Genomic DNA, 55,570 nt, shown 5'->3' on the forward strand with positions numbered 1-55,570 from the left:
CAAGGCCGCGCCCTGTACTTTTCCCGCGCTCCCATGCCCTGGGCCCGCGACGCGCTGGCCGGTGGCGAACAGGTACTGGCCGACGGGCTTCCCGCATTGCACCATATTGGCCTTTATGCCTACCGAAATCGCTTCCTGCAGCAGTACGCCCAGCTACCTCGTGGGCCACTGGAACACTTCGAGTCTCTGGAGCAACTGCGAGCCATGGAAAACGGCTTCCAGATTATGGTTCACCGCCTCCAGGAGATTCCTGCAGCCGGGGTAGACACCGAACAAGACCTGGAAAGAGTACGCGCTCACTTCGCAAATCGGTTATAAAAGATCTTTTTTCTGCTCTATCCGAATAAAAAATGCGCTAAATATGCTGCAACGCATCATACTGAAGCGAGAATCGGATCGACGCATTTCCTGGAGGAATTCATGCGACTCATACTGCTCGGGCCCCCTGGTGCCGGCAAAGGCACTCAAGCTGCTTTCATCACCGAGAAATTTGGTATTCCACAAATTTCCACGGGCGATATGCTGCGTGCCGCTGTCAAAGCCCAAACCCCGCTGGGTGTAGAAGCCAAAAAAATCATGGACGCCGGCGGCCTGGTTTCGGATGACCTGATCATCGGCCTGGTACGCGATCGCCTGCAAGCAGCCGACTGTGAGCCCGGCTACCTGTTCGACGGTTTCCCACGCACGATTCCCCAGGCCGATGCCTTGAAGGATGCCCAGGTCAAACTGGACTTCGTGATCGAAATCGACGTACCGGAAGAAAGCATCATCGAACGCATGAGCGGCCGCCGTATCCACGCTGCCAGCGGTCGTAGCTACCACGTCACCTTCAATCCACCCAAAACCCCCGGTGTGGACGATGTGACGGGCGAACCCTTGCTCCAGCGCGACGATGACCGCGAGGAAACCGTACGCCACCGCTTGTCTGTCTATCGCGAGCAGACCCGCCCTCTGGTCGATTACTACTCGCAATGGTCAGCCACCGGCGACCCGCAAGCTCCGGCCTATCGCAAGATTTCCGGCGTGGGCAGCGTCGATGAGATCCGCCAGCGCATTGTGGACGCCCTGGCAAGCTAAGTAAGTCAAGATTCAGCCGGCCCCAAAAGGGCCGGTTGTTTATTATCCAAGGGAGACAAGCTCATGCAAATCAATAACAAGACTTTTATTGTCACCGGCGGCGCATCGGGTCTGGGCGCAGGCACCGTACGTATGCTGGTTGAAAACGGCGCCCGCGTGGTGATCGCCGATATTCAGGACGAGGCCGGTGAGGCTCTGGCCAAAGAGCTGGGCCAACTTTATCAGCGCTGTGATGTTACTTCCGAGCAAGATGCCCAGGCCGTCGTGGATCTGGCTTGCCAGGACAGCGCCCGCCCCCTGTTCGGACTGATCAACTGTGCCGGCGTGGCTCCCGCCTCGCGCACGGTAGGACGCAATGGCCCGCACACGCTGGACCTGTTCCAGAAAACCGTCATGATCAACCTGGTCGGCACCTTCAATATGTGCCGCCTGGCCGCTGCGGCCATGGGCAGCAACACCCCCGAAGCCTCGGGCGAGCGTGGCGTGCTGATCAACACCGCTTCGGTAGCCGCCTATGATGGCCAGATTGGCCAAGCCGCTTACGGTGCTTCCAAAGCCGGTGTGGTCGGTTTGACCCTGCCTCTGGCCCGCGACCTTGCCCAGACCGGCATCCGCGTCATGACGATTGCTCCCGGTATCTTCGGCACCCCCATGATGTTTGCCATGCCTCAGGAAGTTCAGGACTCCCTGGCGGCCAGCATTCCTTTCCCATCGCGCCTGGGTCGCCCTGAAGATTTCTCCCAACTGGTGCAGAGCATCATCAATAATGAAATGCTCAATGGCGAAACCATCCGTCTGGATGGCGCTATTCGTATGGCACCAAAATAACTTTCTGTATCGGCTCCAATGGGTTTGTTTCGCTCGGCGGCCACAATTAGTGGCCTGACGCTGCTGTCTCGTATCACCGGACTGGCACGCGATATTCTGATTGCCCGTGCCTTTGGGGCGGGCCCGCTCACCGACGCTTTCTGGGTGGCATTTCGCATTCCCAATCTGCTGCGACGCCTGTTTGCAGAAGGAGCGTTTTCACAAGCCTTTGTCCCCATCCTGGGGCAGGTGCGCAAGGAGCACGAGCAGGACAAGGTCCAGCAATTGCTGGACCGCGTCGCCCTGCTGCTGACCTTTGCTGTCATGCTGGTCACTGCCATTGGCATTGTTGCGGCCCCCTGGGTCGTCAGTGCCATGGCCAGTGGCCTGACCGCCCCCGAGCGACAAACCGAATTTGGTGCCGCCATCACCATGACGCGCATGATGTTCCCCTACATCATCTGCATGTCGCTGGTGGCTTTTGCCTCTGCGGTACTGAACACCTGGAGCCGCTTTGCGGTTCCGGCTTTCACTCCTATCCTGCTGAATCTGTCCATGATTGGCGCCAGCCTGTTTCTGGCCCAGCATATGGAAACACCCATTTACGCCCTGGCCGTTGGGGTGATGGTGGGCGGTCTGGCCCAATTGCTGGTGCAATGGAGCGCATTGGCCCGTCTGGGCCTGTTGCCACGATTCTCGCTACGACTGGGTGAAGCGCGCCGCGACCCTATCGTGCAGCGCATTCTTAAACAGATGCTGCCCGCCATTCTGGGCGTTTCTGTTGCGCAGATTTCCCTGCTGATCAATACCAATATCGCCACTTGGCTGCAGTCCGGCAGCGTGACCTGGCTGTCCTTTGCCGACCGTCTGATGGAGTTCCCCACTGCCCTGCTAGGTGTGGCACTGGGCACGGTCTTGCTGCCCAAGCTGTCGGCCGCCCATGCCGGCAAGGACGACAAGAATTACAGCGGCTTGCTGGACTGGGGCCTGCGCCTGGTCCTGCTGCTGGGCCTGCCTGCCGCCCTGGGCATGGCCTTGCTGTCCGACGGCCTGGTCGCCACCCTGTTTCACTACGGTGCGTTTGCAGCCGCTGATGTTGCCCAGACCAAATTGGCAGTCGGTGCCTATTCGGTTGGTCTGGTGGGCCTGCTGGCCATCAAGATTCTGGCCCCCGGTTTTTACGCCCGCCAGGATATTCGTACACCGGTGCGCATTGCCATTGCCGTCCTGATCATTACCCAGCTCTTTAACCTGGTACTGGTGCCCACGTTTGCCCATGCCGGGCTGGCCTTGTCGATTGGCCTGGGTGCCACCGTCAATGCGCTGACCTTGCTGGTCATGCTGCGAAAGCGCGGCATTTACCAGCCCAATCATGACTGGTTACGTTTTTTCCTGAAGATTATTCCCGCCCTGGCTGCTCTGGCCGCCGTCCTCTTGCTGGCTGACCGTTATATCGACTGGATCAGCCTGGGAGCCACGCCCCTGCTGCGTGTGCTGTATCTGGGCGGCGTGTTGCTTGCCAGCGGCATTTCCTATTTCGGCATGTTGTTTATCGTAGGCATTCGCCCCTCTTACTTTACAAAGCGGGCTTAGTATCCTAGAATAATTGTCTTTGCCGATTAAACTTTAAAACTTAGGCTTTATTAAAAATGGCTAATTCCGCACAAGCACGCAAGCGCGCCCGCCAAGCAGTGGCTCGCAACAAACACAACGCCAGCATCCGTTCCATGCTGCGTACCGCTATCAAGCGCGTTCGCCAGGCTATCGAAGCCGGTGACAAAACCGCTGCTAACGAAGTATTCCGCAAAGCGACCAGCATCATTGATCGCGTTGCCGACAAGAACATCATTCACAAGAACAAGGCTGCCCGCCACAAGAGCCGCCTGTCTGCTGCTATCAAGGCCCTGGCCTGATTGCTGAAGATTTTTAATGGTTTAATCGGCTCTGGCCTAAAAACCAGTTAGAAAGGGGGTGCTTAGCACCCCTTTTTTATTAGCCACAAAACCATTGCCTGAACATGCAGGCCAATCATGCTAAGTTATGGATTTGCTTTTTCATTAGCGAGTCCCCATGACACGTCCCATCGTGCTGCAACTGGCATCTTTGGCCCAGCACCCTTCTTTTGACGAAATCGACCGTCATTTCGAGCGCATTGTCCTCCAGGACCTGAACCAGCTCTCTGCCCAGCAGATCGAACGCGTACAGGTACTCCTGACCAGCGCTGTCACTGCTACCCCCGCTTCCTTGATGGACCGCCTGCCCGCTTTGAAAGCGATTTGCAGCGTAGGGGTAGGCTACGACTCCATCGACGTACAGGCCGCCAAACAGCGCGGTATTCAGGTCAGTACCACTCCTGATGTTCTGAACGATTGCGTGGCCGATATGGCCTGGGCCTTGATGCTGGATGCGGCTCGCCGTGTGACGGAATCGGATCGCTACGTGCGTGCTGGTCTGTGGGACAGACCCAATGGTTTCGGGCTGGGGACACGGGTCAGCGGCAAGAAGCTGGGCATTGTGGGCCTGGGACGCATTGGCCAGACCATTGCCCGCCGCGCCAGTGGCTTTGATATGGAACTGCGCTATCACAACCGCCGTCCACGTCACGATGTGCCCTGGCACTACGAGCCTTCCCTAATCGAACTGGCCCATTGGGCAGACATCATGGTGATTGCTGCCGTCGGTGGCGATGAGACACGGGGACTGATCAATATAGACGTGCTGAACGCCTTGGGTCCCAAAGGGATTCTGGTCAATATTGCCCGCGGCAGCGTGGTCGATGAAAGCGCACTGATTGCCGCCCTGCAGGAAGGACGACTGGGCTCTGCCGGGCTGGATGTGTTCGAGAATGAACCCCAGGTGCCCCAGGCCTTGCGCGATCTGAACCAGGTCGTTCTGGCACCGCACACGGCCAGTGCAACGCACGAGACACGCGAAGCCATGCTCTCGCTGACGCTGGAAAATGTATTGCAGTATCAAAAAACCGGCAAAGTGCTCACGCCGCTTACCGTATAAAAAAACAAGTCGCCTACCGTTTTAGCGGTGGCGACTTATTGAATGCGCTGTCTGAATCAGGAATCGACAGGGTCCATATTGTCGGGATCAATGCCGCTGGTTTTTAAATTATTATCATCGGCAAAGCCACAGACGAATTTCCAGGCCAAAGGTTCAAGCTCTCGCAGGCGCGCATCCACCACCACACATCGCACGCCGTCAATCAATCGCGGCACCACATAGGGCGAATAAGTCAGATGACCACCCATCGCCCCAGCGGGACGGAACTGGGACATTACACCGGCCAAGCGTTCTGCCCAATCACTGGGACGAAAGCGCTGATCCTGCCGGGTCACACCATGGATTACAAGTTGCTTCACTGGCTCTGTCATAACAATTAATCGCTAATCGTGCAGTTCAGGTATGCTGCACCTTTTCCTTTCTCGCCACGCATTGTATCCGATCGCGGCCACGCAAAGCCCGGGATTCAATAAATTAGCCGCTTGACAATTTATTGCTAATCATTACTTTGCCCTCTCGCTTTATTCCAAAACCAAACGGTTTCCCCTTCCCCGCCACAGGCCGGCTTTGCTCTTAATAGCCGGACAGGTTAAGATGGCTTTCTTTATCCGCAGGATTTTTTTATGGATGCCATCGTGCAAGCAGGACCGCTTCGGCACTTTCTGCAATTTCGCGACTTTTCTCACGACGAAATTTTATATGTGCTGGAACGCGCACGCCTGATCAAAGACAAGTTCAAACGCTATCAGCCGCACCACACATTGCACGACCGCACCCTGGCGATGGTTTTTGAAAAAGCCAGCACCCGTACCCGTGTTTCGTTTGAAGCCGGTATGTATCAGTTGGGCGGTTCGGTCATTCACCTGACCACCACCGACTCGCAGCTGGGCCGCTCCGAACCTATTGAAGATACCGCCCGCGTGGTTTCACGCATGGTCGATATCGTCATGATTCGTACCTTCGAGCAGACTCGTCTGGAGCGCTTTGCCTCCCACTCGCGGGTGCCGGTCATCAATGGCCTGACCAACGAATTTCATCCTTGCCAGATTCTGGCCGACATCTTCACCTTTATCGAACACCGTGGCGATATCAAGGGCAAGACCGTGGCCTGGATTGGTGACGCCAACAATATGGCCTACACCTGGCTGCAAGCGGCGGAAATCCTGGGCTTCACCCTGCATGTGTCGGCCCCTAACGGCTACCACCTGGAGTCGGATCGCACCGGCAACCCGGATTCCAGCATTCTGCGTGAATTCGACGACCCACTGGAAGCCTGCAAGGGCGCGCACCTGGTCACCACCGACGTGTGGACCAGCATGGGTTACGAAGACGAAAACGAAGAGCGCCGCAAAGCCTTTGCTGACTGGTGTGTGGATCAGGAAATGATGGATGTGGCCGACCCAGAAGCCATCTTCATGCACTGCCTGCCCGCTCACCGTGGCGAGGAAGTAACCGGCGAAGTCATTGACGGTCCACAAAGTGTGGTCTGGGACGAAGCCGAGAACCGCTTGCACGTACAGAAAGCATTGATGGAGTTCCTGATTCTGGGTCGTCTGGAAGCCTGAGTGCTTCTACACGGAGCAGACTTTGCTCAATGACATAAAAAGGGGATACGTCGTATCCCCTTTTTAATACCGGATCGCTTCACATGCCTATCCAAATGTGATTCACATAATCCCTTTGAATATACGTTCCAAACTGGCGTACTGCTGATCCTTTAACCGCCCAACTCAAGTACTCAAAGCGTCAGGCAATGCGATAAGCGATCTCAAGCAACACCGCCCACATCAACACCAGATTCGCTTTATTCCTGGATTTCCAAACCCGCCAAACGATAGCCAACCTGCAACTCCGTCAGCAGATATTTGGGTTGTGCCGCATCCTCTTCCAGCTTTTGGCGCAGCTGCATCATGTACACCCGCAGGTAATGAGGCCGATCGGAATACGCCGCTCCCCAGGTTTGATGCAGCAAATGTTGGTGCGTCAGCACCTTGCCATGCCCCCGAATCAAGGCCGTCAGCAAGCGAAACTCGATCGGTGTCAAATGCACCGCCTCCCCGTCCCGCGTGACCTCATGGGAAGCCAGATCCACCTGCACGTTCCCAAAGCGAACCCGCGAAGACGCCGCCTGAACATTCGGAACCAGCTGAGAGCGCCGTAACAAGGCCCGGATCCGGGCCAGCAGCTCCGGTACGCCAAAGGGCTTGACCAGATAATCGTCCGCCCCGGCATTCAAGGCTGCTACTTTTTCTTCCTCTCGCTCACGCGCCGACAGCACCAGAATGGGCGAATACACCCAGCTGCGCAGATCACGAATCAAGTCCTTGCCATCCCCATCGGGCAGGCCCAAATCCACAATCATCAAATCAGGGCGACGGGTTGCCGCATCCATGCGCGCCTGCGCCAGCGTGCTGGCCTCAATCACGGACATGCCTTCCTGCTCCAAGGCAATTCGCACGAAACGACGAATATTGGATTCGTCCTCCACGATCAGTATCTGGGCTTTGTTCATGTCAGTAGCTCATCACCATCCATACGGTGGGCCGCTTTCCAGGGCAGGCGAATCTCGAAGATCACGCCATGGGGCATACGCGGCTTGGCGCTGATCGTACCACCATGTGCGGCAATAATCGTGCGGCACAGGCCCAGACCCAAGCCCACACCTGCCACAGAGGACTCTTTCTGCCCCCGGGTAAACGTATCGAACAAGCGCTCGGGATCACCGGGCGGCAGGCCTGGCCCGTCATCACTGATCATTAAATACATGGACTGACCAGAACACAGGCCGCGCAGGGAAATCGTACTGGTGACGGGCGTATATTTGGCGGCATTATCCAGCAGATTCGTCACCACTCGCTCCAGCAAAACACCATCCACCTCGATCAAAGGCAGGTCGGCCGCAAACTCGGTCACCACCTTGCGAGGCTGCAAAGCCGCTGAGCAACGGGCAACGGCAATCCCCACAATCTCGCCCAGGGCATGCCATTCCTTATGCAACTTCACCCCTTCGCTTTGCATACGCGCCAGATCCAGCAGGTTGGATACCTGGCGGCGCAATTCGTCCGATTCAATGCGGATCGATCGGGCAATATCCGTGCGCTCGGTTTCACTCAAGCCTTTGGGCTGCTCCAGCGTTTCTGCCAGGCCTCGAATCACAGTCAAGGGCGTGCGTAAATCGTGCGAGACAGCGGATAGCAAGGTATTGCGCATTTTCTCCCCCTCCATGCGCAGCACCGTATCCTGAGCGATTTCCACATAATGAATTCGCTCCAGAGCCTGGGCCAAGGTAAAGCAACAAGCATCCAGCAAGCGCCGTCCATCCGGTGTCCTCAAGGAAGCGGCTCCGCCGGACTGCACCACCAAGACCCCACGCGGGGCCATGGGGCCTTTCAAGGGCAGATACAGGGCACTGGCACCGCTCAGGGTTTCAGTGCCATTACCGGCGGCTTCCATATGATCAAACACCCACTGCGCCACCGATAGCTCTATAAAGCCTGTATGACGAGTCGCTACCAACTGGTTTTGCTGATCCGGCACCACCAGTACCACCTGCATCTCGAACAAAGGTTCCAGCGTATCGCGGCAGACCGCCAGGACTTGTTCCAGGGCCAAGGCTCCGGCCAAGTCCCGGCTGACACGAGTCAATGCCGCAGCACGGCGTTCACCATCACGGGCAGCCCTGGCTTCGGCCTGCAGCTTGGCAGCCAGTTGGCCAATAATCAGCGCCACTCCTAGCATGACACCGAAGGTAAAGACATATTGGGTATCCGTTACCGAAAAGGAATAACGCGGCTCGACAAAAAAGAAGTCGAAAAACGCCACTGACAGCAAAGAAGCCCATACCCCCGCCAGTCGTCCCAAACGCAGGGCAATAAAGACCACAGTGATCAGGAACAGCATAATCACGTTGGAGAGCTCGAAAAAGGGCAAGAGCTTCTCGGCCAGCAAGGTGGTCACAACGCAAATAATGGACGCAATCGACAAGGCCTTGCCTTGTGCCATGGGTTGTTCCAGCTCCAGGGGCCGTATGGGCCGCTGTACCGTATCCATACGCAGCAGCAGCAAACCAATTTCAGGGTTGCTGCGCGCCAAGCGCTCGGACAGGCGAGTGCGCCAGGGCCAGATAGATCGCACTGACGAGTTTCCCAAAATCAGCTTGGTCGCATTGCGCTGACGGGCATAGGCCAAAATCGTGTGCGCCACATCCTGCCCGGCAATATTGGCAAACTCGGCTCCGGCATGCTGAGCACTGGCCGCCAAGCGCACCAGTGCTTCCTGCGCCTTGATCTGCCCGCTTTCCTGCGGCGTATCCACATGCAGCACAATCCAGGGCGTCTGCAATTGCTGGGCCAAGCGCGCCCCCTCCCGAATCAGAGCTTCCTGGGCGCTATCGGCACTGACGCATACCATCAGTAACTCACGTGTCGGCCAAACTGTCCGGATCGCATGGGAGATCCGATACACATGCACGTCCGCATTGACCCGATCCGCCACCCGGCGCAAAGCCAACTCACGCAGAGCAATCAGATTGCCGCGACGAAAGAAGTTCTGACGCGCGTGGGCCACCGAGTCGGCCAGATACACCTTGCCCGCACTCAGACGAGACAAGAGATCATCCGGCGGCAGATCCACCAGCAAAACATCGGCCGCTCGATCGAAAATCCGGTCTGGCACCGTCTCCCGGACCCGTACCCCGACAATGCCGCCCACCACCTCATTCAGACTATCCAGATGTTGCACATTGAGCGCGGTATACACATCAATGCCCGCATCCAGCAACTCCTCCACATCCTGCCAGCGCTTGGCGTGTCGACTGCCTTCAATATTGGAGTGCGCCAGCTCGTCCACCAGCAGCAGTTGATAACCCGAGGCCAAGGCGGCATCCAGATCAAACTCCGTCACCACCCGCCCCTGACGTTGATACTCCTTGCGGGGCAGCACGGGCAAACCGTCAATCAGAGCCTGGGTTTCCTGGCGGCCATGGGTTTCCACAATCCCGATAGCCACGGACACGCCCTCGGACTGGCGTTGATGCGCCTCCTTGAGCATGGCGTAGGTTTTCCCTACGCCCGCACAAGCGCCGAAGAAAATCTTGAGCTGCCCGCGACGAGGCTGGTGCGGATCTTCGCCAATCACCTGCAGCAGCTCATCCGGGTCCGGCCTATCCTCAAGTGACATGAATCTGCGCACTCCATCCAGAAAATTGCTATTGATCTTACGCTCTTATCCAAAAAACGGCGTCAGCAGCAAATCAATCAGCTTGATGCCTATGAAAGGGGCGATCAGCCCTCCCAAGCCGTAAATCAGCAAGTTGCGTTTCAGCAAACGGCTGGCCGGTTCGGCCCGATACTTCACACCCCGCAAGGCCAAGGGAATCAAGGCGATGATGATCAAGGCGTTGAAAATGACTGCCGACAGGATGGCGCTAGCCGGACTATGCAGCTGCATCACATTTAAGGCACCCAAAGCAGGATACGTGACCACAAAAGCCGCAGGAATAATCGCAAAGTACTTGGCCAGATCATTGGCAATGCTGAAGGTGGTCAAGGCTCCGCGCGTCATGATCATCTGCTTGCCCACTTCCACCACACGCAGGAGCTTGGTGGGGTTACTGTCCAGATCCACCATATTGCCGGCCTCTTTAGCCGCCTGGGTGCCGCTGTTCATGGCCACGGCCACATCGGCCTGCGCCAGAGCAGGCGCATCATTCGTGCCGTCGCCAGTCATGGCAACCAGGCGACCTTCATCCTGATAGCGCCGAATCAATTGCAGCTTGTCCTCGGGCGTGGCCTCGGCGAGATAATCATCCACCCCGGCTTCGGCCGCAATGGCAGCGGCGGTCAGCTTGTTGTCCCCGGTAATCATGACAGTCTTGATGCCCATGGCGCGCAACTCGGCAAAGCGCTCCTTGATACCGCCTTTAACGATATCCTTGAGCTCCACCACACCCAGCACCTTATTACCTTCAGTGACGACCAGCGGTGTGCTGCCCCGGCGAGCGACCTCATTGACCAAGGTGTCCAGTTCGCGAGGAAACACGCCGCCCAGGGACTCGATATGGGAGCGCATGGTATTTGCCGCCCCTTTTCGAATCTGACGACCCTCGATATCAATGCCGCTCATGCGTGTATGGGCGCTAAAGGCAATGGTCTGCGCACCTTGCAATTCACGACCACGCAAAGTGAAAAGCTGCTTGGCCAGCACCACAATGGAGCGTCCTTCGGGGGTCTCGTCCGCCAACGATGCCAATTGGGCTGCGTCTGCCAAGGCCTGTTCCGATACCTGCGGCGCAGGCAAAAAGGCCGAGGCCTCCCGATTACCCAGCGTAATGGTGCCTGTCTTGTCCAGCAGCAGAACATCCACGTCTCCCGCCGCCTCGATAGCGCGGCCCGAGCTGGCCAGCACATTGGCTTTCATCATGCGGCTCATCCCGGCGACACCTACCGCCGACAGCAAGGCACCGATGGTAGTCGGAATCAGACACACCAACAGAGCAATCAAGGCGGTAATCGTAACGGGCGAACCTTGGCCGGTCAGCACCGTTGCAAAGCTGGAGAAAGGCAGCAAGGTCACGCACACCAGCAAAAAGATCAGCGTCAGGGCAACCAGCAAGATATTCAAGGCAATCTCGTTTGGCGTCTTGCCGCGCTTGGCGCCCTCCACCATCGCAATCATGCGATCCAGAAAAGCCTCACCCGGTTTGGCGGTGACCCGCATCACGATCCAGTCAGACAGAACGCGGGTTCCCCCCGTCACAGAACAAAAGTCGCCCCCCGACTCCCGGATAACCGGCGCCGATTCACCCGTAATGGCGGACTCGTCTACCGACGCTGCCCCCTGCAGCACTTCGCCATCAGCCGGAATAATCTGGCCCGCTTCAACCAGCACATAGGCACCGGGCAGCAGTTCGTCGCTGGGGACAGGCCAGGCGCGGCTATCACGGGCGGGGCCTTTCAGAACCTTGGCCATGACCCGCTTGCGCGTAGAACGCAGCGCATCAGCCTGCGCTTTACCCCGGCCTTCTGCCACGGCTTCGGCCGCATTGGCAAACAGGACTGTAAACCACAGCCAGGCTGCAATAGACCAGATAAAACCAGCGGGGGCCTCACCCTGCCCCATCAAGGCCTGCACGCCCAGCAAGCTGGTGACGATACTGCCCAGATACACCACACACATCACCGGGTTCTTGAACTGCACCCGAGGCGACAATTTCTTGAAGGCTTCCTTGCACACCGTGCCCCAGGGCACGGCCTGAAATGCCGTCGAACGCTCGGCTTCTTGCGGGGCTTTCAGATCAGTAATAGACATAATGACACCTGCTCCTAACGCACTGCGGGCTGGGCACGCTTGGCCATGTCCAGCGCCAGATTAAGCTCCAAGACCTGCACGCGTGGCTCGCCCAGCACCCCTAATTGACGAGCACTGGTATAGCGATCAATCAGGACCTGGACCTGAGCCAGCGGCATACCGCGCACTTTGGCGATACGAGCGGCCTGCAAACGGGCGTTGGCCACCGAAATATGCGGGTCCAAACCCGATGCCGACGCTGTGACAGCATCTACAGGCACGGGAGCATCCTCTGCCAAACCGTTCATCAGGCGATATGCCCTGCTGCGTTCTGCCACAGCCTCCAGCAAACTTTTGCTTAATACCCCCTGATTGCTGGCACCACTGGCCGCCGCGTTATAGGGCTGCGCAATGCTTTTGGAAGGGTCAGCCGGATCGGCTCCCAACGTCGCGCTGGGACGCCCATGGAAATACTCGGGCTGACTGAAATACTGACCAATCTGGCGTGAACCCACGAGCTGGCCGTCACGCAGAATCAGGCTGCCCTTTGCCTGCTCCGGGAACAGGGCGGTGCCGATAAAGGTCGTGGCCAACGGGTAGGCAATGCCCGTCAACAGCATAAAAAACAAGGCGGACAGCAGCACGGGACGCAAGAAGCTTTTCATCGTCGGTGCCGCCGGTGTCGAAACCATAAATTGATGGGTAGACATGACAGTCAATCCTCAAAAAGTAATGCCATCGAGCATCAACAGGTGCTCCACAATCGGGCCCAGCGCCAGTGCAGGCAGGAAAGTCAGCCCGCCCACCACCAGCACCACGAAAATCAACAGGCCGGTGAACAAGGGGGTGGCCGTCGACAAGGTGCCTGGTCCGGCAGGAACCGCTTTCTTGGCAGCCAGCACACCGGCCAGAGCCAGCAGGGGCAGCAGGGTCAGATACCGCCCCACCAACATGGCCAGCCCTATCGTTGTATTGAAGAAAGGTGTGTTCGCGTTGAAACCTGCAAAGGCGGAACCGTTATTAGCCGTACCCGAGGTATAGGCGTACAGAACTTCGCTGAAACCATGCGGCCCCATATTGGACAGACTGTCCATGGTGGATGGCAGCACGCTGGCCAAGGCCGTAAAGCCCAGAATGCTGAAGGCATGCGCCAGCATGGCCAGCATCACGTACTTCATCTCCCGCGCCTCGATCTTCTTGCCCAAGAACTCCGGGCTGCGCCCTATCATCATGCCCACCAGAAACACCGTCAGAATGGCGTAGCTGACCAGGCTGATAAAGCCCACGCCTATCCCGCCAAACACGTTGTTCAGCATCATTTGGGCAATCGGCACCAGGCCACCCAAAGGCGTCAGCGAAGAGTGCATGGCATCGACCGAGCCGGTAGTCGCAGCCGTGGTCACGGTGGCAAACAAGCTGCTTTGCGCCACACCGAAGCGCAGTTCCTTGCCTTCCAGATTGCCACCGCCCATCGTGCTGCTTTGTGTTTGGTCCACCCCCAGGGAAGTCAGCAAAGGATTGCCTGCCTGTTCGGCGCTATAAATCAGGGACAGAAAACCGATGAACATCACCAGGAAGGCCGCAAAGAAAGCCCAACCCTGGCGACGACGAGCCAGCATGGAGCCAAAGGCGTAAGTCAGGGCCGAGGGCACCAGCAACATGCTGAGCATATGCACGGTATTGGTCAGCGGCGTAGGGTTTTCAAATGGATGAGCCGCGTTCATACCAAAGAAGCCGCCCCCATTAGTCCCCACATGCTTGATGCTTTCAAGGCTGGCTACTGGCCCCAGAATTATCTGCTGCTTGAGACCTTCCAGCGTATTGACCACGACATCCGAGCTCAGTGTCTGTGGCATCCCCTGCCAGATATACAGCAAGGCCAGCAGGAAGCTGCACGGCAAGAGCAAGCGATACAAGGAGCGGGTGAAATCCACCCAGTAGTTGCCAATATCCGCCGAGCTTTTACGGCTTAAGCCACGGATGAAACCTCCTGCCGCTGCCAGACCCGTTGTGGCACTGATCATCATCAGAAAGGTGATGGCCGCCATTTGGGAAAAATTGGACAGACTGGATTCACCCGAGTACGCCTGCCAATTGGTATTGGTCGTAAAAGACACAGCGGTATTGAAGGCCAGGTCAGGCGTTTGCGCGGCGCGCTGCAGGCTGTCGCCGGGAATCCAGCCCTGCACCCGCAAAAGAATATATCCCAGAAGCAACATGGCGGCATTGCTCAACAAGAGCGCCAGACCATATCGCTTCCAGGACATTTTCTCTTCAGGATTCACGCCCAGCAGCCGATACGTGCCACGTTCGATCAGGCTGTGATTGGGGCTACTGAAAAAATGGGCAATCCATTTACCCACCACCACTAACAAGACCGTAGAGACGGCCAGAATAACTAGAAACTGCATCAGATCGTCCAGCATGACAGCTCCTCTTACAGCTTCTCGAGACCAAGAACAAATCCGGTCGCCATCGCAAAGAACGCGAACAGCACCGCTAAAAATAGAAAATCACTCATATGCACACCTGTTCCCACAATAAACACTTGCTGGCCTGAACTTAGAATTTTTCGGCCTTGAGCAAGGCATAGAACAAATAGATAAACAGCCCCAGAGAAATCCCTCCTGCCAGAACCGTAAAAAAGGACGCACTCATCCCGAACTCCTGATCAATGCTGACTTGCAGCAGACAGAGAAAGTCTAGGAGTGGCGGCATAAATTCAGAGCAGTGTTTACTGGCCCGCGTATAAAGACGGCATATGGATTTGGGCCAGGGCGACACCGGCACGCTCCAGCAACTGATCTGTCCAGCGTTGATAAGTCTGTCTGGCAATAAGGTGCAAAGTGCTCAGATGCTGATCCAGGCCCAACAAGATATGTTCCGCATCCTGGGCCGCCGGACCGTATACCTGCTCCAACTCGCAGCGGCCGTGATCACACCACTGACGGATGCTGTCGGCAGTCACTTCCAGGTGGCCTTGAAAGGCCCAATGCGGGCCCAGGCAAAAACCTTTATTCAGGCAATGTGGGCCGTATAAAGTCCGGCTGGCCCCCGAGGGAATCTGGAAGGTGTCGTAATGCCAGTTGAACAGCATGGCACGCCTGGGCAGGCCCATGACACGCCGGGCGTAGGGACTGCTCCAGACCTGGCCCCAGCCTATGTTCGGATACGGATTGCGCTGCACGCGGGCCCCCAGGGAACGCGCCAGCAGTTGTGCCCCGAAGCAATGCCCCAAAACCGGAACATGACGCTGAACCGCATCCTGCAACAAGGCATGCTCCTGCTCTATCCAGGGCAAAAGATCATTGACACTGCGATCACTGCCCAGCACCACCACCCCGCTGTAATCACGAGCCGACACGGGCGCCCGGCCATCCAGCGGCGACATGCACAAGTGATAGGGAAGACCGTAGCTCTCCAGATGATCCAGCAGCACCCCCGGCCCTTGCGTGACCTCGTGCTGCAAAACAAGAATGGGTTTCATGAGATGAAAGCCTGACCGCGCAGGCCTGTTGTTCAGGAGAACTCACTGTAGAACTGGCCGTATCAAGACCAGGATCTGTTTGCGATCAGGCTCGTATAAGTGGCATCAAGGGGGTTCCTGCTGCACACAAAAACCCAGGACCGTCATTTGCCTGACATATGCCTTTGCTCAAATGTAATCGTTTTCATTTTGACGGCTGGGTGTCATGGCCAACATAGGAATACTGGATGTCGCCAGAGCAGCACAGGTATCGGTTGCTACGGTCTCGCGCGTGCTCAATGAGCCGGAAAAGGTGGGTGAGAAAACCCGCCTGCGCGTGCAAGCCGCGATCGACGCACTGGCTTATGAGCCCAATGCCTCGGCACGCAGTCTGCGCAGCCAGCGCAGCCGAGTCATCGGCGTGGTCTTGCCGACCTTGCTCAACCCCGTCTTTGCCGAGTGCCTGAAGGGCATCGCCGATACCGCAGCCCGCGGCGGCTATGCCATCCTGCCCTTCTTTACCGACTACCACCTGGAACGTGAATCCCAGGCAGTGGCCTTGCTCCTGGCCAGTAATGTGGAAGGCATTGTGCTGGTGGTCTCCAACCCGGCTCACTCTCCTGCTTTAGGTCGGCTGAACAAGACACGCTGTCCCTACGTCCTGGCGTACAACCTGCATCCCGAGCATCCTTGCGTCACCGTCAACGGCGAGCAGGCCATGATTGAATTGATCGGCCACTTGGCAAGGCAAGGGCATCGCCGCATTGCCATGGTAAGCGGTCATCTGCACGTGTCTGATCGCGCCCAGCAACGCAGCCGTGGCTATCTGAAAGGAATGGACAAGGCTGGCCTGGTGCCCATGCCACTGCTGGAAGTGCCTTTCATGGATCAAGGAGAGCAAGAGCAAGCACCGTCTTCTGAGGACGTGCATCTTGCCAGCGTCGCCCGACTCTTGCGCCAACCGGAACGCCCCACAGCCATGATTGGCTCCAACGATCTGATTGCCATTCGCTGTCTGCGCACGGCACAGCAGATTGGCCTGCAGGTTCCCAACGATATCAGCGTGATCGGCTTTGACGGCATCGCCCTGGGCGCTGAACTGTTTCCACGCCCGGCCACCATCGCACAACCCAATGAAGAAATTGGTCGCCAGTGCATCGGCCTGCTGCTGGAGGCGGTAGCCCAGCAAAAAACGGTTCCCGCGCAGGCCTCGGTTCTGCTGCCCTACACCTTCAACCCGGGCGAGTCCTGCGCCCCTGCCCCTTGTTCACCACGGACGCATCCAGGATGAAGCCCCTTTCCTCTGCGGGACCCGCTCCCGCCCCCCTGCGTTCAAGCCAATCCCGACTTTTGCCTGACACCACTTACTGACTGGAGTGATCAACCATGAAACATATGCTGAGCACATTGGCTTGCCGCCTTGCACTGCCTCTGGCCCTGATAACAGTGGGAAGCGCGGCTGCTGCGCAGACGGCCATTTGCTACAACTGTCCACCCGAATGGGCCGACTGGGCCAGCCAGATCGAGGCCATCAAGGCGCACACCGGCATTACCGTCCCGCCCGACAACAAGAACTCCGGCCAGTCCCTGGCCCAGCTGGTTGCCGAGTCCGCCAATCCGGTCGCCGATGTGACCTATCTGGGCATCACCTTTGCCATTCAGGCCCAGAAAGAAGGCGTGACCCAGGCCTACAAACCCCAGGGCTGGGAACAGATTCCCGAAGGGCTGAAAGACCCGCAAGGCCATTGGTTTGCAATCCACTCCGGCACCATGGGCATCATGGTAAACAAGTCGGCCTTGGGCAATGTGCCTGTTCCTGCCTCCTGGAACGACCTGCTCAAGCCCGAGTACAAAGGCCTGGTCGGGTATCTGGACCCCTCTTCCGCCTTTGTGGGTTATGTAGGGGCCGTTGCCATCAACGAAGCCCTGGGCGGCAATATGGACAACTTTGATCCCGCCATCAACTGGTTCAAGGCCCTGCAAAAGAACAATCCCATCGTTCCCAAGCAAACCGCCTATGCCCGCCTGATTTCCGGCGAAATCCCCATCTTGCTGGACTATGACTTCAGCGCCTACCGCGCTCAGTACAAGGACGGCGAGGACGTCGCTTTCGTGATTCCCCAGGAAGGCACGATTGTGGTGCCGTATGTGATGTCCCTGGTCAACAAGGCTCCACACACCGAACAGGGACGCAAGGTGCTGGATTTTGTGCTGTCCGAGCAAGGGCAGTCCATCTGGGCCAATGCTTTCCTGCGCCCGGTTCGCAGCAGCGCCATCAGCAAGGAAGCCCAGTCGCGCTTCCTGCCCGACAGCGAATACGCGCGTGCCAAGGCCATTGACTATGAGCGCATGGCACAGGGTCAGAAACCCTTTGCCGAGCGTTATCTGGCAGAGGTCCGCTAAGCGGTCCATGTGGAGTTAGCGTATGCAACGCAAATACCTGCTGCCCTTGTGCTCGGCCCCTGCCGTCGCTTTCTTTGCCGCCTTCTGGCTCTTGCCTGCGGTACAGCTTCTGGCCCTGCCCGCACAAGAAGGCATGCACACCTACTGGGTCGTGCTGACATCAGGACGGTACTTGCAGGCCTTGCTGCAAACGCTGCTCCTGTCCGCCACCGTGACCCTGGCCACCTTGGTGCTGGGTGCCATGGTCGGTATCGTGATGGCTCGCTATCGCGTGCCGGCCAAGCGCCTGCTGCTCTCCCTGATGACGCTGCCCCTGTCCTTTCCTGGCGTCATCGTGGGCTTTTTCATTATCTTGCTGGGCGGTCGGCAGGGGCTGCTGGCCCAGATCGGCCAGGATCTGGGGCTGGGGCGAGTGACCTTTGCCTACGGCCTGCTGGGTTTGTTTCTGGCCTATCTGTACTTTTCCCTGCCCCGCGCCATTGCTACTTACACCGCAGCCGCCGAATCCATAGACCGCAATCTGGAGGAAGCCGCGCGCTCCTGTGGAGCCACACGCTGGGACATTGCCAGAGATGTCTGGATACCGGAACTGGCTCCCACGTCCCTGTCTTGCGGTGCCATTGTTTTTGCCACCTCCATGGGCGCTTTCGGTACGGCGTTCACCCTGTCCAGCCGCTACGAAGTGTTGCCCATCACGATCTATAACGAATTTACCAACTATGCGAATTTCACCCTGGCGGCCAGCTTGTCCATTTCCCTGGGGCTGCTGACATGGTTTACCTTGTGGCTGGCCCGGCGTCTGGTCCGCGATCCCTCGGTCGTTATTTGAGGGCATCATGAAACTGAAAACGGCTTCACCCCCCCATCGCCCTGCCCCCCTGCTTCTGGCTGTCACCGGACTGACCGTGCTGTTCCTGCTCGGCCCCATTCTGGTTTCCGTGCTGGCCGGGCTGGTCAACAATTATCGTATCGGACTGAAAAGTGGCCTGACCCTGAAATGGGTGGAGCAAGTCTGGGCCAACTACGGCAGCACAGTCTGGCTATCCCTGCAGCTGGCGCTGCTTTGTGTGCTGGCTGTCATTGTGCTGGGCGTCCCCTGTGCCTATGCCCTGGCACGCAGCCGCTCCCGTCTGGCGCGCAGCTTTGAAGAACTGCTGACCTTGCCAGTGGCGGTCCCCGGCATGGCCTCGGCCCTGGCCCTGCTGCTGGCCTATGGCTCCTTGCAAGGCTTTCGTCAAAGCTTCTGGTTCATTCTGGTGGGCCACATTGTGTTCACACTGCCCTTTATGGTGCGTACGACCACGGCAGCTCTGCAAAAACGCAGCCTGATCGATCTGGAAGAAGCGGCCCGCTCGCTGGGAGCCAGCTTTACGCAAATCTTTTTCGGCGTCCTGCTGCCGGCCATCCTGCCTGCGATTGTGGCTGGCAGCCTGATGGTCTTCACCTTGTCGCTAGGCGAGTTCAACCTGACCTGGATGCTGCATACGCCACTGACCCGCACCTTGCCCGTGGGGCTGGCCGATAGCTATGCGTCCATGCGTATCGAGGTGGGCTCGGCCTATACGCTGATTTTCATGCTCGTCATCTTGCCCGTGCTGTGGGGGCTGCAGACCTTGGCGCGCTTGCTGGAGAAACACTATGGAAAATAAACACATACCGGTGCGTATCGAACACTGCGCCAAAACCTATGCCGATGGCACACGGGGATTGCATCTCAGCACCCTGGACATCGCCCCCGGTGAAGTCATGGCTTTGCTGGGGCCCTCGGGCTGCGGCAAGACCACCTTGCTGCGACTGATCGCCGGCCTGGAAATGCCCGATGCCGGCAGCCGCATTCTGTTCGACGACCAGGACGTCACCCATCTGCCGATTGAAAAACGTGAGGTCGGCATGGTGTTTCAACATTACGCCCTGTTCCCGAACATGACGGTGGAAGCCAATATCGGCTATGGCCCGAAGATCAAGGGAATGGATCTGGCCGCACGCCAAAAACTGGTGGGTGAGCTGGTCGATCTGATGCGCCTGAACGGTCTGGAAAAACGCCAGCCCTCCGCCTTGTCAGGTGGGCAACGACAACGAGTTGCCATCGCACGTGCCATTGCCAATCAACCCCGCGTTCTGCTGCTGGACGAGCCGCTGGCCGCCCTAGATGCCAAGCTGAAAGTCTCCTTGCGCGACGAGCTGGCCGAGCTGCTGCGACGCCTGCGTATCACGGCCATTCATGTGACCCACGATCAGCAGGAAGCGTTTGCCATTGCCGACCGTCTGGCCGTCATGCACGAAGGCCGCATCATTCAGATTGGCGATGGCGAAAGCCTGTACCGCCATCCGGCCCACCCTTTTGTCGCTACCTTCCTCGGGCGGGTCAACGTCCTGCAACGCAGCGAACAAAGCCTGCTCAATAACGAAATCCGTCTGGCAGACCTGAGCCTGACTTGCCCCGAGACCTTGCGCGGGGCGCAGGAGTTGCTGGTTCGCCCGGAGGACATCAGCGTTTGCATGGATACACCCAGCGGCTGGGCACGTGCCAACGTGCGACAACGCAGTTTTATGGGCGGACGGGTGCAACTGACCCTGGACGTGGACGGACAAGCCCCTCTGATTGCCGAGGTAGACCGTGATCACGGAGCCGTCCTTGGCAGTACAGTGGGAATTCACATCAACCCCGGCAAGCTGATGCCCGGTACCGTGCCACTCTCTTAACGCAAACGGATAACGATGCTGAAAACATTACTGATTCAAATGACGGACCCGCATATTCGGGAAGAAGGTCGGCTGGCTTATGGCCGTCTGAATACCGCACTCTATCTGCAGGACGCCATCAACCACGCTCTAGCCCTGCCACAGAAACCGGATGCCCTGGTGTTGACGGGCGATCTGACCGACTTTGGTCGACCACAGGAATATGCGCACTTGCGCCGCTTGCTGGCACCGCTGGGCTCCATCCCGGTGTATTTGTTGCCGGGCAACCATGATGACCGCCAGCAACTGCGCGAGAGCTTTCCCGAACATACCTATCTGGGTAAGGCCGGGCCCGTTTGCTACAGCGTGGACATTGGAGAGCTTAGACTGCTGGCCCTGGACAGTGCGGTATTGGGAGCCAGCGCGGGCAGTCTGGATCAGGAACAACTGGACTGGTTACGTACCGAGTTGGCCCAACAGCCTGAGCGCCCTACCATCATTGCCCTGCATCACCCTCCTTTCAACACCTTGATCGGCCATATGGACAAGATAGGCCTGCTGCAAGGAGCGGAACAACTGGAAGCGATTGTGCGCCGACACAGCAATATCGAACGTGTGATCAGCGGGCATTTGCATCGCAATATCCAGATCCGTTTTGGCGGCACCATTGCCAGCACCGCCCCATCGGTGGCGCATCAAGTCTGTCTGGATCTGGCTGAAAATGCAGCATCGGCTTGGACACTGGAACCACCCGGCTATGCCGTTCATGCGCTGGACAGCCTTGGCCAGATCGTGACCCATACTGCCACCGTCGGCCAATTCGACGGCCCCTTCGCCTTCCATGAGCCAAGCGGGAAACTGATCGACTGATTGGATGTACGGCATACACCAACGGCTGCTTGGCCTTGATGGTCTCGTCAAGCAAAGTTGACTATAGGTCCCTCTTTGCTAGCTCAAGGCAGTAGCAAACGCTGACAGCATTAAGCAAAGCCGTTCAAGAACGCTAGGCCCACCCCATACAAAACACCCCAATATCGGATTCAACCGATATTGGGGTGTTTTGATACTGCTGCTTCAGATCATGGGCTGCTCAGAGACACCCCGATCTGCAAGCCATGTCTTACTTCTTGCTGTCTTTCAGCTGAGGTACAGCCGAACCAGCGGCAGGAGCCAACAGGCCAGCCTGGGTGTAGGTGAACAGCTTGTCGCGGGTGTCCACGATGTCCAGGTTACGCATGGTCAGCTGACCGATACGGTCGCGTGGCGAGAACATGCTGTCCACTTTTTCCATGCTCAGACGCTCGGCCTTGTAAGTCAGGTTAGGCGAGACGGTGTCCAGAATGGAGTAGTCGTTACCGCGGCGCAGTTCCAGTGTCACTTCGCCAGTTACGGCACGAGCCACCCAGCGCTGGGCGGTTTCACGCAGCATGATGGCTTGTGGGTCAAACCAGCGGCCTTGGTACAGCAGACGGCCCAGACGCAAACCATTGATGCGGTACTGTTCGATGGTGTCTTCGTTGTGGATGCCGGTGACCAGACGCTCGTAAGCAATGTGCAGCAAGGCCATGCCGGGGGCTTCGTAAATGCCACGGCTCTTGGCTTCGATGATGCGGTTTTCGATCTGATCGCTCATGCCCAGACCATGACGGCCACCGATGCGGTTGGCTTCCAGCATCAGTTCCACAGGGTCGGAGAATTCCACGCCGTTCAGGGCGACAGGCTGACCTTCTTCAAAGCGCACACGCACTTCTTCAGCAGCCACGGCCACATCGTCACGCCAGAAAGCCACGCCCATGATGGGTTTGACGATATTGATACCGGCGTTCAGGTACTCCAGATCCTTGGCTTCGTGTGTGGCGCCCAGCATGTTGGAGTCGGTGGAGTAGGCTTTTTCGGCCGACATCTTGTAGTCGAAGCCGTTTTCCTGCATGTACTCGGACATCTCGGCGCGGCCGCCCAGCTCGTCAATGAAGGTCTGGTCCAGCCAAGGTTTGTAAATCTTCAGTTCTGGGTTGGTCAACAAACCGTAGCGGTAGAAACGCTCGATGTCATTGCCCTTGTAGGTGCTGCCGTCGCCCCAGATATGGACGTCGTCTTCTTTCATGGCAGCAACCAGCATGGTGCCGGTTACAGCACGACCAATAGGCGTGGTGTTGAAGTAAGTGACACCGCCGGTGGTGATGTGAAAGGCGTTGCACTGCAAGGCGGCAATCCCTTCAGCCACCAGTTGCTGACGGCAGTCCACCAGACGGGCCAGCGTGGCACCGTATTCCTTGGCCTTGCGGGGAATCGCATCGTAATCGGGTTCGTCAGGCTGACCCAGGTTCGCGGTGTATGCGTAAGGGATCGCGCCCTTGTTGCGCATCCACAAAAGTGCAGCGCTGGTGTCCAGGCCACCGGAAAAGGCAATGCCGACCTTCTGGCCGACTGGAAGAGATTCAAGGATGGTTGTCATTATCGCGTCAGTAGTGGTGTGCAAGTACAGTTCCGCCCGTAAGGCTCTCTTGTAGAGCCCTGCCCGCGGCAGGATCAATATGTCATTATATCGTCTTGACCGACCCTGGACACCTTTGCGTAGCTGGATTTAATTACTCGATGAACTAGAACATCCATTTTTACCTGGAGACAAGCCATGCCCGAGACCCACGCTCAACCCGCTATCAGCCGTTATCCCGTCCCCACGCTGGCCGAAATGCCCGAGGATATTCGCAGTCGAATTGAAGCCGTGCAGGAAAAATCCGGTTTTATTCCGAATGTGTTTCTGGCTCTGGCCCACCGTCCTGACGAATTCCGCGCTTTTTTTGCCTATCACGACGCGCTGATGGAAAAGCCCAGTGGTTTGAGCCATGCAGACCGGGAAATGATTGTGGTGGCCACCTCCGCCGCCAATCAGTGTCATTACTGCGTGATTGCCCACGGTGCCATCTTGCGCATCCGCGCCAAGAATCCGCTGGTGGCAGACCAGGTTGCCGTGAACTGGCGCAAGGCCGATATTCCGGCACGCCAAAAAGCCATGCTGAGCTTTGCCATGAAAGTCTCGCAAAACGCTCAGGAGATTGAAGACGCCGACTTCCAGGCCCTGCACGAGCACGGTTTCAGCGACGAGGACGCCTGGGATATTGCCGGTATCAGTGCCTTTTTTGGTCTGAGTAACCGCATGGCCAACTTCATGTCCATGCGCTGCAATGACGAGTTCTATATGCTGGGACGCGTTCCCCGCTAAACATGATGCGTTACGCCCTGTTGTTTGCCGGGTGGATTTGTGTGGCGCTGGCGATTGCCGGCGCTGTTTTACCCTTGCTGCCTACCACGCCATTTGTACTATTGGCCGCGTGGTGCTTTTCCCGTAGCTCCCCCCGCTTTCATCAATGGCTGCTGGATCAACGCCATCTGGGCCCATACCTGCGCAATTGGGAGAACGGCCAGGGCTTGACCCGCCAGGCCAAACGCCGGGCGCTGATCATGTTGTGGCTGTCGCTGGCCGTCTCGGCCTGGCTGACCAGTCACCTGGGCTGGTATCGACTCGGACTCTTGATTCCAGGCATTTTCGCCACCCGCTATTTGCTGCGTGCCAAAACCCTGGATGACACCCCTTCCGAGCCTGTGCAAAAATAGCCTGCTTGAACCGATCCTGGCTTGACCCTTTTTGCTTGAAACACCTATGTCCAATCCTGTCATCTTGCTGGCTGCCGCCTACATCACCAACTCTGAAGGCCAAATTCTCCTGGTCCGCAAACGTGGCAGCGCCTATTACATGCAGGCAGGTGGCAAGCTGGAAGCAGGTGAAACGCCCTTGCAAGCCCTGCAACGCGAACTGGACGAAGAGCTGGGCCTGACAGCGGAAGAAACCGCCTCTGCCCGCTACGAAGCATACTTTGAAAGCCCCGCCGCCAATGAACCTGGCCACGTGGTTCACGCCCACGTTTTCACTTTGACGGTAAACCGGGAAATCCAGGCCGCCGCCGAGCTGGAAGAAGCGCGCTGGGTCAGCCCGCAGGAAATCCGTTCGCTGACGCTAGCCCCCTTGCTGGCTAATCACATTCTGCCGCGCCTGTGCGCCCAGGCCGCCGCCTGAGTGCCAGCCCGCACAAGACTTCCTTCAGCCTTGTGCCGTCCAAGCCACGAACCGCCTATTTTTTGGCATAATGTCGCCCTTGAGTCCCCCTCTTGTGGGGACGCAGCTATTTGCCCGACCAGCCCGCAACGGCGGGCTTTCTTTATTGAGCGCTAATTTATGTCCTCTTTGCCCTGTCAAGGCGCAATCGTCACCTTTACCCTGCAGCAGCTGCGTGCCGCCACGCAAGCCGGGGGGATTTTAGGTGTGTCCATCAAAGGACAAGGCAATCATTTTTTTGTACAAGTGGCCACGCGTGCCGGTCAGGCCGTGCTGGTTACAGCCCGCAGCAAAGATCCGCGCAGTTTCAAGAGCCCCTTACAGGCCATGGTTCTGCTCAAGCAAGTGGGTATCGTCACAGGCCAGTTTGATCTGACCCAGTACTCGCCTGACCAGCACGAAACCGCCCCGCGCAGCCGTCGCCGCCCGGCCAAACCCAGCAAACTGGGACTGCGCTGGAACCGGATTGCAGAAAGCATCTCCAGCCCCGCTCAACCTTCTTTGGATGATCCCAGCCTGGACATCAGTGAAGAACAGACGCGTCGCCTGATCGCCAGGCAGGAAAACCAGCAGTTAAGCCTGCTGGGCAACTAAACGCAGCCCACTTGTGCTTCTGGACGTGTTGAGCGCATAAGCCGCGTCCAAAGCCTGTTCCAGGTCTTGCTGCAAGTGCTGGGGCTCTTCCAACCCCACATGCAAACGCAATAACTGCCCTTCCCCGAACAAGGCTTTCCCATTGCGTTTGGGCATATCCATGGGTAGAGCCAGACTCTCGAAGCCCCCCCAGGACAGACCGATGCCAAACAGGCGCAAGGTCTTGAAAAAGCAGGATAACTGCGCTTCGCTCAAGGGTTCCAGCACAAGGCCAAACAAGCCGGTAGAGCCGGTGAAATCCCGCTTCCAGATGGCATGACCGGGATGCGATTCCAATGCCGGATGCAACACCCGCTGAACCTGCGGATGATTCTCCAGAAAACGGGCAATCTGCAAAGCACTGGCTTGGTGCTGACGCAAACGCACACCTAAAGTACGCATGCCGCGCAGCGCCAAAAAGGCATCGTCAGGACCGGCTGTCTGACCAAAATCATGTGCAGCACGGCGCAGCAACGGCCAGGCACGCTCATTCGCGGTGGCAATTCCCAGCAAGGCATCGGAATGCCCGGTCAGATACTTGGTGGCCGCCTGAATGGATACGTCCACACCATGCTCGAAGGGCTGGAAGAACAAGGGAGTAGCCCAGGTATTGTCCAAGAGCACATACGCCCCCACCGCATGTGCGCAGCGAGCAATCGCAGGAATATCCTGAATCTCGAAAGTGGCCGAACCGGGCGACTCTACGTACACCACCTTGGTATTGGGACGAATCAGGCTGGCCATGCCCTCCCCCACAGACGGCTCGTAAAACTGCACCTGAATACCCATGCGGCTGGCCAGCACCTGCTGGGCAAACGCGCGTACCGGTCCATAGACTGAATCCGGTATCAGCAAATGATCTCCAACTTCCAACATGCCCAACAAGGCATGAGTACAGGCCGCCAATCCAGAGGGAAACAAGCTGGCCTGAAAACCGCCTTCCAGCTCGGCCACGGCCTGCGTCAAGGCTTGCAAGGTGGGATTGGTGAAACGGCCATAAGACGCGTAGGGATTGTCAGGCTCCTTGCGCTGCGCCCATTGCTCCAGATTGTCGGCCAGGATCGTGGAGCCGCGACAAACGGGTACATTCACAAAACCAGCCGACACGCTGGTGTCCCGTCCTACATGGGTCAAACGGGTATGTTGATAATTGCAGTCCTGCATGCTGTTTTCCTGATCCTGATCGCTAGAGATGAATGGAAACAGTCTACGCAAGAGCCCAAGGGCAATTATTGCGTTTTCACGCTACTGTAGGCAGAATTCGGGGAATAAAAACCTACAATCAGCAAGATTATTGGGAAATTATTTTTATGCTGGATAAATTCGACAAGCACATTCTGGAGATCCTCCAAAACGATGCCACCTTGGCCATTCAGGAAATTGCCGATCGGGTGGGTTTGTCCAGCACACCCTGCTGGCGACGCATACAGCGCCTGGAGCAGGAAGGCTATATCGAAAAACGGGTGGCTTTGCTCAGCTCTGAAAAGCTGAATGTCGGGGTGACGGTGTTTGTGGCCATCAAGACCAATCAGCACAACAAACAGTGGTACAGCCAGTTTTCGGCCGTGGTGGAGGCGATCCCGCAAATTGTGGAGTTCTATCGCATGAGCGGCGATACCGACTATTTGCTGCGCGTGGTTGTGCCTGACATCAAAAGCTTTGACCGTGTTTACCAGCGCCTGATCTCGGAAATAGAGCTGACCGACGTCAGCTCCAGTTTCGCCATGGAGCAGATCAAGTTCACGACCCGTCTGCCCCTGGACTACGCCTGACCCAGTGTGGTTCAAGGTTTAAAAGCTGTATTCCACATCCAGCGTCTGGCCGATACTCAGTCTCTGAGGTTTGGATTCAACCAGCATGGCCTGCATGCCAAACAAGGTCCCTTGCGGGAACTGACGGCTTTGTGCCAAGGCCAGGCCGGGTTGAGTACCCACATCCGCTGTCAGCTGATTCACATTGGGCATAGGGCAACGAGTACAGGGGCGGATAAAAGCAAAGCTCAAGCCTTCACTGCTGACACCCAGCACATAGTCCTCTTCGTACGCAGGCAAGCCTTCAAAAACCACATTCGCGCGGAAACGATTCATGGGCACAGCCTGCTCACCTGACTGTTGCACCAGGCGGTTCAGCTCTTCCAGGGACGCCTCATTGGTAAACAGAAAAGGCAGCGCATCTGCAAAACCAAAACCGTTGATCTGATCACCAATCTGACGCCAGCCCTGGGACTTTTCTTCCCAGGGACGCACACGTTCGGTCAATACATAACGCCTGGCGCGGCTATGGTTACGCAACACCCGGCAAGGAGTCTGCAAAAAGTCGCTAAACCATTGCGCGACCTGATCGCCCTCGTCCCGGCCCAAGGTATCTGAACTCCAGATACGCACGGACACAGCGACGTTATCCCCTGCCGGGGCATCCAGAGACCAGGACAACGGATCCATACCAGGCGCTTGCACAGTAATCTGCCCGTCCTGCACCACTGGCTGAATCAAGGCCATGCGCGGCCAGCGACGCTGCGTCATGAATACGCCCTGTTGGTCAACAACAACCCACTCTCGGTCAAAGGCCAGGCCCGCAACGCTGACCTCCACGCCCTGTGGATGGGCCTGGGCGGCACAGGATTTGATGGGATGGGTAAAAAGGCCAGTGATGGTAATCATGAGTCGCAACAGAAAAGGCAAGTTAAGGGACTTATTCTAAAACAGGCTGAGCGCCTGCCTGCCCCTGCTTTGGAGACTGATTGCAAAGAAGTGGATCAGAAACATCGACTCTGAAAATCTATTTCGCACCAATGCTTGACAACAGCGCAAAGCTATGAGTTAATAGTTGGTTGATTGCACCAACATACCATTACATCAAGAAAGTGCGATCAACATTTTTTTGAATGTACCCACGCAAAACAGGTCCCTTTGACCTTCTGGCATGTCCCCAAACATGCGGGTATTCATTCACCACGGCGACGACAGCCACATCCAGACTTATTTTTTGCATCGTAGCGGACTCGCTCCGTCCATTTGCTTGGCAAACGAATAAGGCGCTGTCCATGCTGCCACAGAGCACGTCTGCCTGACATTTGTTCGACCAGCGCGGCTCTACATTGAAATAGCAATGGCTTGGCCTCCGTGTGGAGACCGATCCATCATGGTGTCATCAAATCTCAATAAAAAAACGATGTAATGACGCCACACGATAAGGAAAAAAATTATGAAAAATATCTATCCAACCGGTTTGGTATCGCGCCCTGAGCATATTGCCTTGAACAAGACCGATATTCGCATTGGCGATACCGTTTACTTGCAACCCAAGAACGGGCCTCGCATGGCGGGTACCGTGATTTTCAGCTCGCCTGTACACGGCTGCACCACCTATACGGCAGACGCGCAGAACCAGGACGCCAACGTGCGTTTCCGTTTCCGCCTGCAGGACGTGCATCACGTGGCTCCACGCCACCCTTTGCCAGCCTTGAACTAAGGCTTTGCCTGCCAATTAATACGGGGAACCCAACCCAATTCCCCGTATTAATTTCATTTACAAACATATAATTACAATTTGCAAGAAATATTCCTGCTTTCATCCTAAAATAGTGGCGGCTTGAAACTTATCCGACGCTGTAAAGCGTCCACGACGAGCGTGCGCTCCTATGGCAACGGATATGAAATCAAAGCAGGCTTCCTGCTTGCGCCCGCCGCGGCGCTATTCCTATCTCTCCCGTTTTTTCCTGTTCAGCCTGGTCTTGATCCTGACCCTGCTGGGGACCAAGCTGCGCCATTACGACGCCCTGACCATCTTCTGGCCTGCCGAGGCCGTGCTGCTGGGCCTGTTCATTCGTCGCCCGGATTGGGCCAGCCAGTTTCTTAACTGGGTCATTGTTGTTCTGGCCTATCTGTGCGCCGAACTGATCGCCCGCAACCCCCTGCCTATCGCCCTTTTGCTAACCTTGGCCAATGTCAGTGGCGTCGGGCTGGCATACTGGCTGATCACCCGCAATCCGCTGCTGGACCTGTCCTTGCGCCGCCCTCAGGCCATGCTGACCCTGGCCGCCTACTACGGACTGGCCTGTATCCTTTCCGCCCTGCTAGGCGGCATTGCCCTGTCTTTGCATACCTCTCAAGCCTTGTCGCTGGCCATCCTGTCCTGGATGCTGACCGGCATGATCTCCTACACCGCTATTTTGCCCGTCATCCTGACTGCCCCGGCCCGCCCCATACGCCGTTTCATGGAGTACTGGAACGAGCCCCATTTGATGAGTCTGGCCCAGTTGGCACCCGCCCTGTCCTTATTACTGACCAGCTTGTTGAGTTTGCTGATTGACGGCCCCGGCTCCCTGGCGTTTCCCGTCCTGCCCTTATTGTGGTGCGCCCTGAGCTACTCGCTCTTTTCCACTACCTTGTTGACCTTGTTCTATGTGCTCTGGACACTGTTTGCCCTGAGCCAGCCGGTCTACTTCCTGCCCAGCCAGCTATATACCTCACTGGATCTGCTGTCGCTGCGCATCGGCATTGCCTCCATTGCACTCGCCTCCATTACCAGTGCCAGCTTGATCTCAGCCCGTAATCTGGCAGTGGAAAAGCTCCAGCGGCTGGCTCACCACGATGCCTTGACCGGTTTGCTCAACAAGCAGGCCTTTTATCAGCAAAGCCAGACCATGCTGACTCAATGTCGCCTACGGCACGTTCCTGTCAGCGTCATTGTTCTGGACATCGACCACTTCAAACCCATTAACGACACCCACGGCCACCATGTCGGTGACCTGGCCCTGAGCGCCATCACCCAGCGTATTTCCCTGGCTTTGCGCGATACAGACTTGTGCGGTCGATTGGGTGGCGAGGAGTTTGGCATCTTGCTGCCCGACTGCAGCGCCACCCAAGCCCATGCCGTGGCCGAGCGTGTCCGCAAAAGTATTGCCCTGCGGCCCCTGGCCCTGGATAACGAGCAGCAACTGACCATGACGGCCAGCCTGGGTATCGCAACTCTGGAAGCCTCCACGCTGGATCTGCATGCTCTGCTTCGTCAGGCCGACACGGCCTTGTACGAGGCAAAACGTGCCGGTCGGGATCAGAGTTTTTCCTATCATTTCCCCGAACCAAAAACGAAGACTTGACGCTATCCGTAAGCAAACCGATACTGATGTGTCAATACGAAACAAAACATCAGGGAGCGGTGATATGGCGTCAGTTTACGGCTCGCCCTTGTGCCAAGCGTGTTTGACCTTGCCACAGGGATTAAGTACTAGCCAAGCGCATGCTGACTTGCGTTTACTGGGACAGCATCCTCCCTCTCCTGACGGGGCTCATGAGACCCAGTACCGCTGCCTGAGCTGCCAGACGCACTGGCTGCTACGCACTAATCGCTGGGGCGTTCCCGAAGGCTTTCGCCTGAAACCCGTATAGGCAAAGCGGGGCACATGCACTACCATGACGGCTTTGTCTGTTAGCGATTCCCGTATGTCTGCCCTGCTGTTTGATACTGAAACCACCGGCACTGCCAAACCTCAAGTCATCGAGGCAGCCTGGCTGCGTTTAAGCGACCCTGTCTTCTTGCTGGTCAATGAAGAATTCGAGCAACGCTACCGGCCTGATGAAGCCAATTCTCTGGGTGCGCTGGCCACCCACCACATTTACGACGAAGAGCTGCAAGACTGCCCGTCGCATACCGAGTTCAAGCTGCCTGCCGACACCCAATACATCATTGGCCATAACGTGGACTACGACTGGGGCGTGGCCGGTTCGCCCAATATCAAGCGGATTTGTACTCTGGCCTTGGCCCGGCACTTGATTCCAGGCCTGGACAGCTACAGCCAGTCCGCCCTGATCTATCACATTGATCGCGCCAACGCCCGCGAGCGCCTGCGCAATGCGCACAGCGCCTTGGCCGATGTACGCAATTGCCTGGCACTCCTGCAATACTTGCTGGGCCTGACACAAAACATCAATACCTGGGAACAGTTGTGGCAGCTCTCCGAGCACGCCCGGATTCCCACCATTTTGCACTTTGGCAAACACAAGGGCATGGCCATTGCCGATGTACCACAGGACTACAAGAACTGGTTGCTGCGTCAACCAGACCTGGACCCCTATCTGGTCAAGGCCTTGAAGGTCTAAACCTCAAGGTTCGTAAAATCCCTAATGGCTGTCAGCCATCATATGCCCAATGATGAAGGTCCCAACAAGAACTTCATGAGGTGGCAAATGATCGAGGTTGCATACGTCACGAAAGATATGCGTCGGGACCCTTACGAACGAATCACCCATCTTGGAGGCGCAGGCTGGCAACGCTCTCAACCGGATGTGGTCCAGCAAATTGAGCAGGGCCAGGAGGACTATTACATTCTTCTGGATGGCATTCCCGCCAAACTGATCGTGGCGCTCAGCCGTTTTGGTGCCAAGTACCTGAAAACTGAGCTTGAAGTTGAAGAGCCTCATATTTTGCTCAGCCTTCCCAGCCAGGCCGGTTAAGCAGGCCGGTCCTCCCTCCACTTCCAATTACGGAAAACAGAAAACGCGGCTCAAGGCCGCGTTTTTCCATGCCTGCCTTAAAACCTGTTTAAGGCTTGAGCAAGTGCCATTGGCCATTACGTACCGTAATCAGCTCGCGACCACGCTCGTCAAAGCCGCTATGGTCTTCGGGCGACATGGTATACACACCTTGGGTAGCCACCAGATCACGGGTTTGCTCCAGCGCATCACGCAAAGCCGAACGGAACTCCGGCGTTCCGGGTTTGGCCTTGGTAGCCGCCTCAGGAATTGCCTTTTCCAGCAAAAGACCAGCGTCGTACACGTTGGCACCAAATGTAGCGGGAGCCTGACCATAACGCTCGGTATAGCGCTGGATGTAGTCCTGCGCGATAGGCTTGGACGGATTGCTATCGGCAATTTCAGGCAAGACCAACATCAGGCTGGCCGCCAGAATAGTGCCTTCAACCTGCTCGCCACCCAGGCTCAAGAACGCAGGCAGCGCAGCACCATGAGTTTGGTAAATTTGCCCTTTGTAACCTTGCTTAACCAGCGTCACTTGCGGCAGAACAGCCGCAGCGCCAGTGCCGGCTACCAGGACCACATCTGGTTTGGCCGCGTAAATCTTCAAGGCCTGGCCTGTTACCGAGGTATCGGAACGCACATAACGCTCGGTGGCCACAATCTTGATATTGTTCGCCTCGGCCAGTTCCTTGAACACGGTCAACCAGCTCTCGCCATAGGCATCGTTAAAGCCCAGGAAACCGGCTGTTTTCACGCCGGTATCGACCATATGCTTGACCAGGGCCTGAGCAATAATGTCGTCGTTCTGGGTCGTTTTAAAGACCCATTTCTTTTGCTCGGTCATGGGCAGCACGACGGACGCCGCGCCCACCGGCGCCAGCACAGGCGTGCCCGAATCGGCCGCAAATTGAATCAGACTCATGGCATTGGGCGAGCCGGTAGGCCCGATCAAGGCATCGATCTTGTCCTCGGAAATCATTTTCTTGAACAGCGTCACCGTTTGGTTCGGGTCGCTGGCATCATCCAGGGAGACATATTCAACCGTCAGATCGCCAACCTTGGTAGGCAGCAAAGGCACGGTATTGCGCTGCGGCAAACCTACCACGGCGGTCGGTCCAGTGGCCGAGGCGATCACGCCAATCTTGACCTGTGATTGAGCCGGTGTGGCCAGAGCGGCCAGAACAACGGACAAAGCGAAAGCAGTTCGAGTCAATTTCATAATGTGCAGAGCCAGTTAGGCCCTTCCCCCCTTGATATCAGCGCAGCCGCGCTTATATGGATTGATCTGGGCATAAGATACCAAATTCCCCGTGCCGCACACGTCTTATTGAACGATTTGCTCCGGCAGGTCTGCTTACAATTGTACGCGGGCACACACAATAAAGTAGTTTATAACGAAGCTACTGTTTACCTTTCATAGAGCGAACCCATGTCACTTCAGCAAATGCTGCAACAAATTCTGCAAAGCGGCCAAAGCGCACTAAAACAAGGTCAAGGCCAATTGAACTCCTCCGGCCTGGGTAAGAAGATCAGTGAACAAGCCGGTGGTTTTGGTGGCGGCGCTGTGGTAGGCGGCGTTCTGGGCGTCCTGCTGGGCAACAAGAAGTTCCGCAAAATGGGCGGCTCCATGGCCGCGTACGGCGGAGCCGCTGCCTTGGGTGCCCTGGCCATCAAGGTCTATCAGAACTGGCAGGAACAAAACGCGGGCCAGCAAGCGGCCCCAACACCCGTGCAGGCGGTCCCAGCCGCCCCGCTGCCGCTGGCTTCCAACGGCCCGGCCGATACCCATGCGATGGTCATCCTGGCCGCTCTGGTCTCCGCTGCCAAGGCAGACGGCCATATCGGTGATGCCGAGCGCGAATTGATTGACGCGGAAATCAGCAAAATGGCCGCCCCCGAACAAGCCCGTCTCTGGCTGTCACAAGAACTGCTCAAACCGGTTGACCCGCAAGCCATCGCCCAATTGGCGCAAACGCCCGAGATGTCGGCCGAAATTTACTTGACCAGCGCCATCGTCATTGACGAGCAAAGCTATATGGAACGCGCGTATCTGGACGAGCTGGCACGTTTACTATCCTTGCCAAACTCCTTGCGCGAAAGTCTGGATAATCAAGTCCAAGCTTTACCCCAAGCTTGATCGGGGGCTGGAACGTTCTACCAGAACGCCCTGCACTCTGATTGTTTTATTTTTCAACCCCGGGCTGACACCCCCAATGCAGCCCACGACTCATCAAGGAAACCACTCATGAAAAACACCCTCAAGTTGACGATTGGTACATTGGCCTTAATGGGTCTGGCCGCTTGCGCGGCTCCAAACAACAGCAACACCGTGACTTCCGAGCGCCAAATGGATAAAGAAACCTCTCTGCAGGCTTATCACTGGCGTCTGTTTGCCACTACTGGCAAAGACGGCCAGCCAGCCCCTGCCATACCTGGCGCAGGCGGCGAGCAAGTCACCTTGAATTTCACTGACACCATGATGTCGGTAGACAATCTGTGTAATGTCCTGGGCAGCGGCTACACCATCAGCGGTTCCAAAATCACCTTTACCTCGCCAGTCAGCACCCTGAAAATGTGCTCGGACCCCGAGTTGATGCGCAACGAACAAGCCGTTGGCAAATTATTGCCTACAGCGACAGACTGGAGCATGGCCAAGGCCGATTCCGCACCGGATAATCCAGCACCGGTCCTGACCCTGAACTTTAAAGACGGCACCAAATGGCGCCTGAAAGGTGAGCCTACTGCAACGACCCGTTACGGCAGCGAGCCAACCCGTGTGTTCCTGGAAGTGGCTGCACAAAAAGAGAAGTGCTCCCACCCCCTGATTCCAAACTACCAGTGCCTGAAGGTACGCGAGATCCAGTACAGCGATTCGGGCGTCAAGACCTACACGGGTGACTGGATGTACTACTACGGCGACATCGAGGGCTACACCCATACTCCTGGCGTTCGTAACGTGCTGCGTATCAACCGCTACGAACTGAAGAACGTGCCTGCAGACGCCTCGTCCAAGGCCGATGTTCTGGACATGGTTGTAGAGTCCGAGCAAGTCAGCAAGTAACTCACGCAGCAACGTCGTCCACGCTTGTTGCACTGACGACCTGATCACATAGCCCCAAGGTTGGAGTTGATTCCGACTTTGGGGCTATTTATTTCAGGAACATTTTTTTCGAGCCAGGAAGCAAACTGTCCGGGTTCAGATCCTCTAAACCCCATAAGAAACAGCACATTCGGAGCCACAAATAGTTACTCACTGCTATGCTTTGAACCTAGTCAGCAAGCCTGCCCATCCGTAGTATGGAAATACCGGATAACATTTTTCACCTCCCTATTTATCCGGCTTCAGGCCTTGCGACATGCGAGGCTTTTTTTTTATGCCTGAACGGTGATGAGGCTTGCTCTTACTTCAGCGGCCCATAAAAAATAAAAAACGCGCCGGCACCAATCAGTGTGAAGCCAAGCAGGTGATTCAGCGTAAAGCTCTCTTTCAGATACAACACCGAGAACACCACGAACACCAGCAAGGTAATGACCTCCTGCATGGTCTTTAGCTGCGCGGCACTGTAGACGGTGTGCCCCAAACGGTTGGCCGGCACCGCCAGGCAGTACTCCACCAAAGCAATGCCCCAGCTGATCAGAACGACTTTCAGCAAGGGGCTATTGGGATATTTCAGGTGCCCATACCAGGCAATGGTCATGAACACATTGGAGACGACCAACATCAAGATGGGAAGGATCTTAGCCATTCTGGACACGAAAATAAAAAGCGGCCTGCACCGCGACCCGGCCAGTGTAGCGTCACATTTGAGCAGCGCCTATGGGGATAATCAGGCAGCAGAAAGACGGGGCATCAAGCAAGGGCTATCAGTCCACAACTTTCAAAAAATCCACCTCAATTTCGGGCGGGCGCTTGGAACTGGTATCGACTTCGCCAATCAGCTCCACCCTGGTTTTCTCATCCAGAGTCTGACCCGCAAAATGCTTAGCCTTGATCTCCGCCACGATTTCCCCGCTGCCATCAGAGAACAGAAACTTGTCGTGGGCCGTTTGACGTAGCAAATGACCTTGCACCCGCACGTCCTGATCATCGACAGGATTTTTCAGGATCTCCGCAACCGTCGTTTGACCAATCTCCGACGGGCCCGTGTACTGGGCATGGGCAGGAAACGACAACGCGCTTGATAACAAAGCCAGCACCACGGCCGAGCGCAATTTAACGTAAGCAGACATAATGACTCCTGTTGTTCATGGCTTGAAACTTAACCATAACAACAGATATCATCAGCGTTCTTATTAAAATGGCGGTGTTGGGCTTGCCTTGTTACCAAGCGCGACATCACACCATCACTGCACCATGCCCCTTCTTGAGAACTTAGGCCCCCGCATCTGCATTCTTGGCCCATCCAATAGCGGTAAATCCACCCTGGCTGACGCGATCGCACGCAAGCTGGCCATCCCGGCCGTGCATCTGGATCAGCTCTACCACCTGCCGCATAGCAACTGGGTGCCACGCCCCGAAGCAGATTTTGTTGCGCTTCACCAGGCAGCTATTGCGCAAGAACAATGGGTGATGGAAGGCAACTACACGCGCCACCTGGCCCCACGTCTGGCTCGCGCTACAGGTTTCATCGTGCTAGAGGTCTCCACCGCTACCAGCCTGCTGCGCTACTTCCGGCGCACCCTGTTTGAGCGCAACCGTCGTGGAGCCCTGGAAGGCGGTAAAGATAGTGTGAAATGGCAAATGATCCGCCATATCGCCATCGTGACCCCGCCCAATCGCCACAAGTACTTGAGCATTTTCGAGGCAAGCACCTTGCCTAAAGTCAGACTAGGCAGCCCTCGCGACCTGAAACTGTTTTATCAAACCGAAGGCCTGCAACGCTAAGCGCACGAAGCGCTAACTCCTTGGGCTGTTTCCATCCGTGGCGCCCTATTGCCTCAAGGCCAACACATACCCCTGCAAACCGCTTAAAGCGCTCCGGTATCCATCAGCAACTCCTGCCATCTCTGTATATCGCTCTGCGCACAGGCCGACCACGTTGCGCAGCTGGCTGGCAATTCGGGCGTTTGCATCCAGCGCATGTCCGGCTCGGGCAGCCTGAGCGGCGACACGATCATTGGCGGCGGCGAGCTTGCTGCGCAAGCCGTCAAGATCGGCGCGAGCAGCCACAGCAACACGCTGAGCCGCATCCAGCTGCATTTGATAAGTGACTCGAACATCCTCCACCTCCTTTTGTAATCGTTGCTCCATCAAGCGCGCACGGACCTCGGCCTGCAACTGCGCCGCCCTGGTCTCGGCTTGGGCCAGCTCATAGCCTTTGCGATACTGCCCCTGGCCATACAGCGCTCCCCATAAAAAAAGGGCTGCCAAAACAGCAGCCCCTGCTAAAGCAGACTTGATAGACATAACTGCCTCTCGGCCTGACGCCGCCGCTCCAGCCCCCGCAGCTTGCGGCCACCGGCATAGACCCAACGATCCAGCTCCTGACATGCACCGGCTATATCCCGAGCCCGTAGCTTGCGCAGCAAGGTCGAATTGGCATAGGCCCCGGCCCCCACGTTGTAAACAAAGCTGCTCAGCGCCACACGTACCTCATCCGGCAAGGGATAGCTAACGGAGCGATCCACCACACTCAAAGCGCGACGAACCTCCTGCTCCGTCAAGGCGTCGCAACGCTGCGGACTGGCCATATCACCCGGCTTGACTCCTTGTGTGTAGCCGTCGCAGATAGTCGGAATGCCTACGGGGTCCACATAGGCGATCAAAGAGCGCCCTTCCCAGGCGGCAACCAAAGCAATCGCCGCCGAGACTACCCCTGCACCTAGCTTAGTCTTCAGATCCATGCTTCCACTCCTTGAGCTGGCGCCAGGCACGCTGGATCCCGCCCACAATCCGCGCGGCCGCACGAGTAAAGTCCGGCAGCTTGGTCACAATCAAAATCACCACATAAGCCGCCCATAAAGTCAGCACAAAGTCCTGCATCGTCCAACCATAAATAAGCAGGGCCGAGCCGGTGCTTATGGGTAGGTGAGCGGCGTCGTTATTCAGCACAGGCCCTTCTCCTTATTTAAATTTGCCCTGTCTGCTGCATCCCTTTTATGGGTGCAGCAGACATAAAAAAACCCGCTCAAGCGGGCCGGGGAACAATTTTCAAGAAGTAATGGTAGGTCTACGCAGACCACTCAAACTGATCCACTTCGGCTTTGCTATTTGCTTGCTGAACCTGCTCAGCCAACAGCGCATTACGCTGCATCAGACTCACAATGCGTGCTTTGGCCTCTCGACCCAATTGCTGAATCTGCTCAGCCGTATGCATACGCATAGCCCAATCGCCGGCCTGGTTCGCGCACCAAAATGGTGTAGACCAGCCATCCCCTCCTCCCGACAATAGGGAGTCTGCAACACCGCCAGCCAAATTCAACTGGTCCGTCTCTCTGCTCGGGTACAGATGGGCCTCACCTAAAGCGTTGGACTCAAACCCTGAAGTAATAGCAGACCGACACGCTGCAGACAGTGCAGCAACCTTGGAGTCTTTATGTTCTTGCAGTTGTAACTCGGCTGTACGCAGCTTGCTGGTATCAATCTTGATGTTCATGTTTTTGCTCACTATCAGGTGTTTCGATGGATAACAAGTCAGGCCCTGGCCCTGGCTCTGGCTCTGGCTCTGGCTCTGGCTCTGGCTCTGGCAAAGGCAGTGTCGGCGGCGCGATCTGCAATGGCAAAAAAACATGGCCGTCGTGCTTGATAACAACCGGATCCGGAAAACACGCCGCTGGATCTCTCTGCATAACGTCTATGTGAAACAACAGACCATCAAGCAAAAATCCGGACTCGTCACAATCAATCGTAGCGCTTGCAAGCAAAGGGTGATCTATCGAACCAGGTGGCAGCGAGTCACCAACAGACATAAAGGACAAGTCCAGAGCTTCACCATTAATCAATAGCGTTTCCCCTTGCCGCTCGATAGCCAAGGGTAAAACCTCACCGGACGGAACTTGCGGATTTAACTTCAAAGTAATAATCATGCTTTCCACCTTCCAATTGCAATTCCGTATGCGGGCAAACCAACTCTCCATTCAAAACCGCTAGCCAGCTTCCACTGGCATGAAGAATTTGTTTTGTTCTCCCCAACCATTCCCCAAATAGGATGAACACTAGTCGTGGCTTCTATGTATAAAACGTAATTATCACGATTTATAAAAGCCATTGGGAAAGTCCAAGTACTGCTAGCGCTCACCCACAGACTTCCCGAAGTGCCATCTATCCAGTTCGAAGTCATAGGAGGGGACCAGCAAATCAGAGTCCCGTCCGCGTACTTTGCCCACTTCCCATTTGCATTAAAGCCCGTCTCGATGACTGAGCCAGCCGCGATAGATCCAACAATATTTTTATCGTGAACCAGCTTGCACGCATCTCGAAACGTCTTTTGGCCAGACACTGCACCGTTCATATAGAAGTTATCGGTGTAGGGGTCAGTCGAAATTCTAAGACCAGAATTGTATGCTGTAGTGTTGTAAGCCAAATCCAAAAAAAACCCGCCGCCGCCCCATGCTGGCTTTGCCCCGGATCGGTAATACCATCCAGTCCTCTGAGCCTCCCAGGAAGTCGGGGAAGCCTGGGCGCCGCCGAATCCATATTCTCCAACATACATGGCTTCTCGGAATGTATGGTAAGAACCTGCACGGCGACCTCGCCACCCCAAACGATTGCTGGAACTTACGACAATCTGCCCCCCAGCTGTGCCTGCTTGCCGGTGGAAAAGTGTCCCAGCCGACGATCCAGCCACACTACTATCAAACGGCAGGGAGGACACATTACCGATTGCCTCGTTGTAGTAGTACGTACCAGACCCAATATCCAGCGCATTTAGGTTTGCCGCTGGAAATACATCCAAATTCGCATCAGCTCCTGACCTTCCCAACCCAAAAGCACCGATATGGGCTATTTGTTTCCACCCCCGATCAACCCCGTTATTCAGGTTCTTATACCAAAGCCCATCAGCAGCTGGTGAGCCATAAAGGTACGTTCCGTAAACGCCAGACCAACCGAACTTTATGTAAGCATCGCCCGATTGATTAACCGGCTTACCCACATCCGAAGAGCCAGATCGATAAATACCGTTAATACGGTTCGACAAAATGGTCTTATCCCCAACCACTCCAGCGTTACCACCAAAACCCCAGTCGCCATTACACATGACGCGTCCTGGAGCGGGATCTTGCGTGGAGGTAGTCAAAGTCCCCTTGGCGGCTGTACCTATATCTGCAAGTACAGGCACAAGTTCGGCAGCACGGTCGGCCAGCTCCTTGACATAGCCTTGCAGGGGGGCCAAAGCATAAGGCTGGCCTGTAGCCGTAGCACCGCGATAAGGCTTAGTCAGCGTCAAGGAGGTATCCGACGCAATATTCAACACCTCATACAGTCGACCGTCAGGGGCAACAAAGGCCTCGCCCTGCCGGGCACCTGCCAGCCACTTCGTGCCGGTGCCCGTCACAGTGCTGCTATTTACGGTGACTTTTACAGTCCCCAAGTCATACCAAGCCATTCCATACTCCTTGCTGACAGTGATGCCCCTCAGCCGCTACTTGGGCACATACTAAAAACGGCGCACCAGAATGCTGAGCGTTCATTATTCGTACTCCATAAAAAAAGCCGCTATTCAAGCGGCTGGATACTCGACAGGATCACAATCCTGTAATGCCGGAGATGGCTCCTCGGCAAATCGCAAACTTACAAAACGGTCGGGAAGGATATCAAGGGCTTTGCCATTGATCGCTGGTCCAGTACTGTAATCAGGCTCATAGGTACGAATCGTCAGTGTTTGGTCCTGCTCGCACTCTTCGTAATCCAAGGTGAAATACACATTGCCGTTTCGATCTTTCGGGGTTTCGATATACCAGCCGTCACGACTCAGTAGCGGTACCTGGCGCAAGAGATAGTGGCCAGCTCCAAGGCGCTCGAACTTGGCTGCGGCAATTTCAGGATGCATGGTCTTCTCAATGCCCGTACTTCCAAGCTGAATGACAGGGGACGCCTTTTTAATAAAGCCATTGCTGTCGACCATCGTATTTCGATGTGTCAAGAGTTCCTGCCATGGCTTGGCCACCCGATTCTGGACGTTTCGCATCCAGAGTTTGTCGCTTATTGGAGAGGCATATAGCAAGCTATAGTAGGCTCCACTCCAGCCAAATTTAATGTAGCCAGCACCGGTATTGTTGTCAGGGGCCTCCGTACTGCCAGAGCCCGATCGATAAAAACCGTTGACTGTGTTGTTAAGAATATTAGGATCAGCCGCGATTGAGCTGCCAACACCAAACCCCCAGTCACCAATGCGTGCGACTCGCCCTGCTGTCGCGTCCTGGTTGGAGTCTGTCAGAGTTGCTTTGGCTGCCGTGCCCAGATCAGCCAAGACAGGCAACAGTCCTGCTGCTCGGTCAGCCAGCTCTTTGACATACCCCTGCATCGGCGCAAGTGCATATTTCTGAGCGGTGCCTGTGGCACCTAAATAAGGTTTGGCCAGGGTCAACGAAGTATCAGAAGCAATATTCGCTACCTCGTATAGCCGACCATCCGGGGCTACGAATGCCTCACCTTGTCGAGCACCTGACAGCCACTGTGTCCCGGTTCCTGTAACAGTCGCACTATTCAGCGTTACTTTGACTGTTCCAACGTCATGCCAACCCATTACCGACCTCCTTTAAGACATGATGCTGTTCTTTCAAAGTTTGAACGGCAATCTCTGTTGTCTCAGTGGAAGCTGACTGCTCTACACCAGCCGCCAAAATATCGATCGGGCTACAAACCATACCTGCCATTAACTCTGGTGTATGTCGATTGCCCATCTCGTTTTCAAAAACCTGTTCGATAGAGTGATACATATTTATTTAACACGCAAAAAAACCGCTCTTGGCGGACATTTACCTGAAAACAATCACACTTTAAATTATTAAAAATAAAACCCCCATTGTTTATTATTAATTCAACATAAAATTAATTTTTCTTATACTTATTCTTTACAGCACTACAACTCTCAATCCACTCCCTAACATCAACTGGCATAATAAAACCATTTTCCTCCATTTTTTTCGCTAACTTATACAAAGCATCTAACTGATCACAAACACTCATATAACCATCTTTACGCAATTTTGCATATGGCTCTACATGTTTAATTTTCAATCTCAATCTCCTTATCCAAAAATGGCCAAGCAGATATTTTCACTTTATAGATCCCTGGCTGATCAAAAACCAGCTCAACCTCTCCATCTTCCACTTGATATTCCGACTGATTAATAAAAACCTTACATGGCATTGGTAGTTGTTTTAGAATTTTCCCATTAACAATAAAATCCATCTCCTTCCGGAATTTCGCAACCCCGTCGATTACATAATAAATTTCATCTGAATATTCTCCCTCAACCCAAGACTCATCGCTTATTTTTTTATTAACTTCTATTACCCCAGGAGGGCCTGATAAAAAACCCGTTATTCTTCCAATTCCATCATAAAAAGTAATAGATTTATTTCCTTCTAACGCATCAAAACCAAACATGCTAACAATCCTCCCGGATGACTTATTGTCGAATTACCTGCGGGCAAAGATGAAATAGCCATATTCACCTCCCCCCTTTGAGAGTAGATAGGATAACTGGGTGGATTTCCCTCCCCCGACCCCGACGAATTGGTGTAGCCAATAAGTGATTGATTCAACCTTGACCACAGCACAGTATTCCAATTAATTTTCACCGGCAGTGGACTTATAGCCAATTGAGGTGGATGAGTTTGGCCAACCTGCCCCGTTCTGGTATCCAAATACAGAACTAACACCTGCGCCGGAACAGCGGTATAGATGCTGACATCTCTAGAATCACCGCTTAAGAAAACAGCAGTAGTTACCGAATTTCCAGAAATTTTTAATGTATCTACTGCCGCAGATCCAATTTTTGCATTAGTAATTTGCGCATTACCAATTTTTGCATTGGTAATAGATCCATCTTCTATCTGCGCACTTCCCACGGATGCATTTGCGATCTTTGCCGTTGTGATAGCACCATTAGCTATCTTGGCATCTGTAATACTCGCATTTCCAATCAAAGCGGAATTTAAAATGCTCGCTCCGCCCTGAACCGAGAAAACTGTAGCTGGATTGCCATTAGCGGCATGCATCACTGCAAAACGATCAGCCAAAACAGCAAAGGTCGACTGCATCACGCCAGACTCGTTGGTCAAATCCAGACCCACACCGGAGACATACTTCACCCCGCTCTGATTCGCCTGCAGCTTCACCCCCCAACTGGAAGCGATATTGCCATCCAGTTCCGTCAAAGAACGGGCAACCTGCTCAACCGCCGCCGAATTACTACCAATACCCGTTTCCAAAGTCGTAATAGACTCAGCCAACGCACGATTCTCGTCAGCCTGGACATTCTTGAACTCAGCCAAAGACGCCCGGATTTGGGTTTGCTCTTTCTGAGTATCAAACTGATTCAGCACTCGTTCCAGGTCAGCATCCTCACCCGCCTGTTGGCGTTTGATTTCTGCATTCAGCACCAGCTGACTGTTAGCCAAGGCATCTTGCTGGCCCTCTACGCTAGTTACCCGAGAGTTGGTTTCGTTCAAGGCCCCCGCTGTAGCTGCCAAACCCGTCTTGGGGTCATTGACGGTATTTTGCAAAGCCGTCAGGTCACGTCCTTGAGAAGAAATGGAGCTGCCTTGTTGTGTGACCGTACTGGTCAAACCTTGAATAGCCGAGGAGTTGGCGGAAATTTCCTCTACCACCTCTGCCAGGTTAGGCTGCCATTGCATAGCGGGTACAACATCACCTAGATACAAAGCTGCCCAATGGATAGTTGCCTGACCAGCATGGTTGCCCGGGGACGGCGCATAGTAAAACCGCAATTCACGCGGCAAGGCATTGGCAGCAGCCTTGGTGAATTTGACGACCTGGACAGACTGGTCAGCATTGCGCTCCAGATCAGCAACCCGATTTGAACTGCCACCCGCCCACACACCAATACGCGACTCCGTATCACCCTCCGCGGGCTTATGTGTATAGCAGACCACCAAGGTATAGCCCTGGGCAGGAACAAAGTCCTCAGTCAAGTGGTAACGTCCAAATAGATATACAGGTGTGGCCCGAACTTGCTCAACGTTCGACGCCAGCAGCAAGTTGCCGGCGGGGGCTGTCAGCGACTCAAGCCCAGTCTCCAGCTTTGTAATGCTTTGCGCCTGCGCACTAACCCCCTGCTCTGTCGCCGTTACACGATTGCTCAAGGCCTGTACCGCACTGGCATCCGCTTTCTGATTCGCGGTAGCCTGCGCCGCATCAGCTGCAGCTTTTGCGGCCACCGCAGCGGCTGCCGCGTCCGTTGCCGCTTTATCCGTTACGGCCACCCAGGCACTGCCATTCCAGCGCTTGGGAGTATTGGCATTGTTTTTTGTGTCGATCCACAGATTTTGTGCCAGGCGCTTGGCAGCCGCAGGAGCTGCTGTTGCAAAGATCACCTCCCCTTTTGCCCCAACGGCAGAGGCGGCAGCCGCTGCCGCATCTTGCGCCGCAACGGCTTTGGCATCGGCGCTGTTCACGCTGGCCGTCAACTGCGTGATACTGCTTGCTTGTGCATCAAGCTTGCCCTCGGTCGCCGTCACACGGGTACCCAAGGAATTAACGGCCGTTGCCAAGCCACGCTGCGCGGCATCCAGACCATCTACCTTGCTGGACAGCGCCGTGGTGGAGTCAGACAAGGAGCGCAGGCCACCCTCCAGTTGCTCAACCTGAGTGCGCATGGATTGCACGGAGGAAGCCAAGGCACCAAGGCCCGTTGCCGGATCATTCACCTGGCCTGCGACCGTATTGATCTGCTGAGCATTAGCCTGGATCCGGCCCTCTGCATTCTCGACCCGACTGATCGTCTCCTGCGACTGGAGCGCCAAAGCAGCAAGACCATCAGTGATCGAGGCGAAGTCTCCGATCAACACCCAATACGCCTCATCCGTTATCTTCTTGCCTGCCGGTACAGCCTTTTTAGCGCGGTACATCTTGTCATTGGCAAAGACGACAGAACCTGCTGCATAGGCTTTTTTCGAATCCCATTTATCAGCAAGAAGCAGCTCTTGTACTTGGCCATTGACCTCATCAACCCGTTGATTCAGCTCACCAAGCTCAAGAGTCAGATCTCCCACGGAATCGCGGATTTTGGGGATGTCGCGGATGTTACCCATCAGCAGCTCGCCCAGGCCGCCCTCAACAATGGACGGGGTGATCAGCTCGTTATAGTCACTGGCCGATGTAGAAGGCACACCCCGAATACCAGGTTTTGACTCTGCCGGGAACCACGGTCCTTGAGTACCGTTTTTATCGATCAGACGCGCCCAGAAGAAATGCTGAGCCGTCACCGCCAAACCTGTTTGCTCAAATGAGTCGGTCGGATACGCAAAACCACCGGCACTCAGCGAATCTGCAAAGCTTTGAGTCGAGCTATACCTGATCTCGGTGCGCTCAATGATGTTCGGATCCGCTGGAAAACTCCATTTGACTTGTATACCCCAAGGAATGGAGCTGGTCCTCAGATCGGTCACAGGCAAAGGTGCAGACAACTTGCCAGACAACTCCGTCAGATCTGAGTTGCCCCACAGGCTGGACACATCCAGGACGTTAATCGCGCGTACACGTGCACGATACGCACCTGCATAGATGTTAGGAACTTCGACACTGGTGGAGCCCGTACGCGGAACTACAACCCACTCGGAATTATCCCGACGCCACTGCACCTCATAAGTAACAGCATTGGGAACGGCATCCCAGGAAATCACCGCATTATGTCGGGCTTGCCCCTGATCAATGACATGATAAGAGGTGATTGAAACATTACCCGGAATGCTCTGAACAGGCGGGGGAACAACGCTAACCGGTGGAGTTTCCACGCGGGTTTCATAGTCGATCGCGGCATGTTTGCCATCCACATACTGGACAGCATGGATGGTGTACTTAAGATCGCCGTCTTCAGCAACACTGATAACCCGATACTTCTGGGTCGACAGATCGGCTGCACTAATAGCCCATGCCGCTTCTGGTTCTGGCTCCACACTAAAGGGCGGGTCAACTTGTACAGTTTGGGTTTCAGTAGCCTCTTGCGAGGAAATCACAATGGGCCGTGACTGCGACACACCATCTGGCAACACAACGGTCAGACGATCCCCAGCAGCAACCTTCACTGTGGCATCCAGCACGACTTCCGATTTTCCGGCGGACCGTACCAAACCACCAATACGACGCCCAGCCAAATGAGCATCCGCAATCTCAATAATTTGCCCAGGCTGTGCGAGTGTCCCTGACAAACCAACGCCGAAAGTAACCGTTTCAGTTTCCATCCGGGAGGTAAACAAGGCACTTCGCCCCATGCGCTGTGCCTGCCCCTGGGACGTACACCCAAAAGCAGTCAGCTCCAGTTGTCGAACACCGTAACGCGCAATGCCGTCAGGGTCTTCAAGCACTTCAACCTTGGCTCTGCCCATGTCCGTTTCATCATTCCAGGACACAAGGGCAACGGTATAACGGGTTGCGAGACTGGACCCTGCATAATTAAATATGCCATCCACAACATTGGCATTGGAATAGGTGTATACGGAATCGCGCGGCATGTCCGCCACAGCCAACACAGTGCCCTGAGCATAATAGGCAATGCCTCGAAAGACAGAGGCCAGATCCTGCAACACTCTCCAAGCCTCAGCCTTATCCTGCAAATACACGTTGCAAGAGAAACGTGGTTCAGTACCTCCTTTACCATCGGGAACTTGCTCATCACAATACTGGGCAATCTGATACAAGGCCCATTTATCCAACCAGGAGGCTGGCGACAAGCGCCCTAAACCGTCGCATGCATTAGTCGCCAGGTCATAAAAAACCCAGGCAGGATTGTCCGTCCAGGACATTTTGAACGTGCCATCCCAACTACCACTATAGGTATGAGTCCAGGCATCGTAGTTGCTAGGAACACGGACAACACGCAGATACAGATCAAACGCGCGAGAGGGGATACTTTGAAACTGCTTGGCATTAACTCGTAGACCTATGCACGCTGACATGGGGCGACGAAGCTTGGCATCAGTCACCTCGGTAATCGAGTCCACATACGTCGTGTCACTAATGGTCGAGTTACTGGCATTAGCGGTCAGTCTACGCACACGGACTGACCAGCCTGTCGTCGCACGGGGTAAATCAATACGATGGCTGCGCGAATACTGTTGAGTGGTCTTGCCATCAAAGGAAGCGCGCAACACTTCAACAAAAGCCGAATTGTCTGTAGACAGCTCAATCACATATTCAACTCGATACCCTGTGATATCACCTGTTTTCTTGGATTGCTGTTTGAGACCACGTACCGATAAGCCCACTCGTAATCCAGAAATATGAATATTCTGGATGGCGCGTGTAAACGGCTGATCAGAACGCAACTCCACATTCACAGCCGTAGTAGACTCAGCGGCTGGAAAACCAGGTATATAGCTTTGGTCTTGGGTCCCAGCTCGAAACTCCATTTGAACATCCTGGAAATTCAAGCTGCCATCCTCATTTTGAATCGGCGTGTTATCCAGGTATACAGAACGTAGCGGGCTATTTTCATGCGCAAAGCCATGAATTGGACCCGCACTGATCAAGTCGACAATAGAGGCGTAAGCAATACTATGCAGGTTATCTGCATCTTCAACTGGTGTTCGAGTGGAGCCCCCCCCTCCTTTACCACCCTTGTGGCCTTTAACGCTGTAGCCACCCGAAACAGAAACGGCGCCCTCAGGCGCCGTAATGTTGTAATCAAGAAGTCGCATCACATCTGATCCTCTGAGTAAATCCCGGCAGACACGACAGCGCTACCAACAAACTTTCGTCCATAACCGAGCGGAATAGGATTACCTTGAGCCGTTGTATTGACTGGTCCATTAAAATTGTAGGAAGGCTTATTTTCTGGACGGTCTTCTGTACCCAGGCCCTGCTGCATAGGAGAAATCATTTGAAACACTCCTCCCAGGGCCAGCCCTGCACCAGCAATCATCAAGCCCTTGCCCAAAACTGCCCAGCTTGGTGGCATCAGAAACCCTGCTACAAAAAGCCCTACACCTAAAATAGTTTGAAACAATCCCCCTCGCTTGGCGCCTTGCATGACAGGGGCAATCCGTATTTCATCCTGGCCTACCGGGGCGTGAAGCGCTTCTTCATTGATGTTCATCTTGGAAAGAAAGCAGGCGTACGAGATCCCTCGCTCACACGAAGTCATCAACTCCTGCTCAAATCCTGGCAACAGCACACACAAAGCCCTTACGGCCTCGGCCAGGGAATTGACGGCCAAACGATGCACCCGTCCAAAACGGCTGCCAAGCTTGCCATACAGCCGTATGGTTCGCAGTTCTTGATCCATTGATGCTGTCATCATCACAACAACTCCTTATGTCGAATAATCTTGCGAGTAATCTGCTCCCAATAACCGCCGTAAGGCACACGCTCTGACAAGTAGCCGTAGGCATGGTGCAACATGGCATCGGGTACCGGATGCAGATAAGAAGCTTCTGCCAAAGGCTCTGCCCCGAGATAAATTCCCGCATGGTTGACCCGCTCACTACGTAACTGCATCAAGATCACATCGCCTGTTTTAGGACCGTCTTCGACCTCAACAAAGCCCGCTTTTGCAAAGTTATCCAAGTACAACTCGTCCCCTCCCTCCCACCAACCATCCTCACGCTCAAAGTCTGGTAAAGCGATTGCCCTTTCCCGGCGATAAAAGTCCTGTATCAAGGTGTAGCAATCGAGCACACCGTGATAGAACTGACGGCCGATCAAGGGAGCCTGATAACCCTCGGGGCAAAAAGACTCCATGCCCTCAATCCGGGGACCATCATCGCCAGGCATCACCGATACAATCAGCCACTCCAGAGGTTTGACGTGTTCGGCCATTGCCTCGCATGCCACCCGATCAGCCTGACTGGGCACTGCGGGCATGTTCGGATGCGAATGTACAAAGGCAATCAACTCACCCTGCTCCTGGGCCTGTACCCAGTCTTGCGGACGGGTGGCAAAGTAGTCTTCAGGCTCAGCGGCCACATTCACTCCCGGCACATACATTTCCTTGCGCCCCTTGGCCACCACAAAGCCCACTGCTTCGCGTGGATACTCGGCCAAGGCATGTGCATTAATCGCTTCTATGGTTTTTTTATTCATACGACACCCATAAAAAAAACCGCCCATGGCGGTCGTCCAACGCTTTACTAAAATCAAGAAACCCCGAACACCACAACCTGGCTCGCCTATCGGTTGAAGCTTGGCCCGCAGTGCCCACCCTCCAGTAGCCAACTACCGCTTACCAGAAGACAAGTACGACGGCCCGAGCTCATCCTTATCGCACTCGGTCAGCAGCCGGTTCACCACCAAAAGAGATCTCGGCTTCCTCTGGCCGACAATTCTGGACACTGGCCCAGCGCAACTGGCAACTGCGTACAAAACCGGGGCAACGATCCAGGGCCGGATCCTGTACGGGTTGATCGTTCTTATCGAACATGGCCGAGCCGGTATAGCCACAATACGGGCCACGGTAGCCGCCCACACGCGTCCAGGAGCAATACGTCATGATCTGGCGACCTGGCAATTGCTGCCCCTGAAAGTCCAGGGGACTGGACAGCTCAAACTCTACAAGCTGAGCATTGCTGGCGACACGCTGTTCAATCAACCAGACCTCCAGCGGAAATGCCTGGGTCGGGTCTGCGGTCGGGTTACCTTCAGGGAAGTTGGCTGCATCCAGATACTTGGCCAAGGTACGGTGACGGATAAACCGTGCACCAACCAAATCACCATACACGCGACACATGGCAGAAATCACACCCGGGATTTTCTTGCCACTCTCATCCACACCAATATTGCCTACCTGAATACTAGGCGTTGGCTGACGACCCTCTCCCGTACGCTGAAAACCGCTGGCTTGAATAGCCCAGGGCTCGTAGCGCTCTCCCTGCCACCAAATCGGAGTCTCTTGCGGGTAGCCGTGAAAACGCAAGGTACCGGCACCGATTTCCTCCGCGTCCAGTTCAAACACTTCAACAATGGCGCCTGGCTCCAGTTTTTGAATATCTGCCGTTATGCTCATGGTCGAAATCCTTGTTCAAAACCGAGTGACAACTGCCAAACAGGGCCACCTCTATGGGTTTTGGTATAACCGCGACACTGCACCACCATAGCCTCACTCCAGCCTGGTGGAGTCCAGAGAAAAGAGCGCCCCTCGCCATGGCGGTCCAGGAACTCCTGAATAGGCCCCATCTTTTCTTCGGTACCGACAAACATCAAAGACCAGCCAGACCGTCGCGGGTTCAGACCAGCACCTGCGCTTTGCTCATACCCGTCACCAAAACGAGCGGAGAGCACACGGTACTGAACCTCTTCAGAAATTGCCTTTTGCTCAGGCAGCCAAGTAAATGTTTCCATCATCGTGAATATCCATTGCGTTGATTCCATAACAAGCCGCCTTGTCGCATTTCACGCGACAAAGTCTGCTGCACTTGGGCAGCAATCAGCGTCCCCAACTGCCGGCCCTGCATATCGTCGCCATCCACCTGCGTCTGGCCATCGCTTTGCGACATATTGACTGCCACATTGATCTGGAATCCTTGAGCTCCGGCCTGCCCTGGGTCACTACCGGCGTCCTGCAGGTAATCCGTCAGATCCGAGTTCTGACGGGCACTCAACACACGCTCACCTTTATCCAGCAACCAGGTTCCCTCATACGGCACACGATCGATACCTTTATGAGCAACACCCATAAGATTCGTCAAAGCAAAAGTATTTGCTATTCCTAAAGATGCCGGGACAGCATTGGCACCTTGGGTAGCCAAAGACACCAAGGTCGCTGGCCCACTCCAAGCCGCTGCAATAGTGGCGGCTTGAGCGGCACTGGTCGTGGTAGTTGTTGCACCTATGGTTTCACCCAGCATTGCATTGACCGCCATACGCACACCGATCTTGATCAGCATCTTCAAGACCTCGTCACTGATCCCAACAAACAGGCCACGTAGATCCAGCTCACCTGTTTTCACAAAATTGAACAGGGTTTGTTCGATATTCTCAAAAGCTGTCTCAAACACCTGCTGCGTCAGCGCGGACACATCAATTGCAGTCGCTGCAAACTTGCGCAGCTCTTCGGTAAAGAAAGAGGTACCCGAACTCTCCGAAGAACCAGCCCCCCCAAGCGAAGCCCCCGGTTGTGGTCCAAAGAATGATCCACTTCCGCCGTATGCAGGACCAGGTCCGCTCATCCCACCCAAGCCCGGCACATGCCCATCCAAAGAAAAAGGGTCTGCACCAAACCCGGGCAGGCGCGAACCAAACATATTGGAGTACGTACCAAACCCGGGAGTCGGAGTTCCTGGCATGGCTGGATAGCTACCATAGCCCGGCAAGCGGGTGCCGAACATGGGGGCATTTATGTCTTCATTCGGATTCGCAAACCGGGTCAGGCCGGGTACACGCAAACCATACAAATTCGTCCCTGGATCCGGCATGGGAGCAAGAGGGCTTCCACCGGTGCAACAACAAGGCACACAGTCCTGCGCCGCCGCAGCAGGTATCTGCTCGGCTTTATCCTGAACTGCTTTGGTGGCCTTGGCGGCAGCGTCATCTTCTTTTTTCTTCGGCCCGCTGATCGCCTCCAGCACGGCTCCAATGCCGGCCTTGATCAACATGCGCAGCGCCTCATCCGCTACGCCAACCAACAAGGTATTCCAGTTGAATTTGCCTGTCTTGACGAAGTCGAACAGACTTTTTTCCAGATTGGTAAAGGCATTGGTCACAATGCTTTCCATCGGAGTAGCCATATCAGAGGCTGCCTCGATGTATTTGGCAATCGCCGCTTGACGACCTGCATTCCATCCCTTGTCCTCTTCACTCTTTCTGGAATTACCAGAGGAAGCTGGAGCCTTCTTGGGCGCTGCGCTGGCTGGAGCGGGAGAAGGCGCCGTAGACGGTGCATTCACTGGTCGACTGGGGGCTGCTGCAGGGGGGGCAACCGTATTCACCACCACAATGGGGGGCTGAGACGCCACAGGACGTTTGGGCAAGGCTTTATCCAAAGCCTGAATAAACTGATCGATGGCTTGCGCACTGGCTTTGGCCTTTTTCCCAACCAGGGCAAACTGATTCCCTGCATCAGCAAGTGCGTTGCCAGCTTTGACAGTCGTCACTGAAAGACGAAGGCCCGCTTTATCAAGCGCCTTCATTGCCTTTTCCAGATCCGCGATCTGCTGTTTCATAATTTTGGGGTCCATGACTATAGAAAATAGGCTTGTCTGCGCTGCATCTCTCGCCTACAAAAAAGCCCCGCCAACCCAGGCGGGGCCATCAACACTAGCTATGTGAAAAATCACTCGTTTTCGTTCTCCTCATCGCCTGAACAGAACATCGGGCAGTCGAGCAGGCTTGCACAGGCCGCTCGACTGCCCGGATAGTAAGCCAAACCTAGGACTTCTGACGCTCCACGCCATCAATCGCCAATACCGCGGCATCCAGCTCGGCACGAGACAAGGGCGTCCCGTAAGCACCGACCACGGCCGAAATATCAGCGGTACTCAATGGCAAGGGAAAGACGCCACCCATCCCCGTTACGACAGATCGACAACGGCTGGCTGCGTGATAAATCATGATGACGTGGTCAGTAATCGGATCCGAGGGAACCTCGGGCGGTACGGCCGCCCCCAGCTTCGCATAGATCAGCTTGCGCTTTTGGCTTGGCCCGGCCCACTCTTTTTCCCACTGGAACCGGGCGAGGACTTTTCCACCGTTTCCTTGACCTCCTCTTGAGCCTCTTTGGCCAGTTGAGCCGCGTGCAGCAGAACCCAGGTAAAGAGATCGCTATCGCCAGACAGCAATGCCGCCGCATTCTCTGGCGAATACGGAACCTGACGACCAGTCTCGTCCTGAATCTGGCCCTTCCAATCCCGAATAATGTAACGACCCAGCAATTGACATTGGATGTCATGCTCACGGACGTCGCTATCGGACACCAGAATGGAACTCAGGGATTGGCCCGCATCTTCACGGGCAATCAAACGTCGCACTCGCTCCAGAGCGATTTGATAAGCCTCGGTATCCAGTCGGGTCAGTTTGAAGGACACATCATCGGTGTACTCCTCCCACCGCTCCTGACTCAGCACCGATCCCAGGCGATTAATCTTCAAAGCCATGCCATCACTCCTTAAGGTGCAGGCGCAGCAACAGGACTACGCGTCAGCACAGGGGTTTGCTTGGCCACGGTGAAGTTCAGCTCCACTTTCAGGATATCGCCCTTGGCACCGTTAGGCAGGTCACCATCGACTTCAATGGCGGGCAGATCGATCTCGTACTTGTTGCCAAGGGAGTCGGTGATCGGGAAGGAAATGGCGATCGGGGTGCGTTTGAACTGGTTCTTCCACAGCTCCCAAGCCTTCTGGGACCAAGCCAGGGTCACTGTGCCGGTGATGGCTGCTGCGGTCTCAATCAGGGCGCCGGGGCCCAAGCGCTCGGCACCAAAGCAGCGTTGAGTCTGCAGCTGGTTGTCAATGTTCAGGGTCAGGCCCGATACGCAAGCCTGACCAGCCAGGGACACGCCATTGGCCTTCACATCGCCCACGCTGATCGAGGACATGAAAGGTGTTTGGCTGGGCTCGGCCGGATCGGTGGCAAAGGGAGTTTCCTTGTCTTCGTAATCCAGGCAAGACATGGTGAAGGTCACGGTGGCTTTGCCTTCTTCAGGCACTTCCAGGGCAAAGGTGCTGACATGTGCACCCTTGAACAGCGCGTAAACATCTACGTCACGATAGGCTTTGGCCAAGCTGAAGGTGCTGCGGGTCTCGCCCACGCTCAGCTTGTTCTCTTTCCACTCACCGTAGAAGGCGGCTGCCAACAGCTCGTCAAAGGTGCCGTAGGACAGTTCGCCCGTGATGTCGCCACCAATATCAATACTGGTCACGATCGAACCCTGACCAATACGCGAATCGGTGATTTCTTCGGACTCCTCTTTGTTCAGGGTAGGAGTCAGTGTGTTGCCGGTGACGCGCAGCGTCTGCCAGCCCGAACCGGGGGTTACACCGGGAACGGTTTCTTTAACCAGGTAGCTAGTAACTTTAGCGCCAGAACTCATAATGCATCTCTCCTGTATGCAGGCAAAAAAAAACCGACGCGAGGTCGGCACAAAAAAACAGGTAAAAAATCAACCAGCCCTGAACGGGACGGTCAGGTTGATCTGGTAAAACTCTTCGCGTTGTGGCCGTTTTTGCGGGTCATCCGCTGCCACGTCGACCTGGCTCAGGCCCAGGCATTCCAACTCTCCTTCAGACCAGAAGGAAAAGTGTTCATCTACGGCATCGCTCAGGCGATCCAGCTCCTGACGGCCCTGACCCAAACGATCAAAACACTCAATCAGAATCTCGCCCGATTTGCGGGTGTAGGGTCTCGCACCCATGCCCGAGATTTCCGAGTCGGTATTCTTGATCAGCAAACGGCACCAGACGCCCGTATCCGGCGGAGTAAAGGCCGCGTGCGCATTGGGATACTCGATGCGCTCCTGAGCAATCCCGGTCAATGCCACCATGTGATCAATAATGGCTTTACTGATCTGTTCAAAGTTCATCTTGTGTAGTTCTCCTGAACGGTCCTGGCCATCTGCTTGACGGCCAATCGACGACTGTGCGTGGGTTGCTGTGACCAGGCATAAAAAAACCCCGCAGCAATTTCTTGCTCGGGGTTGTTTCGTTTGCATTGGACGCAACTTTGCACGCCCATTATTGCAATTAGCCTTGCAGATTCATAGCGGACCATGTTGCAGACTGCAACGCCAGGCGTAAAAAGCAGAGGTTTCACCCTCTTTGATCTTGTCCACCTGGCCTGAATCCTGCAACTGCACCAGCACACGCTTGACCCCTTCGCGCATGGCGTTGCGTTGGGCCGTGGACAGCTCCATGCCTTTGCTGACGTGCCGCACAATCTGGATCATGCGGAACTCTCGTCCCGGATAGGCCGCTAACAGGTCTATGACTTCGGCTGCATACTTCACCGCAAAATCTCCTTCTCGACTGTGATTCTGAAATCCATCAAATGGCGGCGGTAGTCTTCATCCCGAAGGACCGCGCCAGTCACCTTTTTGATCCACAAACGGGCTGTGGTCTGACGTTCGCTGGCGGTCAAATGACCGTACTGAGCGTTCTTGCGCGGGTACTCGGCCTGGATGACCATGGCTTGGTAATGCGGCAGGCGCTGGTAGAGGGCGTCAACCGCCAAAGCGTGGTCTTGATGTATGGGCCTGAAATCCTCTTGCCAGGGAACGTAGCGTTCCATATTGCCCACGGTCTGCCCGGACCAGCACCAACGGGCCCAGTTCCAGAGCAAATCGTCGCCGCTCAGACCCTGCTTTTTTTCTGCTTTGATTGTCATGTGGGTTCCTCCTTCAAGCCCGATGAACGGTGATGCCGTGCATCCGGGTCAGCAAAATTCGTTTGATGCTTTGGAACAGGCTTTCTGGATCGCCGCTTAGCTGCACAATGCGATCGCCGCTGCTGTTGTCCGTGTAGGCAAAATCCGCGATATAGCAAATCCTGCCGGCAGGTAT

General features: G+C 55.5%; 62 protein-coding genes (2 of these 62 only partly in view). 25 read left to right on the forward strand and 37 right to left on the reverse strand.

The features are described 5' to 3' along the window. From kdsB to OSH04_RS13125, 6 genes are all read left to right on the forward strand, one after another. Window positions 1-318 carry the 3' end of a 3-deoxy-manno-octulosonate cytidylyltransferase gene (gene kdsB / locus OSH04_RS13100; protein ID WP_088452562.1) on the forward strand. The gene continues 447 nt to the left of window position 1, outside the view, so only the last 318 of its 765 coding nucleotides appear in the window; its start codon lies beyond the left edge, outside the window; the stop codon is at window positions 316-318. A gap of 102 nt (window positions 319-420) precedes the next feature. Beyond that, window positions 421-1,077: an adenylate kinase gene (gene adk, locus OSH04_RS13105; protein WP_035268201.1), complete on the forward strand. Its 657-nt coding sequence runs from the start codon at window positions 421-423 to the stop codon at window positions 1,075-1,077. Between the two features lie 63 nt (window positions 1,078-1,140). After that, window positions 1,141-1,905 (forward strand): 3-hydroxyacyl-CoA dehydrogenase, encoded by a 765-nt coding sequence (locus OSH04_RS13110; RefSeq protein ID WP_060186008.1) that lies wholly within the window; start codon window positions 1,141-1,143, stop codon window positions 1,903-1,905. A gap of 18 nt (window positions 1,906-1,923) precedes the next feature. After that, a complete protein-coding gene (gene murJ, locus OSH04_RS13115) occupies window positions 1,924-3,477 on the forward strand; it encodes a murein biosynthesis integral membrane protein MurJ (protein WP_083053773.1) in 1,554 nt (517 codons plus the stop codon). A 56-nt stretch (window positions 3,478-3,533) separates the two neighbouring features. Continuing rightward, complete coding sequence (rpsT, locus tag OSH04_RS13120) at window positions 3,534-3,797, forward strand: 30S ribosomal protein S20 (RefSeq protein WP_009455654.1); 264 nt, start codon at window positions 3,534-3,536, stop codon at window positions 3,795-3,797. A 157-nt stretch (window positions 3,798-3,954) separates the two neighbouring features. Beyond that, entirely contained in the window at window positions 3,955-4,896 is a 942-nt protein-coding gene (locus OSH04_RS13125) for a 2-hydroxyacid dehydrogenase (RefSeq protein ID WP_060186010.1), read from the forward strand. A gap of 56 nt (window positions 4,897-4,952) precedes the next feature. Here the strand turns inward: OSH04_RS13125 and OSH04_RS13130 are convergent, their stop codons facing one another. Next, window positions 4,953-5,267, reverse strand: coding sequence for a DUF3579 domain-containing protein (locus OSH04_RS13130; protein WP_009455652.1), 315 nt, complete (start codon window positions 5,265-5,267; stop codon window positions 4,953-4,955). Between the two features lie 252 nt (window positions 5,268-5,519). Here OSH04_RS13130 and argF point away from each other — a divergent pair, with 252 nt between their 5' ends. Then, on the forward strand, window positions 5,520-6,461 hold the full coding sequence (argF, locus tag OSH04_RS13135) for an ornithine carbamoyltransferase (protein ID WP_021446751.1): 942 nt from the start codon (window positions 5,520-5,522) through the stop codon (window positions 6,459-6,461). 239 nt (window positions 6,462-6,700) lie between these two features. Here argF and OSH04_RS13140 read toward each other — a convergent pair whose 3' ends face one another. The 7 genes from OSH04_RS13140 to OSH04_RS13170 all read right to left on the reverse strand — a co-directional run bounded on the left by OSH04_RS13140 (window position 6,701) and on the right by OSH04_RS13170 (window position 15,670). After that, on the reverse strand, window positions 6,701-7,408 hold the full coding sequence (locus OSH04_RS13140; protein ID WP_266108636.1) for a response regulator: 708 nt from the start codon (window positions 7,406-7,408) through the stop codon (window positions 6,701-6,703). Next, window positions 7,405-10,074, reverse strand: a complete 2,670-nt coding sequence (locus OSH04_RS13145; RefSeq protein ID WP_266108637.1) for a sensor histidine kinase — start codon at window positions 10,072-10,074, stop codon at window positions 7,405-7,407. The genes OSH04_RS13140 and OSH04_RS13145 overlap by 4 nt, the downstream gene beginning before the upstream one ends. A gap of 45 nt (window positions 10,075-10,119) precedes the next feature. Beyond that, window positions 10,120-12,204 carry a potassium-transporting ATPase subunit KdpB gene (gene kdpB, locus OSH04_RS13150; protein WP_266108638.1) on the reverse strand — a complete coding sequence of 695 codons (2,085 nt, stop codon included), beginning with the start codon at window positions 12,202-12,204 and terminating at the stop codon, window positions 10,120-10,122. Window positions 12,205-12,218: 14 nt separating this feature from the next. Further along, on the reverse strand, window positions 12,219-12,893 hold the full coding sequence (gene kdpC, locus OSH04_RS13155) for a potassium-transporting ATPase subunit KdpC (protein ID WP_266108639.1): 675 nt from the start codon (window positions 12,891-12,893) through the stop codon (window positions 12,219-12,221). A 12-nt stretch (window positions 12,894-12,905) separates the two neighbouring features. After that, window positions 12,906-14,609 (reverse strand): potassium-transporting ATPase subunit KdpA, encoded by a 1,704-nt coding sequence (kdpA, locus tag OSH04_RS13160; protein ID WP_060186013.1) that lies wholly within the window; start codon window positions 14,607-14,609, stop codon window positions 12,906-12,908. Between the two features lie 136 nt (window positions 14,610-14,745). Then, window positions 14,746-14,841, reverse strand: coding sequence for a K(+)-transporting ATPase subunit F (kdpF, locus tag OSH04_RS13165; RefSeq protein ID WP_022983188.1), 96 nt, complete (start codon window positions 14,839-14,841; stop codon window positions 14,746-14,748). A 76-nt stretch (window positions 14,842-14,917) separates the two neighbouring features. Further along, window positions 14,918-15,670, reverse strand: coding sequence for a type 1 glutamine amidotransferase (locus tag OSH04_RS13170; RefSeq protein WP_266108640.1), 753 nt, complete (start codon window positions 15,668-15,670; stop codon window positions 14,918-14,920). Window positions 15,671-15,875: 205 nt separating this feature from the next. Between OSH04_RS13170 and OSH04_RS13175 the strand changes: the two genes are divergently transcribed. The 6 genes from OSH04_RS13175 (at window position 15,876) to OSH04_RS13200 (ending at window position 21,604) form a co-directional block, all read left to right on the forward strand. Further along, window positions 15,876-16,940 carry a LacI family DNA-binding transcriptional regulator gene (locus OSH04_RS13175; RefSeq protein WP_266108641.1) on the forward strand — a complete coding sequence of 355 codons (1,065 nt, stop codon included), beginning with the start codon at window positions 15,876-15,878 and terminating at the stop codon, window positions 16,938-16,940. A gap of 104 nt (window positions 16,941-17,044) precedes the next feature. After that, window positions 17,045-18,052, forward strand: a complete 1,008-nt coding sequence (locus OSH04_RS13180) for an ABC transporter substrate-binding protein (protein ID WP_407066161.1) — start codon at window positions 17,045-17,047, stop codon at window positions 18,050-18,052. Window positions 18,053-18,074: 22 nt separating this feature from the next. Beyond that, the gene (locus OSH04_RS13185) at window positions 18,075-18,881 is read left to right on the forward strand and encodes an ABC transporter permease (protein WP_266108643.1); all 807 of its coding nucleotides are present in this window, start codon (window positions 18,075-18,077) and stop codon (window positions 18,879-18,881) included. Between the two features lie 7 nt (window positions 18,882-18,888). Then, window positions 18,889-19,701 (forward strand): ABC transporter permease, encoded by an 813-nt coding sequence (locus OSH04_RS13190; RefSeq protein WP_266108644.1) that lies wholly within the window; start codon window positions 18,889-18,891, stop codon window positions 19,699-19,701. Next, complete coding sequence (locus tag OSH04_RS13195) at window positions 19,691-20,755, forward strand: ABC transporter ATP-binding protein (protein ID WP_266108645.1); 1,065 nt, start codon at window positions 19,691-19,693, stop codon at window positions 20,753-20,755. The genes OSH04_RS13190 and OSH04_RS13195 overlap by 11 nt, the downstream gene beginning before the upstream one ends. Window positions 20,756-20,770: 15 nt before the next feature. Then, window positions 20,771-21,604: a phosphodiesterase gene (locus OSH04_RS13200; protein WP_266108646.1), complete on the forward strand. Its 834-nt coding sequence runs from the start codon at window positions 20,771-20,773 to the stop codon at window positions 21,602-21,604. Window positions 21,605-21,854: 250 nt separating this feature from the next. Here the strand turns inward: OSH04_RS13200 and argG are convergent, their stop codons facing one another. After that, window positions 21,855-23,189, reverse strand: coding sequence for an argininosuccinate synthase (gene argG / locus OSH04_RS13205; protein WP_035268236.1), 1,335 nt, complete (start codon window positions 23,187-23,189; stop codon window positions 21,855-21,857). Between the two features lie 177 nt (window positions 23,190-23,366). On the opposite strand from argG, the gene OSH04_RS13210 reads away from it, so the two are divergent. The 4 genes from OSH04_RS13210 (at window position 23,367) to OSH04_RS13225 (ending at window position 25,442) form a co-directional block, all read left to right on the forward strand. Then, entirely contained in the window at window positions 23,367-23,957 is a 591-nt protein-coding gene (locus tag OSH04_RS13210) for a peroxidase-related enzyme (protein ID WP_009455594.1), read from the forward strand. A 2-nt stretch (window positions 23,958-23,959) separates the two neighbouring features. Beyond that, window positions 23,960-24,349 (forward strand): YbaN family protein, encoded by a 390-nt coding sequence (locus OSH04_RS13215; RefSeq protein ID WP_009455593.1) that lies wholly within the window; start codon window positions 23,960-23,962, stop codon window positions 24,347-24,349. 46 nt (window positions 24,350-24,395) lie between these two features. Further along, window positions 24,396-24,809 (forward strand): NUDIX hydrolase, encoded by a 414-nt coding sequence (locus tag OSH04_RS13220; RefSeq protein WP_035268238.1) that lies wholly within the window; start codon window positions 24,396-24,398, stop codon window positions 24,807-24,809. A 159-nt stretch (window positions 24,810-24,968) separates the two neighbouring features. Beyond that, window positions 24,969-25,442, forward strand: a complete 474-nt coding sequence (locus tag OSH04_RS13225) for a hypothetical protein (RefSeq protein WP_009455589.1) — start codon at window positions 24,969-24,971, stop codon at window positions 25,440-25,442. Here OSH04_RS13225 and metC read toward each other — a convergent pair. Continuing rightward, on the reverse strand, window positions 25,422-26,645 hold the full coding sequence (gene metC, locus OSH04_RS13230; RefSeq protein WP_266108647.1) for a cystathionine beta-lyase: 1,224 nt from the start codon (window positions 26,643-26,645) through the stop codon (window positions 25,422-25,424). The genes OSH04_RS13225 and metC overlap by 21 nt on opposite strands. 146 nt (window positions 26,646-26,791) lie before the next feature. Here metC and OSH04_RS13235 point away from each other — a divergent pair, with 146 nt between their 5' ends. Further along, a complete protein-coding gene (locus OSH04_RS13235; RefSeq protein ID WP_009455584.1) occupies window positions 26,792-27,253 on the forward strand; it encodes an Lrp/AsnC family transcriptional regulator in 462 nt (153 codons plus the stop codon). 18 nt (window positions 27,254-27,271) lie between these two features. On the opposite strand, the gene OSH04_RS13240 is transcribed toward OSH04_RS13235, so the two are convergent. Continuing rightward, entirely contained in the window at window positions 27,272-28,141 is an 870-nt protein-coding gene (locus OSH04_RS13240; RefSeq protein WP_115635072.1) for an MOSC domain-containing protein, read from the reverse strand. A gap of 544 nt (window positions 28,142-28,685) precedes the next feature. Between OSH04_RS13240 and OSH04_RS13245 the strand changes: the two genes are divergently transcribed. From OSH04_RS13245 to OSH04_RS13260, 4 genes are all read left to right on the forward strand, one after another. After that, window positions 28,686-28,952: a hypothetical protein gene (locus OSH04_RS13245; protein WP_009455580.1), complete on the forward strand. Its 267-nt coding sequence runs from the start codon at window positions 28,686-28,688 to the stop codon at window positions 28,950-28,952. A 181-nt stretch (window positions 28,953-29,133) separates the two neighbouring features. Continuing rightward, complete coding sequence (locus tag OSH04_RS13250) at window positions 29,134-30,582, forward strand: GGDEF domain-containing protein (protein WP_060186022.1); 1,449 nt, start codon at window positions 29,134-29,136, stop codon at window positions 30,580-30,582. Between the two features lie 313 nt (window positions 30,583-30,895). After that, window positions 30,896-31,582, forward strand: a complete 687-nt coding sequence (locus tag OSH04_RS13255; protein ID WP_009455576.1) for a 3'-5' exonuclease — start codon at window positions 30,896-30,898, stop codon at window positions 31,580-31,582. A gap of 87 nt (window positions 31,583-31,669) precedes the next feature. Next, on the forward strand, window positions 31,670-31,936 hold the full coding sequence (locus OSH04_RS13260) for a DUF3892 domain-containing protein (protein ID WP_230940605.1): 267 nt from the start codon (window positions 31,670-31,672) through the stop codon (window positions 31,934-31,936). Between the two features lie 88 nt (window positions 31,937-32,024). Here OSH04_RS13260 and OSH04_RS13265 read toward each other — a convergent pair whose 3' ends face one another. Then, entirely contained in the window at window positions 32,025-33,176 is a 1,152-nt protein-coding gene (locus OSH04_RS13265; RefSeq protein WP_026482930.1) for an ABC transporter substrate-binding protein, read from the reverse strand. A gap of 210 nt (window positions 33,177-33,386) precedes the next feature. Between OSH04_RS13265 and OSH04_RS13270 the strand changes: the two genes are divergently transcribed. Both OSH04_RS13270 and OSH04_RS13275 read left to right on the forward strand, forming a co-directional pair. After that, a complete protein-coding gene (locus OSH04_RS13270; RefSeq protein ID WP_035268249.1) occupies window positions 33,387-34,094 on the forward strand; it encodes a tellurite resistance TerB family protein in 708 nt (235 codons plus the stop codon). A gap of 108 nt (window positions 34,095-34,202) precedes the next feature. After that, window positions 34,203-35,018 (forward strand): META and DUF4377 domain-containing protein, encoded by an 816-nt coding sequence (locus OSH04_RS13275; protein WP_266108648.1) that lies wholly within the window; start codon window positions 34,203-34,205, stop codon window positions 35,016-35,018. A gap of 340 nt (window positions 35,019-35,358) precedes the next feature. Here OSH04_RS13275 and OSH04_RS13280 read toward each other — a convergent pair whose 3' ends face one another. Then, on the reverse strand, window positions 35,359-35,703 hold the full coding sequence (locus OSH04_RS13280) for a DMT family protein (RefSeq protein ID WP_021446759.1): 345 nt from the start codon (window positions 35,701-35,703) through the stop codon (window positions 35,359-35,361). 118 nt (window positions 35,704-35,821) lie between these two features. Next, window positions 35,822-36,187: a YgiW/YdeI family stress tolerance OB fold protein gene (locus tag OSH04_RS13285; protein WP_266108649.1), complete on the reverse strand. Its 366-nt coding sequence runs from the start codon at window positions 36,185-36,187 to the stop codon at window positions 35,822-35,824. A 124-nt stretch (window positions 36,188-36,311) separates the two neighbouring features. Here OSH04_RS13285 and OSH04_RS13290 point away from each other — a divergent pair, with 124 nt between their 5' ends. Beyond that, on the forward strand, window positions 36,312-36,842 hold the full coding sequence (locus OSH04_RS13290) for a P-loop NTPase family protein (protein ID WP_009459867.1): 531 nt from the start codon (window positions 36,312-36,314) through the stop codon (window positions 36,840-36,842). Window positions 36,843-36,887: 45 nt separating this feature from the next. Here the strand turns inward: OSH04_RS13290 and OSH04_RS13295 are convergent, their stop codons facing one another. The 23 genes from OSH04_RS13295 to OSH04_RS13405 all read right to left on the reverse strand — a co-directional run. Next, complete coding sequence (locus OSH04_RS13295; RefSeq protein ID WP_266108650.1) at window positions 36,888-37,364, reverse strand: DUF2514 family protein; 477 nt, start codon at window positions 37,362-37,364, stop codon at window positions 36,888-36,890. Beyond that, window positions 37,343-37,801, reverse strand: a complete 459-nt coding sequence (locus OSH04_RS13300) for a lysozyme (RefSeq protein ID WP_266108651.1) — start codon at window positions 37,799-37,801, stop codon at window positions 37,343-37,345. Before OSH04_RS13300 ends, OSH04_RS13295 begins: the two co-directional genes overlap by 22 nt. Next, window positions 37,785-38,009: a twin-arginine translocase TatA/TatE family subunit gene (locus OSH04_RS13305; RefSeq protein WP_009459872.1), complete on the reverse strand. Its 225-nt coding sequence runs from the start codon at window positions 38,007-38,009 to the stop codon at window positions 37,785-37,787. The genes OSH04_RS13300 and OSH04_RS13305 overlap by 17 nt, the downstream gene beginning before the upstream one ends. 118 nt (window positions 38,010-38,127) lie before the next feature. Then, window positions 38,128-38,553 (reverse strand): DUF4376 domain-containing protein, encoded by a 426-nt coding sequence (locus OSH04_RS13310; protein ID WP_266108652.1) that lies wholly within the window; start codon window positions 38,551-38,553, stop codon window positions 38,128-38,130. After that, on the reverse strand, window positions 38,537-38,983 hold the full coding sequence (locus OSH04_RS13315; RefSeq protein WP_266108653.1) for a hypothetical protein: 447 nt from the start codon (window positions 38,981-38,983) through the stop codon (window positions 38,537-38,539). Before OSH04_RS13315 ends, OSH04_RS13310 begins: the two co-directional genes overlap by 17 nt. Beyond that, window positions 38,980-40,503 carry a hypothetical protein gene (locus OSH04_RS13320; RefSeq protein WP_266108654.1) on the reverse strand — a complete coding sequence of 508 codons (1,524 nt, stop codon included), beginning with the start codon at window positions 40,501-40,503 and terminating at the stop codon, window positions 38,980-38,982. Before OSH04_RS13320 ends, OSH04_RS13315 begins: the two co-directional genes overlap by 4 nt. A gap of 114 nt (window positions 40,504-40,617) precedes the next feature. Beyond that, on the reverse strand, window positions 40,618-41,643 hold the full coding sequence (locus tag OSH04_RS13325; RefSeq protein WP_266108655.1) for a phage tail fiber protein: 1,026 nt from the start codon (window positions 41,641-41,643) through the stop codon (window positions 40,618-40,620). Beyond that, window positions 41,630-41,836, reverse strand: a complete 207-nt coding sequence (locus OSH04_RS13330; RefSeq protein WP_266108656.1) for a hypothetical protein — start codon at window positions 41,834-41,836, stop codon at window positions 41,630-41,632. The genes OSH04_RS13325 and OSH04_RS13330 overlap by 14 nt, the downstream gene beginning before the upstream one ends. Window positions 41,837-41,948: 112 nt before the next feature. Continuing rightward, window positions 41,949-42,137: a hypothetical protein gene (locus tag OSH04_RS13335; protein ID WP_266108657.1), complete on the reverse strand. Its 189-nt coding sequence runs from the start codon at window positions 42,135-42,137 to the stop codon at window positions 41,949-41,951. Next, window positions 42,127-42,510, reverse strand: coding sequence for a hypothetical protein (locus OSH04_RS13340; protein WP_266108659.1), 384 nt, complete (start codon window positions 42,508-42,510; stop codon window positions 42,127-42,129). Before OSH04_RS13340 ends, OSH04_RS13335 begins: the two co-directional genes overlap by 11 nt. Then, window positions 42,489-47,783: a TipJ family phage tail tip protein gene (gene gpJ, locus OSH04_RS13345; RefSeq protein WP_266108660.1), complete on the reverse strand. Its 5,295-nt coding sequence runs from the start codon at window positions 47,781-47,783 to the stop codon at window positions 42,489-42,491. The genes OSH04_RS13340 and gpJ overlap by 22 nt, the downstream gene beginning before the upstream one ends. Next, a complete protein-coding gene (locus tag OSH04_RS13350) occupies window positions 47,783-48,370 on the reverse strand; it encodes a tail assembly protein (protein ID WP_250757014.1) in 588 nt (195 codons plus the stop codon). The genes gpJ and OSH04_RS13350 overlap by 1 nt, the downstream gene beginning before the upstream one ends. Before the next feature lie 14 nt (window positions 48,371-48,384). Next, on the reverse strand, window positions 48,385-49,167 hold the full coding sequence (locus OSH04_RS13355) for a C40 family peptidase (RefSeq protein ID WP_266108661.1): 783 nt from the start codon (window positions 49,165-49,167) through the stop codon (window positions 48,385-48,387). 175 nt (window positions 49,168-49,342) lie between these two features. Beyond that, entirely contained in the window at window positions 49,343-50,086 is a 744-nt protein-coding gene (locus OSH04_RS13360) for a phage minor tail protein L (RefSeq protein WP_266108662.1), read from the reverse strand. After that, entirely contained in the window at window positions 50,083-50,424 is a 342-nt protein-coding gene (locus tag OSH04_RS13365) for a phage tail protein (RefSeq protein ID WP_052159187.1), read from the reverse strand. The genes OSH04_RS13360 and OSH04_RS13365 overlap by 4 nt, the downstream gene beginning before the upstream one ends. Beyond that, on the reverse strand, window positions 50,421-52,241 hold the full coding sequence (locus OSH04_RS13370; RefSeq protein ID WP_160289034.1) for a phage tail tape measure C-terminal domain-containing protein: 1,821 nt from the start codon (window positions 52,239-52,241) through the stop codon (window positions 50,421-50,423). Before OSH04_RS13370 ends, OSH04_RS13365 begins: the two co-directional genes overlap by 4 nt. 205 nt (window positions 52,242-52,446) lie before the next feature. Further along, window positions 52,447-52,629 (reverse strand): hypothetical protein, encoded by a 183-nt coding sequence (locus tag OSH04_RS13375; RefSeq protein ID WP_152602578.1) that lies wholly within the window; start codon window positions 52,627-52,629, stop codon window positions 52,447-52,449. A 68-nt stretch (window positions 52,630-52,697) separates the two neighbouring features. After that, window positions 52,698-53,171 (reverse strand): hypothetical protein, encoded by a 474-nt coding sequence (locus OSH04_RS13380; protein ID WP_035268275.1) that lies wholly within the window; start codon window positions 53,169-53,171, stop codon window positions 52,698-52,700. Between the two features lie 11 nt (window positions 53,172-53,182). After that, window positions 53,183-54,106, reverse strand: a complete 924-nt coding sequence (locus OSH04_RS13385; RefSeq protein WP_021446765.1) for a phage tail tube protein — start codon at window positions 54,104-54,106, stop codon at window positions 53,183-53,185. Window positions 54,107-54,175: 69 nt separating this feature from the next. Further along, window positions 54,176-54,595: a phage tail terminator-like protein gene (locus OSH04_RS13390; RefSeq protein WP_266108663.1), complete on the reverse strand. Its 420-nt coding sequence runs from the start codon at window positions 54,593-54,595 to the stop codon at window positions 54,176-54,178. A 174-nt stretch (window positions 54,596-54,769) separates the two neighbouring features. Next, window positions 54,770-55,018: a hypothetical protein gene (locus tag OSH04_RS13395; protein ID WP_009459904.1), complete on the reverse strand. Its 249-nt coding sequence runs from the start codon at window positions 55,016-55,018 to the stop codon at window positions 54,770-54,772. After that, window positions 55,015-55,395, reverse strand: a complete 381-nt coding sequence (locus OSH04_RS13400) for a hypothetical protein (protein ID WP_203144899.1) — start codon at window positions 55,393-55,395, stop codon at window positions 55,015-55,017. The genes OSH04_RS13395 and OSH04_RS13400 overlap by 4 nt, the downstream gene beginning before the upstream one ends. 13 nt (window positions 55,396-55,408) lie before the next feature. After that, on the reverse strand, window positions 55,409-55,570 hold the 3' portion of the coding sequence (locus tag OSH04_RS13405; RefSeq protein WP_060186042.1) for a KH domain-containing protein. The gene runs 162 nt beyond the window's last position; only the last 162 of its 324 coding nucleotides appear in the window; its start codon lies beyond the right edge, outside the window; its stop codon occupies window positions 55,409-55,411.

This window comes from Alcaligenes nematophilus (genome assembly GCF_026344155.1).
Classification (GTDB): Bacteria; Pseudomonadota; Gammaproteobacteria; order Burkholderiales; family Burkholderiaceae_B; genus Alcaligenes; species Alcaligenes phenolicus.

Coding starts and splice junctions, on each gene's coding strand:
- adk (WP_035268201.1), top strand. CDS start 421: ATGCGACTCATACTGCTCGGGCCCCCTGGTGCCGGCAAAGGCACTCAA.
- OSH04_RS13110 (WP_060186008.1), top strand. CDS start 1,141: ATGCAAATCAATAACAAGACTTTTATTGTCACCGGCGGCGCATCGGGT.
- murJ (WP_083053773.1), top strand. CDS start 1,924: ATGGGTTTGTTTCGCTCGGCGGCCACAATTAGTGGCCTGACGCTGCTG.
- rpsT (WP_009455654.1), top strand. CDS start 3,534: ATGGCTAATTCCGCACAAGCACGCAAGCGCGCCCGCCAAGCAGTGGCT.
- OSH04_RS13125 (WP_060186010.1), top strand. CDS start 3,955: ATGACACGTCCCATCGTGCTGCAACTGGCATCTTTGGCCCAGCACCCT.
- OSH04_RS13130 (WP_009455652.1), bottom strand. CDS start 5,267: ATGACAGAGCCAGTGAAGCAACTTGTAATCCATGGTGTGACCCGGCAG.
- argF (WP_021446751.1), top strand. CDS start 5,520: ATGGATGCCATCGTGCAAGCAGGACCGCTTCGGCACTTTCTGCAATTT.
- OSH04_RS13140 (WP_266108636.1), bottom strand. CDS start 7,408: ATGAACAAAGCCCAGATACTGATCGTGGAGGACGAATCCAATATTCGT.
- OSH04_RS13145 (WP_266108637.1), bottom strand. CDS start 10,074: ATGTCACTTGAGGATAGGCCGGACCCGGATGAGCTGCTGCAGGTGATT.
- kdpB (WP_266108638.1), bottom strand. CDS start 12,204: ATGTCTATTACTGATCTGAAAGCCCCGCAAGAAGCCGAGCGTTCGACG.
- kdpC (WP_266108639.1), bottom strand. CDS start 12,893: ATGTCTACCCATCAATTTATGGTTTCGACACCGGCGGCACCGACGATG.
- kdpA (WP_060186013.1), bottom strand. CDS start 14,609: ATGCTGGACGATCTGATGCAGTTTCTAGTTATTCTGGCCGTCTCTACG.
- kdpF (WP_022983188.1), bottom strand. CDS start 14,841: ATGAGTGCGTCCTTTTTTACGGTTCTGGCAGGAGGGATTTCTCTGGGG.
- OSH04_RS13170 (WP_266108640.1), bottom strand. CDS start 15,670: ATGAAACCCATTCTTGTTTTGCAGCACGAGGTCACGCAAGGGCCGGGG.
- OSH04_RS13175 (WP_266108641.1), top strand. CDS start 15,876: ATGGCCAACATAGGAATACTGGATGTCGCCAGAGCAGCACAGGTATCG.
- OSH04_RS13180 (WP_407066161.1), top strand. CDS start 17,045: ATGCTGAGCACATTGGCTTGCCGCCTTGCACTGCCTCTGGCCCTGATA.
- OSH04_RS13185 (WP_266108643.1), top strand. CDS start 18,075: ATGCAACGCAAATACCTGCTGCCCTTGTGCTCGGCCCCTGCCGTCGCT.
- OSH04_RS13190 (WP_266108644.1), top strand. CDS start 18,889: ATGAAACTGAAAACGGCTTCACCCCCCCATCGCCCTGCCCCCCTGCTT.
- OSH04_RS13195 (WP_266108645.1), top strand. CDS start 19,691: ATGGAAAATAAACACATACCGGTGCGTATCGAACACTGCGCCAAAACC.
- OSH04_RS13200 (WP_266108646.1), top strand. CDS start 20,771: ATGCTGAAAACATTACTGATTCAAATGACGGACCCGCATATTCGGGAA.
- argG (WP_035268236.1), bottom strand. CDS start 23,189: ATGACAACCATCCTTGAATCTCTTCCAGTCGGCCAGAAGGTCGGCATT.
- OSH04_RS13210 (WP_009455594.1), top strand. CDS start 23,367: ATGCCCGAGACCCACGCTCAACCCGCTATCAGCCGTTATCCCGTCCCC.
- OSH04_RS13215 (WP_009455593.1), top strand. CDS start 23,960: ATGATGCGTTACGCCCTGTTGTTTGCCGGGTGGATTTGTGTGGCGCTG.
- OSH04_RS13220 (WP_035268238.1), top strand. CDS start 24,396: ATGTCCAATCCTGTCATCTTGCTGGCTGCCGCCTACATCACCAACTCT.
- OSH04_RS13225 (WP_009455589.1), top strand. CDS start 24,969: ATGTCCTCTTTGCCCTGTCAAGGCGCAATCGTCACCTTTACCCTGCAG.
- metC (WP_266108647.1), bottom strand. CDS start 26,645: ATGCAGGACTGCAATTATCAACATACCCGTTTGACCCATGTAGGACGG.
- OSH04_RS13235 (WP_009455584.1), top strand. CDS start 26,792: ATGCTGGATAAATTCGACAAGCACATTCTGGAGATCCTCCAAAACGAT.
- OSH04_RS13240 (WP_115635072.1), bottom strand. CDS start 28,141: ATGATTACCATCACTGGCCTTTTTACCCATCCCATCAAATCCTGTGCC.
- OSH04_RS13245 (WP_009455580.1), top strand. CDS start 28,686: ATGAAAAATATCTATCCAACCGGTTTGGTATCGCGCCCTGAGCATATT.
- OSH04_RS13250 (WP_060186022.1), top strand. CDS start 29,134: ATGAAATCAAAGCAGGCTTCCTGCTTGCGCCCGCCGCGGCGCTATTCC.
- OSH04_RS13255 (WP_009455576.1), top strand. CDS start 30,896: ATGACGGCTTTGTCTGTTAGCGATTCCCGTATGTCTGCCCTGCTGTTT.
- OSH04_RS13260 (WP_230940605.1), top strand. CDS start 31,670: ATGATCGAGGTTGCATACGTCACGAAAGATATGCGTCGGGACCCTTAC.
- OSH04_RS13265 (WP_026482930.1), bottom strand. CDS start 33,176: ATGAAATTGACTCGAACTGCTTTCGCTTTGTCCGTTGTTCTGGCCGCT.
- OSH04_RS13270 (WP_035268249.1), top strand. CDS start 33,387: ATGTCACTTCAGCAAATGCTGCAACAAATTCTGCAAAGCGGCCAAAGC.
- OSH04_RS13275 (WP_266108648.1), top strand. CDS start 34,203: ATGAAAAACACCCTCAAGTTGACGATTGGTACATTGGCCTTAATGGGT.
- OSH04_RS13280 (WP_021446759.1), bottom strand. CDS start 35,703: ATGGCTAAGATCCTTCCCATCTTGATGTTGGTCGTCTCCAATGTGTTC.
- OSH04_RS13285 (WP_266108649.1), bottom strand. CDS start 36,187: ATGTCTGCTTACGTTAAATTGCGCTCGGCCGTGGTGCTGGCTTTGTTA.
- OSH04_RS13290 (WP_009459867.1), top strand. CDS start 36,312: ATGCCCCTTCTTGAGAACTTAGGCCCCCGCATCTGCATTCTTGGCCCA.
- OSH04_RS13295 (WP_266108650.1), bottom strand. CDS start 37,364: ATGTCTATCAAGTCTGCTTTAGCAGGGGCTGCTGTTTTGGCAGCCCTT.
- OSH04_RS13300 (WP_266108651.1), bottom strand. CDS start 37,801: ATGGATCTGAAGACTAAGCTAGGTGCAGGGGTAGTCTCGGCGGCGATT.
- OSH04_RS13310 (WP_266108652.1), bottom strand. CDS start 38,553: ATGAACATCAAGATTGATACCAGCAAGCTGCGTACAGCCGAGTTACAA.
- OSH04_RS13315 (WP_266108653.1), bottom strand. CDS start 38,983: ATGATTATTACTTTGAAGTTAAATCCGCAAGTTCCGTCCGGTGAGGTT.
- OSH04_RS13320 (WP_266108654.1), bottom strand. CDS start 40,503: ATGGCTTGGTATGACTTGGGGACTGTAAAAGTCACCGTAAATAGCAGC.
- OSH04_RS13325 (WP_266108655.1), bottom strand. CDS start 41,643: ATGGGTTGGCATGACGTTGGAACAGTCAAAGTAACGCTGAATAGTGCG.
- OSH04_RS13330 (WP_266108656.1), bottom strand. CDS start 41,836: ATGTATCACTCTATCGAACAGGTTTTTGAAAACGAGATGGGCAATCGA.
- OSH04_RS13340 (WP_266108659.1), bottom strand. CDS start 42,510: ATGTTTGGTTTTGATGCGTTAGAAGGAAATAAATCTATTACTTTTTAT.
- gpJ (WP_266108660.1), bottom strand. CDS start 47,783: ATGCGACTTCTTGATTACAACATTACGGCGCCTGAGGGCGCCGTTTCT.
- OSH04_RS13350 (WP_250757014.1), bottom strand. CDS start 48,370: ATGGATCAAGAACTGCGAACCATACGGCTGTATGGCAAGCTTGGCAGC.
- OSH04_RS13355 (WP_266108661.1), bottom strand. CDS start 49,167: ATGAATAAAAAAACCATAGAAGCGATTAATGCACATGCCTTGGCCGAG.
- OSH04_RS13360 (WP_266108662.1), bottom strand. CDS start 50,086: ATGAGCATAACGGCAGATATTCAAAAACTGGAGCCAGGCGCCATTGTT.
- OSH04_RS13365 (WP_052159187.1), bottom strand. CDS start 50,424: ATGATGGAAACATTTACTTGGCTGCCTGAGCAAAAGGCAATTTCTGAA.
- OSH04_RS13370 (WP_160289034.1), bottom strand. CDS start 52,241: ATGAAACAGCAGATCGCGGATCTGGAAAAGGCAATGAAGGCGCTTGAT.
- OSH04_RS13375 (WP_152602578.1), bottom strand. CDS start 52,629: ATGATTTATCACGCAGCCAGCCGTTGTCGATCTGTCGTAACGGGGATG.
- OSH04_RS13380 (WP_035268275.1), bottom strand. CDS start 53,171: ATGGCTTTGAAGATTAATCGCCTGGGATCGGTGCTGAGTCAGGAGCGG.
- OSH04_RS13385 (WP_021446765.1), bottom strand. CDS start 54,106: ATGAGTTCTGGCGCTAAAGTTACTAGCTACCTGGTTAAAGAAACCGTT.
- OSH04_RS13390 (WP_266108663.1), bottom strand. CDS start 54,595: ATGAACTTTGAACAGATCAGTAAAGCCATTATTGATCACATGGTGGCA.
- OSH04_RS13400 (WP_203144899.1), bottom strand. CDS start 55,395: ATGACAATCAAAGCAGAAAAAAAGCAGGGTCTGAGCGGCGACGATTTG.